Source organism: Proteus mirabilis ATCC 29906 (genome assembly GCF_000160755.1).
GTDB classification, from domain to species: domain Bacteria; phylum Pseudomonadota; class Gammaproteobacteria; order Enterobacterales; family Enterobacteriaceae; genus Proteus; species Proteus mirabilis.
The window spans coordinates 388,718-446,388 of record NZ_GG668578.1 but is presented as its reverse complement, the minus strand read 5'-3'; the positions used below and the strand labels follow the sequence as shown (position 1 = coordinate 446,388).

Annotated in this window: 42 protein-coding genes and 1 pseudogene (2 of these 43 running past the window's edge); 34 read left to right on the top strand and 9 right to left on the bottom strand. The window is 39.0% G+C overall.

The genetic code is table 11. The features are described from left to right. The 4 genes and pseudogenes from dnaK to nhaR form a co-directional block, all read left to right on the top strand. Positions 1 to 979, top strand: a pseudogene (gene dnaK, locus HMPREF0693_RS10075) (molecular chaperone DnaK); it begins 948 nt to the left of the window's first position. Between the two features lie 106 nt (positions 980 to 1,085). Further along, entirely contained in the window at positions 1,086 to 2,222 is a 1,137-nt protein-coding gene (dnaJ, locus tag HMPREF0693_RS10070) for a molecular chaperone DnaJ (RefSeq protein ID WP_004245212.1), read from the top strand. Positions 2,223 to 2,762: 540 nt separating this feature from the next. After that, positions 2,763 to 3,941, top strand: a complete 1,179-nt coding sequence (gene nhaA, locus HMPREF0693_RS10065) for a Na+/H+ antiporter NhaA (protein ID WP_004245211.1) — start codon at positions 2,763 to 2,765, stop codon at positions 3,939 to 3,941. Between the two features lie 188 nt (positions 3,942 to 4,129). Continuing rightward, on the top strand, positions 4,130 to 5,047 hold the full coding sequence (nhaR, locus tag HMPREF0693_RS10060) for a transcriptional activator NhaR (RefSeq protein ID WP_004245210.1): 918 nt from the start codon (positions 4,130 to 4,132) through the stop codon (positions 5,045 to 5,047). Positions 5,048 to 5,120: 73 nt separating this feature from the next. Here nhaR and rpsT read toward each other — a convergent pair whose 3' ends face one another. Continuing rightward, positions 5,121 to 5,381: a 30S ribosomal protein S20 gene (gene rpsT, locus HMPREF0693_RS10055; RefSeq protein WP_004248964.1), complete on the bottom strand. Its 261-nt coding sequence runs from the start codon at positions 5,379 to 5,381 to the stop codon at positions 5,121 to 5,123. A gap of 430 nt (positions 5,382 to 5,811) precedes the next feature. On the opposite strand from rpsT, the gene ribF reads away from it, so the two are divergent. From ribF to HMPREF0693_RS18585, 9 genes are all read left to right on the top strand, one after another. Then, the gene (gene ribF, locus HMPREF0693_RS10050; protein ID WP_004245208.1) at positions 5,812 to 6,753 is read left to right on the top strand and encodes a bifunctional riboflavin kinase/FAD synthetase; all 942 of its coding nucleotides are present in this window, start codon (positions 5,812 to 5,814) and stop codon (positions 6,751 to 6,753) included. Positions 6,754 to 6,782: 29 nt separating this feature from the next. Continuing rightward, positions 6,783 to 9,593: an isoleucine--tRNA ligase gene (gene ileS / locus HMPREF0693_RS10045; RefSeq protein ID WP_004245207.1), complete on the top strand. Its 2,811-nt coding sequence runs from the start codon at positions 6,783 to 6,785 to the stop codon at positions 9,591 to 9,593. 3 nt (positions 9,594 to 9,596) lie between these two features. Continuing rightward, positions 9,597 to 10,112, top strand: a complete 516-nt coding sequence (gene lspA, locus HMPREF0693_RS10040) for a signal peptidase II (protein ID WP_004245206.1) — start codon at positions 9,597 to 9,599, stop codon at positions 10,110 to 10,112. Positions 10,113 to 10,182: 70 nt separating this feature from the next. Further along, positions 10,183 to 10,653 carry an FKBP-type peptidyl-prolyl cis-trans isomerase gene (gene fkpB, locus HMPREF0693_RS10035; RefSeq protein ID WP_004245205.1) on the top strand — a complete coding sequence of 157 codons (471 nt, stop codon included), beginning with the start codon at positions 10,183 to 10,185 and terminating at the stop codon, positions 10,651 to 10,653. After that, on the top strand, positions 10,634 to 11,587 hold the full coding sequence (gene ispH, locus HMPREF0693_RS10030; RefSeq protein ID WP_004245204.1) for a 4-hydroxy-3-methylbut-2-enyl diphosphate reductase: 954 nt from the start codon (positions 10,634 to 10,636) through the stop codon (positions 11,585 to 11,587). Before fkpB ends, ispH begins: the two co-directional genes overlap by 20 nt. A 242-nt stretch (positions 11,588 to 11,829) precedes the next feature. Continuing rightward, positions 11,830 to 12,651 carry a 4-hydroxy-tetrahydrodipicolinate reductase gene (dapB, locus tag HMPREF0693_RS10025; RefSeq protein WP_004245202.1) on the top strand — a complete coding sequence of 274 codons (822 nt, stop codon included), beginning with the start codon at positions 11,830 to 11,832 and terminating at the stop codon, positions 12,649 to 12,651. A 435-nt stretch (positions 12,652 to 13,086) separates the two neighbouring features. Continuing rightward, a complete protein-coding gene (carA, locus tag HMPREF0693_RS10020) occupies positions 13,087 to 14,250 on the top strand; it encodes a glutamine-hydrolyzing carbamoyl-phosphate synthase small subunit (RefSeq protein WP_017827376.1) in 1,164 nt (387 codons plus the stop codon). 16 nt (positions 14,251 to 14,266) lie between these two features. After that, complete coding sequence (gene carB, locus HMPREF0693_RS10015) at positions 14,267 to 17,494, top strand: carbamoyl-phosphate synthase large subunit (protein ID WP_004245199.1); 3,228 nt, start codon at positions 14,267 to 14,269, stop codon at positions 17,492 to 17,494. A 482-nt stretch (positions 17,495 to 17,976) separates the two neighbouring features. Beyond that, positions 17,977 to 18,120, top strand: a complete 144-nt coding sequence (locus tag HMPREF0693_RS18585) for a Hok/Gef family protein (RefSeq protein WP_004245198.1) — start codon at positions 17,977 to 17,979, stop codon at positions 18,118 to 18,120. A gap of 71 nt (positions 18,121 to 18,191) precedes the next feature. Here HMPREF0693_RS18585 and HMPREF0693_RS10010 read toward each other — a convergent pair whose 3' ends face one another. From HMPREF0693_RS10010 to HMPREF0693_RS10000, 3 genes are all read right to left on the bottom strand, one after another. Further along, entirely contained in the window at positions 18,192 to 25,268 is a 7,077-nt protein-coding gene (locus HMPREF0693_RS10010) for an Ig-like domain-containing protein (protein ID WP_017827377.1), read from the bottom strand. A 298-nt stretch (positions 25,269 to 25,566) separates the two neighbouring features. After that, on the bottom strand, positions 25,567 to 26,397 hold the full coding sequence (dkgA, locus tag HMPREF0693_RS10005; protein WP_004245195.1) for a 2,5-didehydrogluconate reductase DkgA: 831 nt from the start codon (positions 26,395 to 26,397) through the stop codon (positions 25,567 to 25,569). Positions 26,398 to 26,424: 27 nt separating this feature from the next. Beyond that, on the bottom strand, positions 26,425 to 27,582 hold the full coding sequence (locus HMPREF0693_RS10000; RefSeq protein WP_004248982.1) for an iron-containing alcohol dehydrogenase: 1,158 nt from the start codon (positions 27,580 to 27,582) through the stop codon (positions 26,425 to 26,427). 187 nt (positions 27,583 to 27,769) lie between these two features. On the opposite strand from HMPREF0693_RS10000, the gene HMPREF0693_RS09995 reads away from it, so the two are divergent. Next, positions 27,770 to 28,552 carry a class I SAM-dependent methyltransferase gene (locus HMPREF0693_RS09995; RefSeq protein ID WP_004245193.1) on the top strand — a complete coding sequence of 261 codons (783 nt, stop codon included), beginning with the start codon at positions 27,770 to 27,772 and terminating at the stop codon, positions 28,550 to 28,552. Positions 28,553 to 28,728: 176 nt separating this feature from the next. Here the strand turns inward: HMPREF0693_RS09995 and HMPREF0693_RS09990 are convergent, their stop codons facing one another. Continuing rightward, positions 28,729 to 29,400: a DedA family protein gene (locus HMPREF0693_RS09990; RefSeq protein ID WP_004245191.1), complete on the bottom strand. Its 672-nt coding sequence runs from the start codon at positions 29,398 to 29,400 to the stop codon at positions 28,729 to 28,731. A gap of 124 nt (positions 29,401 to 29,524) precedes the next feature. Continuing rightward, positions 29,525 to 30,718: a cystathionine beta-lyase gene (gene metC, locus HMPREF0693_RS09985; RefSeq protein WP_004245190.1), complete on the bottom strand. Its 1,194-nt coding sequence runs from the start codon at positions 30,716 to 30,718 to the stop codon at positions 29,525 to 29,527. 330 nt (positions 30,719 to 31,048) lie between these two features. On the opposite strand from metC, the gene exbB reads away from it, so the two are divergent. From exbB to yedF, 14 genes are all read left to right on the top strand, one after another. After that, positions 31,049 to 32,059, top strand: a complete 1,011-nt coding sequence (gene exbB, locus HMPREF0693_RS09980) for a tonB-system energizer ExbB (RefSeq protein WP_004245189.1) — start codon at positions 31,049 to 31,051, stop codon at positions 32,057 to 32,059. 6 nt (positions 32,060 to 32,065) lie between these two features. After that, on the top strand, positions 32,066 to 32,494 hold the full coding sequence (exbD, locus tag HMPREF0693_RS09975) for a TonB system transport protein ExbD (RefSeq protein ID WP_004245188.1): 429 nt from the start codon (positions 32,066 to 32,068) through the stop codon (positions 32,492 to 32,494). A gap of 1,834 nt (positions 32,495 to 34,328) precedes the next feature. Beyond that, entirely contained in the window at positions 34,329 to 35,453 is a 1,125-nt protein-coding gene (gene hybO, locus HMPREF0693_RS09970; protein WP_004245185.1) for a hydrogenase 2 small subunit, read from the top strand. Then, on the top strand, positions 35,450 to 36,463 hold the full coding sequence (hybA, locus tag HMPREF0693_RS09965; protein ID WP_004245184.1) for a hydrogenase 2 operon protein HybA: 1,014 nt from the start codon (positions 35,450 to 35,452) through the stop codon (positions 36,461 to 36,463). Before hybO ends, hybA begins: the two co-directional genes overlap by 4 nt. Beyond that, positions 36,450 to 37,631, top strand: a complete 1,182-nt coding sequence (hybB, locus tag HMPREF0693_RS09960; protein WP_004245183.1) for a Ni/Fe-hydrogenase cytochrome b subunit — start codon at positions 36,450 to 36,452, stop codon at positions 37,629 to 37,631. The genes hybA and hybB overlap by 14 nt, the downstream gene beginning before the upstream one ends. Then, positions 37,628 to 39,331 carry a hydrogenase 2 large subunit gene (gene hybC / locus HMPREF0693_RS09955; protein WP_004245182.1) on the top strand — a complete coding sequence of 568 codons (1,704 nt, stop codon included), beginning with the start codon at positions 37,628 to 37,630 and terminating at the stop codon, positions 39,329 to 39,331. Before hybB ends, hybC begins: the two co-directional genes overlap by 4 nt. Next, on the top strand, positions 39,331 to 39,819 hold the full coding sequence (locus HMPREF0693_RS09950) for a HyaD/HybD family hydrogenase maturation endopeptidase (protein WP_004245181.1): 489 nt from the start codon (positions 39,331 to 39,333) through the stop codon (positions 39,817 to 39,819). The genes hybC and HMPREF0693_RS09950 overlap by 1 nt, the downstream gene beginning before the upstream one ends. Then, positions 39,816 to 40,310 carry a hydrogenase-2 assembly chaperone gene (hybE, locus tag HMPREF0693_RS09945; RefSeq protein WP_004245180.1) on the top strand — a complete coding sequence of 165 codons (495 nt, stop codon included), beginning with the start codon at positions 39,816 to 39,818 and terminating at the stop codon, positions 40,308 to 40,310. The genes HMPREF0693_RS09950 and hybE overlap by 4 nt, the downstream gene beginning before the upstream one ends. 61 nt (positions 40,311 to 40,371) lie before the next feature. Then, complete coding sequence (gene hypB / locus HMPREF0693_RS09940; RefSeq protein WP_004245179.1) at positions 40,372 to 41,556, top strand: hydrogenase nickel incorporation protein HypB; 1,185 nt, start codon at positions 40,372 to 40,374, stop codon at positions 41,554 to 41,556. After that, a complete protein-coding gene (gene hybG / locus HMPREF0693_RS09935; RefSeq protein WP_004245178.1) occupies positions 41,547 to 41,813 on the top strand; it encodes a hydrogenase maturation factor HybG in 267 nt (88 codons plus the stop codon). The genes hypB and hybG overlap by 10 nt, the downstream gene beginning before the upstream one ends. Then, positions 41,800 to 42,936: a hydrogenase formation protein HypD gene (gene hypD, locus HMPREF0693_RS09930; protein ID WP_004248992.1), complete on the top strand. Its 1,137-nt coding sequence runs from the start codon at positions 41,800 to 41,802 to the stop codon at positions 42,934 to 42,936. Before hybG ends, hypD begins: the two co-directional genes overlap by 14 nt. Further along, positions 42,933 to 43,952, top strand: a complete 1,020-nt coding sequence (gene hypE / locus HMPREF0693_RS09925; RefSeq protein ID WP_004245176.1) for a hydrogenase expression/formation protein HypE — start codon at positions 42,933 to 42,935, stop codon at positions 43,950 to 43,952. Before hypD ends, hypE begins: the two co-directional genes overlap by 4 nt. Positions 43,953 to 44,145: 193 nt before the next feature. Further along, on the top strand, positions 44,146 to 45,372 hold the full coding sequence (gene yedE / locus HMPREF0693_RS09920) for a selenium metabolism membrane protein YedE/FdhT (protein ID WP_004245174.1): 1,227 nt from the start codon (positions 44,146 to 44,148) through the stop codon (positions 45,370 to 45,372). Next, entirely contained in the window at positions 45,369 to 45,611 is a 243-nt protein-coding gene (yedF, locus tag HMPREF0693_RS09915; RefSeq protein WP_004245173.1) for a sulfurtransferase-like selenium metabolism protein YedF, read from the top strand. Before yedE ends, yedF begins: the two co-directional genes overlap by 4 nt. Before the next feature lie 82 nt (positions 45,612 to 45,693). On the opposite strand, the gene rdgC is transcribed toward yedF, so the two are convergent. Beyond that, the gene (rdgC, locus tag HMPREF0693_RS09910; RefSeq protein ID WP_004245172.1) at positions 45,694 to 46,602 is read right to left on the bottom strand and encodes a recombination-associated protein RdgC; all 909 of its coding nucleotides are present in this window, start codon (positions 46,600 to 46,602) and stop codon (positions 45,694 to 45,696) included. A 1,332-nt stretch (positions 46,603 to 47,934) separates the two neighbouring features. On the opposite strand from rdgC, the gene HMPREF0693_RS09905 reads away from it, so the two are divergent. The 6 genes from HMPREF0693_RS09905 (at position 47,935) to HMPREF0693_RS09880 (ending at position 54,475) form a co-directional block, all read left to right on the top strand. Continuing rightward, positions 47,935 to 49,119, top strand: coding sequence for a porin (locus tag HMPREF0693_RS09905; protein WP_223310093.1), 1,185 nt, complete (start codon positions 47,935 to 47,937; stop codon positions 49,117 to 49,119). Positions 49,120 to 49,205: 86 nt separating this feature from the next. Then, on the top strand, positions 49,206 to 51,161 hold the full coding sequence (locus HMPREF0693_RS09900; RefSeq protein WP_004245170.1) for a bifunctional 2',3'-cyclic-nucleotide 2'-phosphodiesterase/3'-nucleotidase: 1,956 nt from the start codon (positions 49,206 to 49,208) through the stop codon (positions 51,159 to 51,161). Positions 51,162 to 51,243: 82 nt separating this feature from the next. Next, the gene (locus HMPREF0693_RS09895; protein WP_004245169.1) at positions 51,244 to 52,020 is read left to right on the top strand and encodes a ribonuclease T2 family protein; all 777 of its coding nucleotides are present in this window, start codon (positions 51,244 to 51,246) and stop codon (positions 52,018 to 52,020) included. Positions 52,021 to 52,038: 18 nt separating this feature from the next. After that, positions 52,039 to 53,661: a bifunctional metallophosphatase/5'-nucleotidase gene (locus HMPREF0693_RS09890; protein WP_004245168.1), complete on the top strand. Its 1,623-nt coding sequence runs from the start codon at positions 52,039 to 52,041 to the stop codon at positions 53,659 to 53,661. Positions 53,662 to 53,943: 282 nt separating this feature from the next. After that, a complete protein-coding gene (locus HMPREF0693_RS09885; RefSeq protein WP_004245167.1) occupies positions 53,944 to 54,174 on the top strand; it encodes a ParD-like family protein in 231 nt (76 codons plus the stop codon). Next, positions 54,149 to 54,475: a type II toxin-antitoxin system RelE/ParE family toxin gene (locus HMPREF0693_RS09880; RefSeq protein WP_004245166.1), complete on the top strand. Its 327-nt coding sequence runs from the start codon at positions 54,149 to 54,151 to the stop codon at positions 54,473 to 54,475. The genes HMPREF0693_RS09885 and HMPREF0693_RS09880 overlap by 26 nt, the downstream gene beginning before the upstream one ends. A 121-nt stretch (positions 54,476 to 54,596) precedes the next feature. Here the strand turns inward: HMPREF0693_RS09880 and HMPREF0693_RS09875 are convergent, their stop codons facing one another. Continuing rightward, positions 54,597 to 55,196: a nitroreductase family protein gene (locus HMPREF0693_RS09875; protein ID WP_004245165.1), complete on the bottom strand. Its 600-nt coding sequence runs from the start codon at positions 55,194 to 55,196 to the stop codon at positions 54,597 to 54,599. 129 nt (positions 55,197 to 55,325) lie between these two features. Beyond that, positions 55,326 to 57,671: the 3' portion of an AAA family ATPase gene (locus HMPREF0693_RS09870; protein WP_004245164.1), read on the bottom strand. 1,380 nt of this gene lie beyond the right edge of the window; the window shows 2,346 of its 3,726 coding nt (coding positions 1,381–3,726); its start codon lies beyond the right edge, outside the window; its stop codon occupies positions 55,326 to 55,328.

Sequence of the window (57,671 nt, the reverse complement as noted above, 5' to 3'; positions counted from 1 at the left end):
AATGGAGCCAGTAAAAGTTGCATTAGAAGATGCGGGCTTGAAAGTCAGTGAAGTAAACGACGTTATTCTGGTTGGTGGTCAAACTCGTATGCCTATGGTACAAAAAACTGTGGCTGAGTTCTTCGGTAAAGAACCACGTAAAGACGTTAACCCAGATGAAGCTGTTGCTATGGGTGCTGCTGTTCAAGGTGGTGTATTAGCTGGTGATGTTAAAGACGTTCTGTTACTTGACGTGACTCCACTGTCTTTAGGTATTGAAACTATGGGTGGCGTGATGACTTCGCTGATTGCGAAGAATACCACTATCCCAACTAAACATAGTCAAGTATTCTCTACCGCTGAAGATAATCAATCAGCTGTAACTATTCACGTATTACAAGGTGAGCGTAAACGTGCGAGTGATAACAAATCACTGGGTCAATTTAACTTAGATGGTATTCAACCTGCACCACGTGGTATGCCACAAATTGAAGTGACTTTTGATATCGATGCTGATGGTATCTTGCATGTATCTGCAAAAGATAAAAACAGTGGTCGTGAACAAAACATCACCATTAAAGCTTCTTCAGGTTTAAATGAAGAAGAAATCCAAAAAATGGTACGTGATGCAGAAGCTAATGCAGAAGCAGACCGTAAATTTGAAGAGTTAGTGCAAACACGTAACCAAGCAGATCAATTAGTTCACGGTACACGTAAACAAATTGAAGAAGCGGGTGACAAATTAGCGGCTAACGATAAAGAAGCTATCGAAAAAGCGTTAAGCGAATTAGAAATTGCTTCTAAAGGTGAAGATAAAGCTGCTATTGAAGCAAAACTGCAAGCGTTAGTTGAAGCTTCAAAACCTCTGTTAGAAATTGCACAACAACAAGCTCAAGCGGGTGCAGGTAATACTGCCGATGCAACTGATGCAGGTGCGAAGAAAGATGACGATGTTGTCGATGCAGAGTTTGAAGAAGTAGACGGCAAAGATAAAAAATAATGCCCTTAACGGGCCGCGGTAACTCAATGATGAACAGTTACTGATACCGAAACACGGGCGTCGAGGCAACTCTACGCCCGTGTGCTTATGTCAAGGGTAATCCAGAATGGCGAAAAGAGATTTTTACGAAGTACTCGGGTTAAGTAAAACAGCCGATGAAAAAGAGATCAAACGTGCTTATAAGCGTTTAGCGATGAAATATCACCCAGATCGTAATCAAGGTGATAAAGATTCGGAATCTAAATTTAAAGAAATTAAAGAAGCTTACGAAGTTCTTAGCGATCCACAAAAACGTGCGGCTTATGATCAATATGGTCATGCTGCCTTTGAACAAGGTGGTTTTGGTGGTCAAGGCGGTGGCGGCTTTGGTGGCGCTGACTTTAGCGATATCTTTGGTGATGTGTTTGGCGATATTTTTGGTGGTGGTCGTCGTCAACAACGTGCTGCACGCGGCTCAGATTTGCAATACAACATGGACTTAACGCTAGAAGAAGCTGTTCGTGGTATTACCAAAGAGATCCGCATTCCAACCTTAGAAACCTGTGATAAATGCCACGGCAGTGGGGCAAAAGAAGGCACATCAGCGGAAACTTGCTCAACATGTCATGGGGCAGGTCAGGTTCATTTACGTCAAGGTTTCTTCACCGTTCAACAACCATGCCCTACTTGTCATGGTCGCGGTAAAGTAATTAAAGAGCCTTGCTCTAAATGTCATGGTGATGGCCGTGTTGAACGTTATAAAACCTTATCAGTTAAAATCCCGGCGGGAGTGGATACCGGTGATCGTATTCGTTTAAGTGGTGAAGGTGAAGCGGGTGAGCAAGGAGCACCGGCAGGCGATCTGTATGTACAGGTTCATGTTCGTCAGCACCATATATTTGAACGAGATGGTAATAACCTCTATTGCGAAGTACCTATTAACTTTGCGGTTGCAGCATTAGGGGGAGAAATTGAGGTGCCAACTCTCGATGGTCGTGTGAAACTAAAAATTCCAGCAGAAACACAAACTGGCAAAATGTTCCGCATGAAAGGCAAAGGTGTTAAATCTGTACGTAGCCATGGTGTCGGTGATTTAATGTGCCGTGTTGTTGTTGAAACGCCAGTGAAACTGAATGAAAAACAAAAGCAGCTTATGGAACAGCTAGGTGAATCATTTGGTGGTAAAGGTGGTGAAAAAAATACACCGCGCTCTAAGAGTTTCTTAGATGGAGTAAAAAAATTCTTTGATGATTTAACCAAATAATTTTTGCGTTATCTTCATTCCTAAAAAGCCTGATAATGTATTGCCTATCAGGCTTTTTCTTATCAATTTCATAAAAATACCTAGAAACTTTCTCTGTTATCTTCAATACTCATTCCCCTCTTATTTCATTAGGTATCCTCTGGTAACAAAAAAGGTTGAACAATATTATCTTCACCTCTTATTATTCTTGTGAGTAAATTATCAACTATTCTTAATAAAAAGCACACTATAGTCACAATAATATGGATAAAAAATAGAATATTTACCTATTTTCTATCAATTCTTGTTTTAAATGTGAATTATTGCTTATGTTTATCATAAAAAATAATTGTATCAATAGGTTGTATTTTATTTTTTTTATTTTTGTTTTTTATCTTTCGTGATATTACTTATTGATTATTTTTTACATAATCCCTTCTTTACTCTTGATATAAGCGATTGAGATCGAAAAAGCCGAATTATTTTTGCTAAATAATCTGTTTTTTACGAATTCATAATTAGCATATTATTAACACAAATAGACATTTTTAGGTTAACAATATGACAGCAATTATTAGACAATTTTTAAGATTAGAGGCATCAGGCGGTATTCTTCTGATTGTTGCTGCTATTATCGCATTAATAATGGCGAATACACCTCTTAGTGCTTTGTATAATGAGTTTTTATCTATCCCAATAATGATTAAATTTGGGGCATTAGAGCTAGATAAACCGTTGATCTTATGGGTTAACGATGCACTCATGGCCATCTTTTTCTTAGTGGTAGGATTAGAAGTCAAACGGGAGCTAAAAGAAGGTTCCTTAGCGCAACGTGATCGCGCTATTTTTCCTGCAATTGCTGCAGTAGGAGGAATGTTAGCACCTGCTTTGATTTATCTATTTTTTAATCATGGCGATGCGATTGGTCAGCAAGGATGGGCTATTCCGGCAGCAACAGATATTGCTTTTGCTCTAGGTGTAATGGCGTTACTAGGGCGTCGCGTTCCTGTGGAATTGAAAGTCTTTTTATTAGCGCTAGCCATTATTGATGATCTTGGTGTCATTGTGATTATTGCTCTCTTTTACTCTAAGAGTGTGGCATTAGTCCCGTTATTATTGGCAGCGCTAATTACCATCATGTTGTTTATTCTTAATTGGCGTAAAGTGAGTAATACAGCAGTTTACTTAGTCCTAGGCTTTATTTTGTGGGTGTGTATTTTGAAATCAGGTATACATGCCACAATAGCGGGAGTGATTGTTGGATTCTTGATCCCATTAAGAGATAAAGAGGGGGCTTCACCGTCGGAAGAGTTAGAGCATGTTTTACACCCGTGGGTTGCCTATTTAATATTACCGCTATTTGCATTTAGTAATGCGGGGGTTTCTTTAAATGGCGTTACCCTTGATGGCATGTTATCGACCTTACCCGTTGGTATTGCATTAGGGCTTTTCTTAGGTAAGCCGATTGGGATTTTTCTCTTTAGTTGGGTTTCGGTAAAACTAGGGATTGCAAAATTGCCAGATGCGATTAATCTTAAGCAAATATTTGCCGTTTCTGTTTTATGTGGTATCGGTTTTACTATGTCTATCTTTATCGCAGGTCTTGCGTTTGAAGGTGCTATAGAAGCCTATAATACATACTCTAAACTGGGTATTTTAGTTGGCTCAACCATGGCTGCTGTTGTGGGATATTTATTGCTTAACTCTGTTTTACCGAAGTTGAAGCAGAAGCAAAAATAGTGAAATTGAGTAGGAAACTCGTTTTCTAAACACAATAAAAACCGAGCTATAAACATAAACCTACGGCGCAATACTTTGTATTGTGCCGTAGGTGTTTTTATGAGGATTGGAGAAAGGAACACCAATCGCTAATGCGTTGTTAACGAAGTCTGTGTGATGAGATCACAGAAGTTGAAAGGAAAATCACTATGCGTGTGTCACATCTCAATTTTAATCATCTTTATTATTTTTGGCATGTGTGTAAAGAAGGCTCTGTTGTAGGGGCTGCGGAAGCGCTGTATCTGACACCTCAGACAATTACAGGGCAAATTAAAGCATTAGAAGAAAGATTAGGGGGGAAATTATTCAAGCGTCAAGGGCGCGGATTAGTTCCCTCTGAATTAGGTCAGCTTATTTTTCGCTATGCCGATAAAATGTTTATGCTGAGCCAAGAGATGCTAGATATTGTCAACTATAGTCGAGAATCTAACCTGTTATTTGATGTTGGGGTTGCCGATGCGCTATCCAAACAACTTGTTAGTCGTGTATTAGAAACGGCGGTTATTGATCATGAACAAATACATTTACGCTGTTTTGAATCGACTCACGAATTGTTGTTAGAGCAATTAAGTCAGCATAAGTTAGATATGATTTTATCTGATTGTCCCGTAGATTCCTCACAACAAGAGGGGCTGTTCTCTGTTAAATTGGGTGAGTGTAGTGTCAGTTTTTTCTGTAGTCAGCCAATACCAGAAAAGCCATTCCCAGAATGTTTAGAAGATAGAAAATTGCTTATCCCTGGTCGACGCTCTATGTTAGGTCGTCATTTGTTAACTTGGATACGCAATAAAAATCTTCAAGTAGAAATTTTAGGTGAATTTGATGATGCTGCATTAATGAAAGCATTTGGTTTAAATCATAATGCTATCTTTGTTGCACCTTCTATTTATACCAATGAGACATTTGTCCAAAGTAATATTGAGGAAATAGGCACATTAGACTCGGTAAAAGAAGAGTATTACGTTATTTTTGCTGAACGTATGATCCAGCATCCGGCAGTACAACGTGTGTGTAATACCGATTTTTCAGCTTTGTTTAGTGGTGAAAAGAAAGCCAATAACGAATGAAATACGTAGAGTTTGCATAGACAGAATGTAAAAAAACCGGCCTAAGCCGGTTTTTTAAACACAAAAACAATAATTACATTGCTTTGATTTGTGCTTGCAGATTAGCTTTATGACGTGCTGCTTTATTCTTATGAATTAAGCCTTTAGTTGCCTGACGGTCAACAATTGGTTGCATGTCATTAAATGCTTTTTGTGCTGCTTCTTTATCACCAGAAGCAACTGCTGCGTATACTTTTTTGATGTAAGTACGCATCATTGAACGACGGCTTGCGTTGTGCTGACGACGCTTTTCAGACTGAACCGCACGTTTCTTAGCTGATTTGATATTAGCCAAGTTCCAACTCCCAAATATATTCTAGCGAGGACAATACAAAGGTGAAGGAATATGCCTTTTCAACCTAAGTTTGTCAATGGATTTATACAAAATTAGCGTCGTTGTACGCGACACTGGTTTCGTTGTGATGGCGCAAGATTTTATCAGTTAAGACGGGTAGAATACAGTCTTTTGAGTGAAAAAATCATCAAAATCGTGTATATGAGTAATAAATAATAGATTCTAAGCGGATCTACGGTTGATTTTGTGCGATTTTATAACCAACAAGTGAGTAATCGTTTATTTTTTGTTAGCAGTGAGCATGTTAATTTAACAATCATAGTGAATTGACAAAGCAAGATATTACTCACCAATAAACATTGATATATTGGGTTACTCTCGAGCCTTTGACAAGGTATAATCCAATTATTTCCACGGTATTGAGCCAGTTATGGAGCTAATTCGCGGTATACAGAATATTCGAGCACAACATCATGGTTGTGTTCTAACAATTGGCAATTTTGATGGTGTCCATCGCGGTCATCAGGCATTATTAAAACACTTGAAGCAAGAAGCATCACGTCGTGGCCTACCTACTGTTGTGATGACATTTGAACCTCAACCTCTGGAGTTTTTTTTGCCAGAGAAAGCACCTGCTCGTCTAACGCGCCTACGCGATAAGATAAAATATTTGGCAGAGTGTGGTATTGATTACCTGTTATGTGTCAAATTTGATAAGCAATTTGCGGCACAAACACCGGAAGAGTTTGTTTCATCACTCTTAGTTGATAAATTAGGTGTGAAGTTTTTAGCCATTGGCGATGATTTTCGTTTTGGTAAAAATAGAGCAGGTGATTTTCATTTTTTACAACAAGCCGGTGCTCGATACGGATTTGAGGTGGCAAATACCGAAAGTTATTGTGACAAAGGATTACGTATTAGCAGTACGGCGGTACGAGAAGCCTTATTCAATGACGATTTAGCATTAGCTGAATCATTGCTTGGACACCCTTATAGCGTTTGTGGACGCGTGGTACATGGTAATCAATTAGGCAGAACTATTGGTTTTCCAACCGCCAATATTCCCATGAAACGCTTAGTGGCACCTGTTGCTGGTGTTTATGCGGTTGATGTTTATTTAGCCGACCATCAATCGCCTTTAGCGGGGGTGGCTAATATTGGTAGTCGTCCTACCGTAAAAGGTAAGGGTGTACAATTAGAAGTTCATTTAATCGACGTTAATATGGATTTATATGGACGTCGTATTGATGTTGTGTTACGAAAGAAATTACGTAATGAACAGCGATTTGCATCATTGGATGCGTTGAAACAGCAAATCGCAAATGATGTGGCTGCTGCTAGGGATTTTTTATTGCAGCGGTCGGAGTCATAAACTAGCGGAAACTTGGAACTGAGAATCGAATGAGTGACTATAAAAATACCCTGAACTTACCAGAAACAGGGTTCCCTATGCGCGGGGATTTAGCAAAGCGCGAACCAGAAATGTTATCACGTTGGTACAAAGAAGGTTTGTATCAAGCTATTCGTCAAGCTAAAAGTGGTAAGAAAACATTTATTTTGCATGATGGCCCTCCTTATGCCAACGGCAATATTCATATTGGTCACTCAGTAAACAAAATTCTCAAAGATATTATTATTAAATCCAAAGGGCTGTCAGGCTTTGATTCTCCGTACATTCCAGGATGGGATTGTCACGGATTACCTATTGAATTAAAAGTTGAACAAATTGTAGGTAAACCAGGAGAAAAAGTCTCTGCAGCTCAATTCCGCGAGGAGTGCCGTAAATATGCTTATGAGCAAATAGAGGCGCAGAAAAAAGATTTTATTCGTTTAGGTGTGCTAGGAGATTGGGACAAACCTTATCTCACTATGGACTACAAAACGGAAGCCAATACTATTCGTGCATTAGCGCGTATTATCGCTAATGGTCACCTATTAAAAGGGGCAAAACCTGTTCACTGGTGTACGGCTTGTGGTTCATCGCTAGCTGAAGCGGAAGTGGAATATTACGATAAAACCTCTCCTTCTATCGATGTGCGTTTCCGTGCAGTTGATTCAAACGCTGTAGCGGCTAAATTTGGTGTCGTTACTGATAAACCTATTTCTTTAGTTATTTGGACTACCACACCATGGACATTACCTGCTAACCGTGCAATTGCATTAAATGGCGAATTTAATTACGCATTAGTTTCATTTAATGATGAGTGCGTCATTTTAGCGGCAGACTTAGTTGAACACGTTATGAAACGTATCGGTGTCACAGACTGGGCTGTTTTAGGTGAATGTAAAGGTAGTGATTTAGAATTATTGCGCTTCAATCACCCATTTATGGGCTTTGATGTGCCAGCCATTTTAGGCGATCACGTTACATTAGATGCCGGTACGGGAGCTGTTCATACCGCACCGGGTCATGGTCCTGATGACTTTGTTATTGGTCAAAAATATGGTTTAGAAGTGGCTAATCCGGTTGGACCTAATGGTTGTTATCTTCCTAATACGTATCCGACCTTAGATGGTGTGTTTGTTTTTAAAGCTAATGATGTGATTGTTGAGTTACTAAAAGAAAAGGGTGCTCTATTACATCATGAAGCAATGCAACATAGTTATCCTTGCTGTTGGCGACATAAAACACCAGTTATCTTCCGTGCCACTCCACAATGGTTTATCGGTATGGATAAAAATGGATTACGTCAACAATCCTTAAAAGAGATCAAAGGTGTTAAATGGATCCCTGATTGGGGCCAAGCTCGTATTGAGTCAATGGTGGAAAACCGTCCTGACTGGTGTATTTCTCGTCAGCGTACTTGGGGAACACCAATGTCGCTGTTTGTGCATAAAGAAACACAAGAGCCTCATCCTCGTACTCTAGAGTTAATGGAAGAAGTCGCTAAGCGTGTAGAAGTGAGTGGTATTCAAGCTTGGTGGGACTTAGATATCCGAGAACTGCTGGGTGATGAAGCTGATGACTACATGAAAACACCTGACACACTTGATGTTTGGTTTGATTCAGGATCAACACACTCAACCGTAGTTGATGCTCGCCCTGAATTCCATGGCAATTCAGCTGATCTCTATTTAGAAGGTTCAGACCAACATCGTGGTTGGTTTATGTCTTCTCTTATGATTTCAACAGCAATTAAAGGCAAAGCGCCTTATCGTGAAGTATTAACACACGGTTTTACCGTAGATGGACAAGGCCGTAAAATGTCGAAATCCATTGGTAATACTGTTAGCCCTCAAGATGTAATGAACAAACTGGGTGCGGATATTTTACGTTTATGGGTTGCCTCCACCGATTATACGGGTGAAATTGCGGTTTCCGATGAGATCTTAAAACGTTCTGCTGATACTTATCGTCGTATTCGTAATACAGCGCGTTTCTTCTTAGCGAACTTAAATGGCTTTGATCCGGCTAAACATCAAGTTAAACCTGAAGAGATGGTAATACTTGATCGTTGGGCGGTCGGTCGTGCGAAAGCGGCACAGGAAGATATCCTCAAACACTATGAAAACTACGATTTCCATAATGTTATTCAGCGTCTTATGCAGTTCTGCTCAGTAGAAATGGGATCTTTCTATCTAGATATCATTAAAGACAGACAATACACTGCGAAAAGCGACAGTGTTGCTCGCCGTAGTTGTCAAACTGCGCTATACCATATTATCGAAGCATTAGTACGTTGGATGGCACCAATTATGTCGTTCACCGCAGATGAGATTTGGGCACAGTTACCGGGTGAGCGTGCGAAATTTGTGTTCACTCAAGAATGGTACACAGATTTATTTGGTTTAGAGGCATCTGAAACCTTAAATGATGAGTACTGGGCGGAGTTATTAGCCGTTCGTAGTGAAGTCAATAAGGTGTTAGAGCAAGCTCGTACCGATAAGCAACTACGTGGTTCTTTAGAAGCGGCAGTAACACTGTATGCGGATAAAGCCTTAGCGGAAAAACTGAATGCATTAGGAAACGAATTGCGTTTTGTTTTACTTACCTCTCAAGCGACCGTTGCTGATATTCATGATGCGCCAGAAAACGCGTTAGCATCTGATATGGCGGGGCTGAAAATTGTCTTGAGTAAAGCGCAAGGTGAAAAATGTCCACGTTGCTGGCACTATGCAACTGACATTGGTCAAGTGGCGGAACACGCTGATTTATGTGGTCGCTGTGTTACTAACGTAGCCGGTAACGGTGAAGAACGTAAGTTTGCTTAATTGATGAAGAAAACACTTTGCTCTACAGGTTTACGCTGGCTCTGGTTGGCTATTGCTGTAGTGGTGTTGGACTTAGGTACAAAACAGTATTTCATGCAGACATTCCGTCTGTATGAATCTGTGGCTGTCATGCCTTTTTTCAACTTCACTTATGCTCATAACTATGGCGCAGCTTTTAGCTTTTTAGCCGATAAAGGCGGATGGCAACGTTGGTTTTTTGCATTAATCGCACTGGCAATCTGCATTGTCTTAGTGGTGATGATGTATAAAAATAAAGCGAGTGCCAAGCTAAGTAATATTGCTTATGCGCTTATTATAGGCGGAGCATTGGGTAATCTTTCTGATCGTCTGATCCATGGATTTGTCATCGATTTTCTGGACTTTTATGTCGGTGATTGGCATTGGCCTACTTTTAATATTGCTGATGTGTCTATTTGTCTTGGTGCAGGTTTAATTATCATTGAGAGCTTTTTCCCTGATAAGAATGCCAGCCCACAAGAAACCAACAAGCAGAAGTAATCTGACAGATCAGTTAACTAAAATAACCCCTGCCTAATGGCGGGGGTTACGCTTAATAGAAGGTATTAGTATGAGTATGCAGATCCTCAATAATAGTGCGGTATTGCTGAATTTCACCTTAAAATTGGCAGACGGCTCTGTTGCTGAATCTACACAAGCACATGGAAAACCGGCGTTATTTCGTCTTGGTGATGAAAGCTTATCGCCTGCTTTAGAAGCAGAGTTGGTAGGACTTAAAGAAGGGGAAAAGAAAACCTTCACGCTTGCGGGGGAGCATATTTTTGGTAAATATAATCCTGATCTTATTCAATACTTTATGCCTTCTGATTTTGCGCAATCCGGTATTCCTGAAACAGGTACCATTATGCTGTTTACGGCAATGAATGGTAATGAAATGCCAGGAATTGTGCAGGAAGTGACGGAAGATTCTGTTACTGTCGATTTTAATCATCCATTAGCGTTACAAGATGTCACATTTGATATTGAAGTCGTCAGTATTGATCCACAGGAGGAAACAACAAATGCAAATATTGCTGGCTAACCCACGAGGCTTTTGTGCGGGTGTTGACCGAGCTATCAGCATTGTTGAACGTGCATTAGAAATCTATGGCGCGCCAATTTATGTACGCCACGAAGTGGTTCATAATCGATATGTAGTCAATGATTTACGCGAACGTGGTGCTATTTTTATTGAAGAAATCTCCGAAGTGCCGGATAACGCTATTTTGATCTTCTCAGCACACGGTGTTTCTCAAGCTATTCGCCAAGAGGCACGCTCTCGTAATTTAACGATGCTTTTTGATGCCACTTGTCCTTTAGTGACCAAAGTACATATGGAAGTCGCAAGGGCGAGCCGTAAAGGTAAAGAGGCCATTTTAATTGGCCATGCCGGACACCCAGAAGTTGAAGGGACGATGGGGCAATACAGTAACCCAGAAGGGGGAATGTATTTGGTTGAATCTCCAGATGATGTATGGAAACTAAAAGTGAAAGATGAAGATAATCTTTGCTTTATGACACAAACTACATTATCCGTCGATGATACTTCCGAAGTGATTGATGCCTTAAATAAACGATTCCCTAAAATCATCGGGCCCCGTAAAGATGATATCTGCTATGCGACAACCAATCGTCAAGAAGCTGCTCGAGAGCTTGCAGAGCGTGCCGATGTCGTGTTTGTTGTTGGCTCTAAAAACTCATCTAACTCAAATCGATTAGCAGAGCTTGCACAACGTGCAGGCAAACCCTCTTATTTAATCGATAGTGCTGAAGATATTGATGAAATATGGGTAAGCCATGCCAATATTGTTGGGGTGACAGCAGGAGCATCAGCACCAGATATTTTAGTTCAACAAGTCTTAGCACGATTAAAGGCCTTTGGTGCAGAAGAAGTGATTGAGCTATCTGGCAGAGAAGAAAACATTGTTTTTGAAGTGCCAAAAGAGTTACGTCTTGACTATAAAGTAGTCGAATAATAACAATAGCTATAAACATTTAATTTACCAAGCAGAGCCAAGGCTCTGCTTTTTTTATCTCCTTTTTTATAAATCGTAAAATTTAATGAATAATCATGCGGTTCATCGCTTTTGCTGATGATCTCTATCCTTTTGTTCGTTTTTCTTATTATCGTCGTTAAATGCTGGCATCAAACGAATGACATCGTTAATCTGTAAAGTATTAATAAAGATCATAAGTGTTATTAAGGAGAACATAGATTATGTCTGCAACAGAACTTCGTCTTGCCGTAGTGGGGGCTGGAGGGCGTATGGGGCGCCAGCTGATCCAAGCGATTAATCAGCAACAAGGTGTGGTATTAGGTGCTGCTTTTGAACGTACTAATTCTTCATTGATAGGGGCTGATGCAGGAGAGTTAGCGGGAATTGGTCATATCGGTATCACTGTTACTGATAATTTATTAGCTCAAGTAGGGCAATTTGATATTTTAATCGATTTTACGCGTCCAGAGGGTACGTTGTCCCATCTGGCATTTTGTGTTGAGCATCATAAAGGCATGATTATTGGAACTACCGGTTTTGATGAAGAAGGTAAAAAAGCCATTAATTGTGCTGCACAAACTATTCCTATTGTCTTTGCTGCTAACTTTAGTGTTGGCGTTAATTTAGTGCTTAAATTATTAGAAAAGGCAGCTAAAGTGATGGGATCTTATAGTGATATTGAAATTGTAGAAGCTCACCATCGTCATAAGGTTGATGCACCATCTGGTACGGCCTTAGCGATGGGCGAGTCGATTGCAGAGACTTTAGGTCGTGATCTGAAAGATTGTGCGGTTTATCAACGAGTTGGACATACAGGAGAACGTGATCCTAGCAGTATTGGCTTTGCGACTATTCGTGCAGGGGATATTGTGGGTGAACACACTGCTATTTTTGCAGATATTGGTGAGCGAGTAGAGATTAGCCATAAGGCCTCGAGTCGAATGACCTTTGCAAATGGTGCAGTTAAGTCAGCTATTTGGTTAAGTGAAAGAAAATCGGGTCTTTATAATATGAAAGATGTGCTTTCTTTAGAAGAATTGTGATTTTATTTTATATTTAATTCATTGAAAACCCATGATTATTTATATTATTTGTGGGTTTTTGTTGTTGTTTATATAATATTTGTTTGTTGTTTTTGTTTTTTTATAACTTCCTTTATTTTCTTCCATTTTTATAGTTAAAATTTCGCTTAAGTCTCTTTTTTTCTTTTCTCTATCATCTTTTTAAAATATCTTGGTAAGCAAACGGTTAAATTTGTAAGATTGGTGATAGAAATTGTCATTTAGCTGATTAAATTGCTAATGATTGATATTTTTTTAATTAAAAGAGTGTTTTTTCTAGACATCTGCTCATGGGATCTTTAGAATGCGCCCAATTTGCCAAAAATTTGCCCAAATTTATGTTTTTGGCATTGATTTAGAGTCTTAAATCTGAATTAATATGCATGAAATGTGATTTATTATTCTCTGGAGGGCGTTTTGATTAAATCAGCTATACTGGTTCTAGAAGATGGGACCGAATTCCACGGCAGGTCGATAGGCGCAGAAGGCGCTGCTATCGGTGAAGTCGTTTTTAATACTTCCATGACCGGTTACCAAGAAATATTAACCGACCCTTCTTACTCCCAACAAATTGTTACTCTCACCTATCCTCATATTGGCAATACCGGCGTTAATTCCTCAGATGAAGAATCAGCAACTATCCATGCTCAAGGGTTAATTATTCGCGATTTACCCCTAGTGATGAGTAATTATCGTGCCGAAGAGAGCTTAGCCGATTACCTTAAACGTCATCAGATTGTGGCGATAGCTGATATTGATACACGTAAATTGACGCGATTATTGAGAGAAAAAGGCGCACAAAACGGTTGTATTATCGCAGGCACTCATCTTGATGCTAAACAAGCGCTTGAAAAAGCGAAAGCGTTTCCAGGATTAAAAGGAATGGATTTGGCGAAAACGGTGACAGTGAAACAACCTTATCAATGGACACAAGGCAGTTGGACATTAACAGGGGAGTTGCCCGCCACTCAATCACCACAAGATCTCCCTTTACATGTGGTGGCCTATGATTTTGGTGTGAAACGTAATATTTTACGTATGTTGGTGGATAGAGGCTGTCGAGTGACAGTGGTTCCAGCACAAACCTCAGCCCAAGAAGTGTTAGCGCTCTCACCTGATGGCATTTTTCTCTCTAATGGTCCGGGGGATCCAGAGCCCTGTGATTATGCAATTGACGCCATCCAAACTTTCTTAACTACCGATATTCCAGTATTTGGTATCTGCTTAGGGCATCAATTATTAGCCTTGGCGAGTGGTGCAAAAACCGTAAAAATGAAATTTGGTCATCATGGTGGCAATCATCCCGTTAAAGATTTAGATAATAACAGTGTGATGATCACCGCCCAAAACCACGGCTTTGCTGTTGATGAAGTATCATTACCTGATTGTTTAAGGGTGACACATAAATCACTATTTGATGGTTCGCTACAAGGTATTCATCGCACAGATAAAGCTGCATTTAGTTTCCAAGGTCACCCAGAAGCGAGCCCAGGGCCTCATGATGCGGCGCCGCTTTTTGATCACTTTATTGAACTTATTGAGCAATATCGTCAAAACCTGCAATCAGTGACAAACAAATAAATCAGGAGTGAAAAAAATGGCTAAAAGAACAGATATTAAAACAATCCTGATTTTAGGTGCAGGCCCGATTGTGATTGGTCAAGCGTGTGAATTTGATTATTCAGGCGCACAAGCGTGTAAGGCACTGCGCGAAGAGGGATATCGTGTTGTTTTGGTAAATTCAAATCCTGCTACCATTATGACAGATCCTGAAATGGCAGATGCCACTTATATTGAGCCTATTCATTGGCAAGTGGTCAGAAAGATTATTGAGAAAGAGCGCCCTGATGCCATATTACCGACAATGGGCGGACAAACGGCATTAAACTGTGCCTTAGAATTAGAGCGTCAAGGGGTGTTAACTGAATTTGGCGTAACAATGATAGGTGCAACGGCTGATGCTATTGATAAAGCGGAAGATAGACAACGCTTTGATAAAGCGATGAAAAAAATTGGTCTGGATACGGCTCGTTCAGGCATCGCTCATACTATGGACGAAGCATTTGCAGTGGCTGAGCAAGTGGGTTTCCCTTGTATTATTCGCCCTTCATTTACTATGGGGGGAACGGGAGGCGGGATCGCCTATAATCGTGAAGAATTTGAAGAAATTTGTACTCGAGGTTTAGATTTATCACCGACAAATGAACTATTAATTGATGAATCATTAATTGGCTGGAAAGAGTATGAAATGGAAGTGGTGCGCGATAAAAATGATAACTGCATTATCGTTTGCTCCATTGAAAACTTTGATGCGATGGGGATCCATACCGGTGACTCTATCACGGTTGCTCCAGCGCAAACGCTAACAGACAAAGAATATCAAATTATGCGTAATGCCTCGATGGCAGTATTACGCGAGATTGGGGTTGAAACCGGTGGCTCCAATGTGCAATTTGCCGTTGATCCTAAAACAGGGCGTTTAATTGTTATTGAAATGAACCCTCGTGTTTCTCGCTCATCAGCATTAGCGTCAAAAGCAACAGGTTTCCCAATTGCAAAAGTCGCGGCAAAACTTGCAGTAGGTTATACCCTCGATGAGTTGATGAATGATATCACTGGAGGAAGAACCCCAGCCTCTTTTGAACCTTCTATTGATTATGTAGTGACTAAAATCCCTCGCTTTAACTTTGAAAAATTTGCCGGTACCAATGACCGTTTAACCACGCAAATGAAATCTGTTGGTGAGGTGATGGCTATTGGGCGTACTCAACAAGAGTCAATGCAAAAAGCATTACGCGGACTAGAGGTTGGTGCAACTGGGTTTGATCCTAAAGTAAACCTCGACGATCCCGAAGCGCTCACCAAAATTCGTCGTGAATTAAAAGAAGCCGGATCGGATCGCATTTGGTATATCGCGGATGCTTTCCGCGCTGGAATGTCGGTTGATGGGGTGTTTAATCTCACCAATATCGATCGTTGGTTCTTAGTGCAAATAGAAGAGATTGTTCGCCTAGAAGAGCAAGTGGCACAACTTGGTTTAGCTGGTCTAAATGCTGATTTCTTGCGTCAATTAAAACGTAAAGGTTTTGCTGATGCGCGCCTAGCTAATATCTTGAATGTGAAAGAGCAAACCATTCGCCAATTAAGAGAACAATATCAATTACACCCAGTTTATAAACGGGTTGATACTTGTGCGGCAGAATTTGCTACGGATACCGCTTATATGTACTCCACTTATGAAGAAGAGTGTGAGTCGGATCCAAATCAAGACAAACCTAAAGTGATGGTCTTAGGTGGTGGTCCAAATCGTATCGGTCAGGGGATAGAATTTGATTATTGTTGTGTTCATGCCGCTCTAGCATTACGGGAAGATGGGTATGAAACCATTATGGTCAATTGTAATCCAGAAACGGTTTCAACGGATTATGATACTTCCGATAGACTTTATTTTGAGCCAGTCACCCTTGAAGATGTATTAGAAATAGTACGGATCGAAAAACCACAAGGCGTGATTGTGCAATATGGTGGTCAAACGCCATTAAAATTAGCAAGAGCTTTAGAAGCTGAAGGGGTGCCTGTTATCGGCACCAGTCCTGATGCAATCGATAAGGCAGAAGACAGAGAACGTTTCCAAAAAGCCGTGGATAAGTTAGGGTTAAAACAACCAGAAAATGCCACAGTGACGACATTAGAAGAAGCGGTAGATAAGGCAAAATCTATTGGTTACCCGCTGGTGGTACGTCCATCTTATGTCCTTGGTGGACGAGCAATGGAAATTGTTTACGATGAAATTGATTTACGTCGTTATTTCCAAACGGCGGTCAGTGTTTCTAATGATGCTCCCGTACTGTTAGACCGATTCCTAGATGATGCCATTGAAGTGGATGTTGATGCGATTTGTGACGGTCAGCAAGTGGTGATAGGCGGTATTATGGAGCATATCGAACAAGCGGGTGTTCACTCTGGAGACTCTGCTTGCTCTCTACCTGCTTATACTTTAAGCCAAGATATTCAAGATATAATGCGCAAGCAAGTACGTGAACTTGCTTTTGAATTAGGCGTTAAAGGGTTGATGAACGTACAGTTTGCGGTGAAAGGTAATGATGTTTATCTTATCGAAGTGAATCCTCGCGCCGCACGTACAGTGCCTTTTGTCTCTAAAGCAACCGGTGTGCCATTAGCAAAAGTTGCTGCTCGAGTAATGATAGGACAAAGTCTTGAACAGCAAGGCGTTACCAAAGAGGTGATCCCTCCTTACTACTCGGTTAAAGAGGTGGTACTCCCCTTTAATAAATTCTCAGGTGTCGACCCTATTTTAGGGCCTGAAATGCGATCTACCGGTGAAGTGATGGGGGTTGGTGCTACTTTTGCACAAGCTTTTGCTAAAGCGATGTTAGGTAGCAATTCCACCATGAAGAAAAAAGGAAGAGCGCTACTTTCGGTTCGTGAAGGTGATAAAAAACGTGTCGTTGATTTAGCAACTAAGCTATTGAAAAATGGTTTTGAGTTAGATGCAACACATGGTACTGCCATTGTCTTGGGGGAAGCCGGTATCAATCCTCGCCTAGTGAATAAAGTGCATGAAGGGCGACCTCATATTCAAGATAGAATTAAAAATGGTGAGTATGACTATATTGTCAATACGACTGCCGGTCGCCAAGCTATTGAGGATTCAAAACTGATCCGCCGTAGTGCATTACAATATAAAGTTCACTATGACACCACATTAAATGGCGGATTTGCGACAACACTGTCATTGAGTGCTGATCCTACTATTGATGTTATTTCAGTCCAAGAGATGCATGCAAAGATAAAAAAATCTTAACTTTTTAGTTGTCGTTATACCAATCCCGAATAGGTATTAATTACCTATTCGGGATTTTTCTTTTTTTCTATGTAATAGAAAAAAGAAAGCCCCACATAACGACATGTAGGGCGAGTGCAAAACAAAGAGGTGGGTGCAGATCTTTTTTCAAGAATGGAGGCAAGAAAATAAAATAAGTAAATTTCTTTGTTTTAGCGGATTGATTTTGTCTTTTTTAGATGTCAGTGTCAACAAGAATATTTATTAGTTATTCATGTAACATGTTGTTTTAATTTGATTAATTTTAAAAAATACTACCAGTAAGGTATAGAGGTGAGGGAAAATTCTGCTACTATAGCGGTGGGTGCTTGGATCGTTTTGGTTCAAGCATTGCGCTAGAGCCAAAAAGACAAAAGCCCCGAATTTTATTTTCATAAAATCCGAGGCAGTCTCAAAGCTCAACAACTTGATTCTGCCTCCTTTATTAAAAGGAGTCAATCAAATTGACGAAAATAACCTTATTTGGCATTACGGTTGTCTGTGTGACGGTACTTATGTTTGCTTTAATTGTCGGTGAACGATTATGTTCGCTTAACATTAGTAACGGAAACATGGTCGTTCAAGCTGTTTTGATGTGTCATCAATAGCTTGATGGGGGAGGTTTCCTCCCCCCAATTTTTGTTCAAGTTGTGAGATATGTGGTACAAGCACCCGGTCTTTAAAAATATCCCCCTATTTGGCCATCCCAATGAAATTCTTTTTTAAGATAACTGGATCTGTTACCTATGGTTATATTTGCTTTTAACGTACCATGACCAGAATCATTAATTCTACATTCTTCGTCTAATGCGTAGTGTGCTGATGTCGGCGATATTTCAGCTATTTTTTTAGAATGCTCGCTAAATATAATCTTATCTGGATAAGTTAATTTCTCATTAATATGTCCGATGAGTTTATCCGATGGATTTAATGTTACATCATATAATTCCGTAGTAATATAAATGGGATAAAGTAACTTTTTCGGCTCACCTTTAAATACTAATCTTGGCGTTAAAATAAGATGTGTTGTAGTGGTTGACCAACCATTTTGACAAGATGAAGCAAGGGTACCTGTATCTGTATAGATAAATTTAGAATTATAATCAAGAGAGATTATTTTATATGCGTTATTGGCAGGAAAATAGTCAATATTAATTTTATACTTTTTAGGATCGACATAAGGCTGATTATTACTATCAAAGGTTGTGACTTCTAGTGTTAATTGTTTTGGACTGGTTAGATATTGTTTCGGTACCTGAATTTTTACTGGGTCATGTATATTATATTTAGGTGCATAGTTTTGTCTTTCTTCTAAGGCGATAGAAGTGCCGTTTTCATCAAATAACTCGAAGTTAATCGCTTTAGGTGTGTCTGATGAAGACCATTTAACAATAAACTGATCGTCTGAAGTGTATAAAGGTTGCCAAGTTAAATCATCCAAATGTGTATTTGATTTGCTCTCTCCCGCAGATAGAAACTCAAATGAGTTAATTTTGATGCGAGGCGATGCTTGTATAATGACGTTATAGCTTTGCTCATGATCTTGAAAATAATTATTATTTTTCACCTCAAGTGTTAATGTTGTTTGCCCAATATTAAGGTTTTTGATAATCCCATCTGGGGTGATTTCAACTATGTTAGGTTGACTACTATACCAAGTTGCATTCGCTTCAACGGGGACATCTGGCGTAGGGCTTTGAGCCATCAATAATTTATCTGCAGCAGAATCAGGTGTTAATACAATATAATTCTTTTTAAAATAATAACTTAGTGCAGCTTTTTCTTGCTGATAGTCTACAGTTTGTCTATCAGCTAGGAATTTATCTGTAGCATCACTTTGTATTACTATTTTTGTTTTTCCTGGTTTAATGGCGGTTAAGTTACCTTTACTATCAATGGTGGCTACCAAGGTATCGCTACTAGAGAAATGAATGGGGGTATTTTTAACCTCTGGATTATCAAATTCCGCTGTTATTTGATGGGTAATGCCATCATTCCAGATCGATTGTATGGTGTGAGGAGAGGTTACTTTCAGTTTGGGTGGCGCTTTTTCTATCACTAAAGGATAGCTATTTTTAGCTGATGGATATTGCTCATTACCTAAGGTTTGTAAGGTAATAATTGTAGTACCAGCCTTTTTCATGGAGATTTGCCCACTTGTTGTATCAATGGAAGCAACAGTAGGATCAGAGCTTGACCATATTACCTGCATATTTTGTGGTACACCTTTATAACTTAACGCATCAATCACAGTTGATTTGTAGATTTCCTGTTGGATAGGTTTCTCAAAGGTAATTTCAGATTTAGGGATAGCCACTTTAATCGTCAATGGCTCTGCGATAGTTATTGTTTCAGCTTGAGCGGTTAAGATAATATCGGACATCGTATTTGCTGTAACATTTGTTTGATATTCACCATTGCCCACTGACTTTAATGGATTGTCACTAAAATTAGGCTTACCACTGATAGTTTTAATCTCAACATTCTTACCATCAATGGTATTACCGTATTTATCCATTAATTTTACGCTTAATAACGTACTATCTTTATTATCAGCATTTATAGAACGACGATGACTATTAAAGGTTGATTTATGAATATCTATTTCAGCCGGTATTACAGTAATATCTTGTGTTGATTTATAATTATTAGAATCAAGATAAGCGCTCATCTTCAAGCGTCCCGAGACATGACTAGTCACTCGATTCGTTGCTATCCCCTTATCATTAGTATAAGTGCTGTAATGATAATCATCTGCTGATCCGAGTAATTTCCATGACACAATAACATTAGGTAATACATTATTATTGGCATCAACGACAGTTGCTTGGTAGTTAACACCTTTATCTCCTGCGGTTATGGTTGTTCTATCAACCTCAACAGCGCGTATTTTCCATGTCGTCACATCGGCATTAAGTTGTAATATTTTTTGTTTTTTGAAATGGGTGCCATTTACCATAACACCAATCTGTGCTGTGCCCGATTGAGTTCCTGTTATTTCAATCTCATAGCGTCCCGGTGATATTTGTTGTGCTTGACTAAATTTGATGGTTGGATTTTTAGAAAATCCGCTTACTTGTTGGTTGGGGATGATATTTCCATTTTTATCTTTAATAACAAATGTCAATAATGCCTTATCTTTGCCATTAGCAATGATTTGACTCGGGTTCAACGACAGTTCTGACATCGTTTCATCAATGTGACCCGTTAAAAAGTGAACATCATCTGCTATATAAGTACCTGTTGCTAATATTGCGCTGGCTTTGGCAACACCGACAGAGCGTCGAGATAATCCAACTATTGCTACACCATTATCATCTGTAAAAGTTAATGGTGTTTCGAGTTGACTACCTTCATTCGTTGACCAAGCGACAGGTACACCCATACCGACAGGATTATCATGGTTATCAACTAAATAGGCTTTATAAGTAATAGACTCCCCAGCATGTGGTTGCATATTGCTAATAGTAAAGTTTTTCACCTTTGCTGTTGTGTTATTAGGGAGCACCGTTAAAGAAACGGATTGTTTTATTGCTAATGGAGCAACGTGAGCCGATAACGAGGTTTTTCCGGTTTTTAATGCGCTCACTTGGGCTTGATAAATGCCTTTTTGTTTCTCTTTAAAGGGCGTAATCGTTGTTTGTAAATTAGTCTGCGGCGTTAAGGTGATTTTATTGGCTAAGTTGGGCAATAAATTACCTTCTTTATCCTTTAAGGTTATTGTTACGGTCGCTTTATTTGCCCCTGCTACAATAGTGTCAGGGAATATGGCAACAGTAGAAAGAGAGGCCGAAATATCACCTTCCGTAAAGGTGACAATGTGATCAGCATTGACAGATTGTTGGTTATTGAGCACTGCCGTTACTTTCGCTTTTCCTGCCTGAGTACTTGAGAGGGTAATTTCAGCTATTCCTTGCTTATTGGTCATGCTTAATGGTGCTGCAAGCTTACCGAGATCACTTATCCAACCGACAGTAACGCCTTTTGATACTGGATTGTTATGTTTATCGGTGATTTGTGCTTGAATAATGACTTTGTCTTTACCATTCGCTGTTACGGTATAAGGTGCCATAACCTTAACGGAGTGGATCTTGACTGTTTTATTATCTGTTAAAAATCCTAAAGATTGCGTTACCGTAATACTATCAATAGTGGCGGTAATTTGACTGAGTCCCGCTTTTGTACCTCTAATATGAGCTTGATAATTGCCGTTAGCCGTTTCTGTGATTTTACTGAATTGGATGGTGCTGTTATCCCCAATTAACGCAATATCGTTACTACGACCTATTACCGGATTATCAAATTTATCACGCAGGTCTATTTTACCCACAGCAAAGGCATTACCATCGGCAATGATAGATTGTGGTTCAATCGTCAAATAACTATTTTGTTGCACTGGCGCTCCCGCAACAAAGGTTACCTGAATGCTTTTTTTCTCTTTATTTGATAAATAGGCGGTAATTGTTGTTGGCTGTGCTTTGGTTCCTGAAATGACAACTTGCGTTCTGCCTTTTTCATCTGTTTGAGTAGTAGTTTCATCAATATGATTAATACTTGATTGCCAATAGACAGGGATATTTTTCAATGGGTTATGATAAGCATCAGTTAAGTTTGCTACTACGGTAATGCTATCTTGGTTATCTGCTATGGCAGATTGCTTATTATTTAATGTCGTTAATGTGAGAGTGGCACTTTTGAGATCTGCAACGGCAACTAAGTTAGTTTGTGCATGTTGACCATTATTTAATCGCGCGGTGATGGTTGTGATACCTGATTGTGATGTTGTTAGCGTATTTTTGGCGATACCTTGAGCATCGGTCTTAGTTTGTTGCTGAGCAAATTGAGTACCAGCACTCCCTTGCCAATTAACAATAGTATCAGGAAGTTGATTACCCAGTTTATCTGTTACTATTGCAGTAAGTTCTGCGGGATCTTGCTTATCTGCAACAATCTGATTTTTATTAACCAATAATTCACTAATCAAAGCTTGTTGCCCATTAGCAATAAAAGTAATTGGCTCAGCAGTAAAGGCATTGTTATTTATACGCGCAGTTACCCGCACACTGAGTGCTTGTGTACTGGTTAACTTGTTGGTGGTGATCCCTTGCTCATTAGTCATTGTGGTATGTTCAATGTTAACAATACTTTTATCGTGCTCAGTTTCCCAGCTAATTTGTGCATGAGGGAGCGGCTTACCAAACTGATCTTGTACTAATGCAGTAAGGAAGACAGGGGTTTGACCATCTGCGACATGAGTTGTAGAGGATGCGGTTATGGAGACAATAACCCCCTTAGCTTGGTTGGCGATAAATTGGGTTGTCGCGTGAGTCATCTTGTCGTTTATTTTGGCCCTCACGGTGACCGTACCGGCGACTTTACTTATCATAGTGGTGGTCGCCTTACCTTGCTCGTCTGTGGTTAATATGGTTTGTTTTAATTGTGCTTGGTTATCTGCCGATAATGTCACATGAGTAGCGGGTATCGGATTATTTTGCTTATCAACAACTTGTAATGAAATGGTTTTTTCTGTTTTACCATCGGCTAGAGAAAGTGGTGGTGTGATCGTGAAGTTTTGTTGTGGAATATAGGCGCTATCATTATCCACACTAAAATGGACTTCAGTCGAATAGGTTATCCCTTTTACTTGTACACCAATCTGCGAACTCCCTACTTGAGTATTAGTCACTGAAGCAATAATCTCACCTTGTTCATCCGTTTTTCTTGAGCTAATGACATTAGCACCATTACTGGCAGTAAAGTTGACTGGATAATGAGCCAATGGATTGTGGTTGCTATCAGTGACTCGTACTTTGATTTTATTTTGACTTTTACCGTCGGCTGGCGCGTTATCTTTTGTAACCGTTAGGTTGCCTTTTGCAATATGGGCAGTTTGATTATCGGCAATAAGTGTCACGGTTGCTGAGTTGAAGGTATTATCACGGAATACGGGGGTTAGGGTTAATTTTTCCGGTATGCTTCCTGCTGTAACCGTTAATTGATATTTCCCAGCAGCTAAACGAGAGAAAGTAGAAATACGGCTATTGCCTTTTTCTGTATCAGACTGTTGCTGTAAAGTAATTTCTTTACTATCAATATCAACGGGTAAATTATCATTATCAACGATGGATAATATTAACTTTTGGGTTGCTTCACCGTTAGCGAATAGTTGGCTCTGTTTAGGTGAAAATAGGCTATTACGCGTATTGATTAACGATTTATCTACAATAACCGTTGTTTGAACAGGCGCTGAACGATTGCCATGGGTATCAATGGCAACAGCACTAATGATATAGCTATTTTTCTCAATTGCACCAATTTGATATTGAGGCAAAATCACGGTGTAGTGAGTTCCACCATGATGTTTTATTTGCCCGCCTTGGGCATTTAACTTACTTGCGGACCATTCAATATTGGCTAACGGATATTTTGTTTTTACTTGAACTTGTAAATCGCGCTCCTCTTTAGCATAACCATTTATTGAATCAACCATAGAAAGGAAAACTAAAGTTTCCTTTTTATATTCTAAAATCATATCGTTATTACGATTAACAAAGTCATAACGACTTCCTGCTAATGTACGTATTGCTTTGACATTATCAGGATTAAGTTGTGAAGCGAGTGATTCTCCTATGCGGTAGGACAAGTTGATATTCAAGTTATTATCAGCACGATCATGTAAGCCAATACGACGCTCGGCATTTAATGTGACTAATGGTATCGGAGTATAATTAATCCCTAATGTGTAGGTATGTGGATTTTTGTCCCGTTTATCTTTGCCAAATAGACCAACTTCTTTACCGTAGTATTGTTCAAAGATTAATTTAGTGCCTAATTGTGGATAAGCTGGAAAATAGCCTTCTGTTCGAATGTCCCAACCATTCGCAGGGCGTTCACTATAATCTAAGATATTATTAGAGGCTCGCCAACTTGATAGACGGTGATAATGGTTAGAACTTAATTTGAAATAGTCTCGCCAAATTTCGGCGCCAATTCCCAAACGATTATGATGATGCGTTAAATCATGATCATAAAAGCCATTAATGCCGACCATAAATTTTTCAGTAAAATAGCGATAACCAATACCATAATTAAATTGGCTACGAAGATCTTTGCGATGATAGTTAGTTTGAGCAAAGATCAGCTTTTCTTTTTGTTCATATAATGGAATTAACAATTCCGCTGAGCTATTTTTTAAGGTGAGATTTTTATCTGCTGAAAGTGAAACTCGCGCATGCCCAAATTGATTAAGCCATTGTTCTATTTTCTGATTGGATTTACTGGAGATTTGGCTAATTGCATATTGTGTTACATCGATATCTTTATTGAGTAAAAATGAATTATCAACAATAATTTTAGCGAGCTCTTCGCCCTCTGTTGAGGGGATTGCCTCATCTTGATTATTGAGCCACTTTTTTTTTAATAAATATTCATTAGGAATATTAAGAATAGTTCCATCATTTATTTTTAGCTCACCCGTTAACGATACATGTTGTGGATTAGCTTCAATCAATTTAAATAATTTTATATTAAATTTTTTTGCGATAGATTCTGGGGTATCACCCGCTTTGACTTGATAAGTATTTTGTTGATTTATATCGCTAATATTATGTTTTTTAAAATTATTCTCATTGGCAAAAGTCTGCGTAGGCATGGTTGTCACAATAGGAAATGCTAATTGTATAAAAATATTAAGCCAAGCGACTTTTCTCGTAATAGAACTGGGGCGTGGGGAAGGTACATTATTTAACGTCGTCATTTTTAAACTCATCGTAACAAATAATGATGAGATTTTCGTATTTATAGTTTTTTTAGATATCAGAAACTGAACTTTAAGTAACTAACTTAACAATATATAAAAAATAGCAGATGAAAATTTTAAATGTAAATAAAGATTTAATTTGACTTAGTTAGACATGCGCTAATCATATATTAAAAAACAATAAATTTACTTTGTCTTATTTTAAAGTGTAATGATATAAAATATATATCATTGGTATAGTTAATAAAAAGCCAATAGCAAGAGTACTATTGGCTTACTTATAGAGCGTGAAATACTAGATATCAACAAAAGTATCAGGATCAGGCCCCAACCGCTTTCCTTTATCTAGTTGTTTTATTTCAGCAACTTCTTCTTTTTCTAATTTGAAATCAAAGATATGGAAGTTTTCTTCAATACGAGAAGGGGTAACTGATTTAGGAATAACAACCAAGCCACTATCTAAATGCCAACGTAACACAATTTGTGCCGGTGTTTTTTGGTATTTTTCTGCCAGTTTCTGAATAATTGGTTGATCAAACACGCCTTCGCCACCTTGTGCTAAAGGACTCCATGATTCTGTCACAATATTATGGGTGGTATTCCAAGCTCTTAATGAAGCTTGTTGCATCAATGGGTGAATTTCAATCTGATTAATGACAGGGGAAACGCCCGTTTCTGTAATAATGCGCTCAAGGTGCTCTTCTTTAAAATTACATACCCCAATACTTTTAACCAGTCCCTCTTTTTGTAACACAATCATCTGCTTCCAAGCGTCAAGGTATAGCTCGCGAGATGGCACTGGCCAATGCATTAAATAGAGATCAACATAATCAAGTTGTAATCGCTCAAGGCTTTCAAGTAATGCACCACGAGCATGGGATTGATCGTTGTTCCATAATTTGGTGGTAATAAATAATTCGTCTCGAGGAATAGTGCTTTGCTTTAATGCCTTACCAACACCTTCTTCGTTATGATAAATAGCGGCGGTATCAATCAGACGATAACCTGTGTCGAAAGCATGATGTACCGCTTTAATAACTTGATCATTATCTGCTTGCCAAACCCCAAGTCCAAGTTGTGGGATAGTGTTGCCATCAGATAGTTGGATCAATTTAGGATTACTCATTATATACCTCCAGTTGCCTTTAAGTACTTAGAGTGCTGCCATATAGATACGCTGGCTGACTTCCAAGGTGATATCCTGATGTTCACCGAGTGCGGTTTGTCCATGTTGTTGCAGTTTTTGCACTAAGGCTGGAATATCCGCTTCACTGATATTAAAGTCAGACAGCCGTGTTTTTAGTCCCATGCGTTCAAAGAATTTACGAGTCTCATTGATGGCGCTATCGATTTTAAATGCATCAGAGCCTTGATGGATCCCCCACACTTTTTGTGCATATTGGATCAACTTAGCGTATTTCTCCTGACGTTTTTCGTTTAATAGCGCGGGTAAGACAATCGCGAGGGTTTGTGCGTGATCAAGCCCGTGTAATGCAGTAATTTCATGGCCTAATGCATGGGTTGCCCAATCTTGCGGTACACCGACACCAAGAATACCATTAAGTGCTTGGGATGCTGTCCACATTATATTAGCACGGATATCGTAGTCTTGTGGTGAGGTGAGGGCTTTCGGTCCTTCTTCGATTAAGATCCTTAATAGGCCTTCTGCATACTCATCTTGTACAAGCGCATTTACCGGATAAGTGAGATATTGCTCTAAAATATGAATAAATGCGTCAACAACGCCATTAGCGGTTTGTCTTGGTGGTAAAGAAAACGTTGCAGTTGGATCTAAAATAGCGCAATGAGGATAAACATGTGGGCTAGCAAAACTTTGTTTATCCATCGTTTGTTTTTTACTGATCACGGAAAAACAATTGGTTTCAGATCCAGTTGCTGGAAGGGTTAGTACACAGCTTAATGGCAGTGCTTTTTCAATTGCCTGACCTCGGCTAGTGACAATCTCCCAAGGCTCTCCTTGATAAGGTATTGCAGCCGCAATAAATTTGGTTCCATCAACAACAGAGCCTCCTCCTACAGCCAGTAAATGAGTAATACCGTGATAACGAGCGTAAGCAACAGCTTTCATTAGCGTTTCATACGAAGGATTGGGTTCAATACCGCCAAACTCATGAATTTGATACCCTGGTAAGGCCGCATGCACTTGATCAAGTATCCCATTGCGCTTAATACTTCCACCGCCATAAGTTAATAAAATTCTTTCATTTTTCCCAATTTCAGAACGTAATTTTGCAATTTGTCCTTGACCAAAATGAATTCGAGTGGGGGAGTAATAAGTGAAATTTTGCATGGTTGTTTCCACCTTAATTTTATGTTCTTGATATGCTGTAGCATGACAAATCATTAGGAAAAATTATTTCACTGTATATAGACGGGATAATATGACATCACTATAACAGCGGGGTTATGAATGCGAGTGTTAAACCCTTTTTTTCATAACTATAGTTATTAATTGTAGTTAATTTATAAGGAGTAGTATGAAAAGTCATTATTTAACATTAAACCAAGCTCATTGGGATAAACAAGCCGCAATGCAAAATCAATGGTCTAAACCCGTGGACGATAAAGAAATTATCGAGGCAAAAAAAGGAAACTGGAAAGTACATTTAACGCCGAATCCCGTTAAAAAGGAGTGGTTAGCAGATATTAAAGGTAAAAATATACTCTGCTTAGCTTCAGCTGGTGGGCAACAAGCACCTATTTTAGCTGCTGCTGGTGGTATTGTGACCGTTTTTGATTTATCTGAAGGGCAACTGAGTAAAGATAGTCAATTGGCACAAAAACATCAGTTAGCTTTAACTACTCAACAAGGGGATATGGCTGATTTATCGGTATTTTCTGATGAAAGTTTTGATATTGTTTTTCATCCAATTTCAAATCTTTATGTACCTGATGTTAATCCTGTTTGGCAAGAATGTTATCGTGTATTGAGAAAAAACGGAGTTCTTATGGCGAGTTTTTATAACCCTGTAGTTTTTGTTGATGACAGAAATCAGGCATTGCGTGCACAAGGATTAATGAGACCGACTTATCGTTTGCCTTATAGTGATCAAAATTCATTACCTTCAGATATTTTGCAAGAAAAAATTGCAAAGGGAGACGGACTTGTATTTGGTCATTCGTTGACAGATTTGATTGGTGGGCAATTAAGAGCAGGTTTTTTATTACAAGATTTTGTTGAAGATTTTGCTCCTCAGGCTCGTTTTTTAATTGATAGTTATATTCCAACATTTCTTGCTTCGAAAGCCATTAAAATATAATAAATCAATTAGTTGAAATATTACCATTACAATAATAAATCTGTTTTATAAATATCTTAATAGGATAGGAGATAAGAAAATGAACAACTGAACGTGTGTCACAGCATCGAATAATACATAAAAAACGCCATTATTTCACTTTAAATAATGGCGTTTTTGGTGTTACTCGAAATGGCTTATTTGGCGCTGTTATTGCTACTTTTACGATGACGAATATACATCACAATAGAGCCAATTAAACCGGCAGTTAATAGTAATACTGGTAATGTCATAAGAATATTCATCACCAATGTTTCATGTTTTTGAATAAAAGGGATCAGGTTCAGTATATAACCTAATGAGACAATAAGACCGACCCATAAGAAGCCACTAATCCAGTTAAATAGTTGGAAGCGACGTTGTTGTAATTCAGATAAACCGGCCAAAGTTGGTAGTAATGTACGTACAAAACCGATAAAACGGCCAATTAATAGTGCGTACAGGCCTCGACGATGGAAAAGATCATTGGCTTTATGGTGATATTGTTCGGGTAATTGAGCCATCCAACGTTTGACCACTTTAGTATCACTTAGCCAGCGGCCTTGCAGAAATCCAAGCCAGCTACCAATACTCGCGGCAGTACCTAACACAATAATGGTTGGCAAGAAATGTAAAACATCTTTGGCAATTAATGCACCACAGAGAATTAATAATGTATCGCCGGGTAGAAATGCGGCAGGTAGAACCCCATTTTCCAGCATAATAATAACAAAAAGAACAATATAAATAATCCACAAAATATTTGGATCAGCTAGCACCATATAATCATGTTGCAGTAGCGCGTGAATTATCTCTTTTAATGTATCCATTCGGCGAACTCGCATCACAAAAAAACTATATGAGAGCTATTCTAACGTAAAAAGAAGATGATCGTTTGATTTAATCCCTGTGAAACCACAGGGATAGCTTTTTTTTAATAAAAAAAGAGATGAATTAGTTAGAAATACGTAAAAATGCTTGCTCTAGATCTTCAATTAAATCATCAATATTTTCTAAGCCGATATGTACTCTAAATAAGGTTCCTGCGAGAGTGGGCTGAGTGTCATATTGTCGCATCGCTTTAATATCATTGGGATGATAGCCTAAAATAAGAGATTCAAATCCACCCCATGAAAAGGCCATTTTAAACAGGGATAAGTTATCAAGAAAACGTGAAAATTCCTCAGTGGTGAGGATCTTTTTTAGACTAAAAGAGAACAACCCATTACTTCCAGTAAAATCACGTTGAAAATAGGTGTGCCCCGGACAAGAAGAGAGTGCTGGATGGTAGACATTATCCACTAGCGGGTGCTGTTTTAACCAACGCGCAATTTCTAATCCACTTTGCTCATGTTGTTTCATTCTAACTGCTAAGGTTCTTAAACCACGAGCTGCCATATAAGCTGTATCCGGATCTGCGCACTGGCCTAATAAATACGTGTTTTCACGTAATTGTGGCCAACAACGTTGATTAGCAACAGCAAAACCTAACATACCATCTGAGTGACCAATAATATATTTGGTCGCTGATTGGATAGAAATATCAGCACCTAAAGTAAGAGGTTTAAGTAATAAACCTGCTGCCCACGTATTATCAATCATTATAATAATATTTGGGTTATAGTGTCTTACCGCAGTGATAATACCTTGTAAATCTTGCACTTCCATCGTAATAGAGCCGGGTGATTCTAGAAAAACAATTTTTGTTTCAGGGCGTAATAATTGACTAATTTCAGTGCCGATTAAGGGATCAAAGTAGGTTGTGGTGACAGAAAATTTACTTAATATCTGATCACAAAAATTTTGCGTGGGATCGTAAGCGGAACCAGTCACAAGGATATGACAACCTTGTTCAATAAACGCAAGAATAGATTGAGTAATAGCCGCCGCACCTGATGGAAATAATGCGCAACCGGTCCCTTGTTCTAGTTCGGTTAGTGCCTCTTGTAGTGCAAAATGCGTGGTAGTACCTCTTCGCCCATAAAATAGAGCGCCTTCAGCTCGTTTTTGGGTGGCTTCACGTTTTTGGGCAACCGTATCAAAAATAACCGATGAAGTTCGCTGTATAATAGGGTTTACTGCGCCTTGTGAATATTTTTTTGATCGACCACTTAATAGCAGTGAGGTTTCTGGTTTTTTTTGCGTCATCCTTTATACCTACTTGTTATGTAATGATGTGTTTACCTCAAGTTAATGCATTTTTTACTGAAGTACAAAAGAGGATCGCGACAGTTGATAAAATTTCACGTTATATGAAATAACGAAAAATTGTCTTAAAAATCGACAAATGAAAAAAAAATGGCTAAATAGTAATGATAATTACTATCAAAATGCTTCATGTTTGATATCATCTGAGCGTTTCTCTTTTTCCTGATGGCAACAGGATGATTGTAAATAAACGATTTTGGGTAAGTAGTGAAATAGAAACTTCATTACTGAATAGATAATTAGATAAGAAAGAGAGTAAAAGGCCAACTGATGCGTAATTTGACAGCTTCTATTATATTGGCAATCGGTCTGACAGGCTCTGCTTTTGCGGATACGACACCGGCTAAGCAAACTGAGCAACCTGCGACTACGGCCACTTCTTCAACCGCTTCTACACAGGGAACGGCGACTACAACGATTGCACCAACAGCAGAAAATACGGCAACGCCAACGGGGGAAGCAGCCAAAACGGCAACTTTTGAAACACCAGTGGCAGAAGAGAATACATCGACGAGTACAGGAGATGCTGCACAGACAGCTCTAGAGCCAGAAAATGCCACGCAAGGTGCGACACCTGAAATCGTCACTGGAGGGGGATTTGCTGAAGATCTCTCTGTTATGGGAATGTATCGCAATGCAGATCTCGTGGTAAAAAGTGTCATGATCGGTTTGCTACTCGCCTCTATTGTCACTTGGGCGCTGTTCTTTGCTAAAGGTAGCTACTTATTAGCATTACGTCGTCGTTTAAGAAATGAAAGTGCGCAATTAGTAGAAGCGAAATCCCTCAAAGAGGCATTAGCGATTAGCCAAAAATTTGGCAATAAAAGTGCGACAGCCGTCTTTTTTAATGATGCTGAATTAGAGCGTACTTACTCTCAAGATAGTCACGTTGCATCTGGTATTAAAGAGCGTGTTGAGATGCGCATGGAGCGTCGTGTCGCCGCTATTATTCGTGAATTAGGACGTGGTAATGGTTATTTAGCGACCATTGGGGCAATTTCTCCTTTTATCGGTTTGTTTGGTACGGTTTGGGGGATCATGAATAGCTTTATTGGTATTGCGCATTCTCAAACTACCAACTTAGCGGTGGTTGCCCCCGGTATCGCAGAAGCATTATTAGCAACCGCCATCGGCTTGATTGCAGCTATCCCTGCGGTCATTATTTACAATATTTTTGCACGTATGATTTCCGGTTATCGTGGTGAAATTGGCGATATTGCAACAGGTGTAGTGACCTTAGTCAGTCGTGACTTAGATATTGAAAACAGCAAATCAAGGTAATGAATTATGGCAATGAATCTTGGTAATGATTCAGGTGAAGATAATGAATTGCATGATATTAACGTCACACCTTTTATTGATGTGATGTTAGTATTGCTGATTATCTTCATGGTAGCAGCCCCCTTAGCGACGGTTGATATTAAAGTCAATTTACCTGCTTCGAGTGCCAAGCCTCAACCTCGGCCAGAAAAACCTGTTTATTTGACGATTAAATCAGATAAACAGATTTTTATCGGTGAAGAGATGGTAACTCATGAGACGATGGCCAGTGTCTTGGATTCTATGACGCAGTCGAATAAAGAAACGACTATCTTTTTCCAAGCCGATAAAACGGTCGATTATGAAACTTTAATGGGGGCAATGGACTCATTAAGGAAGGCGGGATACCTCAAAGTAGGGCTAGTGGGGATGGAAACCGTATCATCGGGTAACTAATTTTTTACTCATATTATACTTAAAAATATCAGCACTCTATCAGTCATATTGCAATGATTAATAGAGTGCTTTTTTTATTCACCAAAGATATAAATATGGTTATCTTTTTGTACTATTTATTTTTCTAGTATATTAATAGTTGCGCTAAAATAAAATTTAGCTTTAGTGTTAAATGTTGTTAATCGTCTTTAGATTAAATTTTGTATAGCAGTATTAATTAAATTACTTAAGTGATTATGTGCTGAATCAATTAATAATAAGTAGATACTATTATTAAAGTTCCAATAGTATCAATATTCGTTAACTATTCATATTTTTTCACTTTTTATTTGATAAATATTTTTGTTCTTATGGTAAATATAACTATAACCACATGATTAATAATGTTTTTATTGCTATTTGGTTTAAGTGTAAAAAAACTTGCGCAAAAAATTCTATTGGATATAATGCATCCCAAGTTACAAATTGAAACATGTTGTAACCTGTAACAACGCCTAATTTATTTATTATCTAAGTTTCCGTTTTGGTTACTTACTTTTTTTATTACACCAGGTAGATCGTTGTTTTCAGTCATTCAATTACTGATAAGTTGATTTTATTTACTTATCTATACTGCAACGGATATTTTTGTCGGTTGTGAGTAAAATATAAAGAGAAAGGCAGAGAACTACACATAGCATTTTTATTATTTTAATAAATTTAAAAGCCATAGTACTTCGCGGTACTATGGCTTTTTGTTTTATTACGCAGCAAATGTGTGTTTCATCTTGTCGAGAGCCCGCTTATACCATCGGTTGTTTTCTATCTATCTATCTATCTATCTATGCAAGTCCTGCTACACCAACAAATTGTTAACATTCTTCGCGAGGCGTTTTTAGATTTTGTGGCACATTTTTCTGCTATTGTGCCAAAAACACATTATTACTTTGTCTTTGTCAGTATCAAGCATCAATTTGCTACCAATATTTAACATCAAAATTGAGTTAGCGTTATCCAACTAGCAAAATCGCAATGTTATAAAATAACCATTAGTAATAATTTCAAAATAATATTAATTAGCTATTGTGGAGTATTTCTGGGAGATAACCACCGGTTGTTATAATGGATTACTTATCTAACAAGTCGTTTTTACGACACTAAATTGTTATTCCAAAAACGAATATACTTATAACTATATGAAAAATTATGAGAAAAACAGGTTGATTACTGGTTAAAATATAGACGGTTTAAGTATTGATTACGATAAAGTCATCAATAAAGATCGTAATGAAGATAACTTTGTTGATTAATCAATCTAGTAATGAAATTAGAGATATTAATGTAATTATTTATTATTTATAAAATCCAGTTTTTAACAATTTATATAATGTAATACAAAGGTTGATAATATGAAAATAACCATCATATTTATAATTAAAAAAATATATTAAGTTATTTCTAATAATGTGGGTTGAAAATTAGAAATAATAAATTATTATTTTTGTATTATTTTAAATATATTGTCTTATAAATTGATTGTTTTTTGTGTTTTCTGTATCTGTTTGATTTTAAATGATTTGTATTATTTTTAATTAGCTCATTTTTTGATAATAAGAATTATTACTACTTATTTTATCATTACTATATAAAGAATAATTAATTTTAAATTGACCATATATATTAAAAATCCATCTTAAACATTAAATAGCTGAAACGTTTTTTCTCGCATAAAAGAATAATTTATTTTTTAATGAATTATCGCTTGATAATGATCAAGTCATTATTGTGTCGGAGTGTTAAAAAGGCGGTGTTTTAAAATTATTCCAATTAAAAATCATCATATCAGGAGAGATATATGGCCTTGGGGAATAATGTTTTTTCCCAACATGGTATTAACCGACGCGATTTTATGAAATTGTGCGCAGCGTTATCAGCTACCATGGGATTAAGCGGCAAAGCAGCCGCGCAAATGTCACAAGCAATGACATCACCTGAACGTCCACCTGTTATTTGGATTGGTGCTCAAGAGTGTACAGGTTGTACGGAATCTTTATTACGTGCGACTCACCCAACACTTGAAAACCTTGTTCTGGATGTTATCGCACTTGAATATCACGAAGTGCTCTCTTCCGCTTTTGGTTATCAAGCAGAAGAAAACAAACATAATGCGATGGAGAAATACAAAGGTAAATACGTCCTTGTTGTCGACGGTTCTATCCCTGACAAAGATGGCGGTATTTACTGTATGGTGGCAGGCAAACCTATTCTTGAGCATATCAAAGAAGCCGCTGAAGGTGCGGCGGCAATTATTGCTATCGGTTCTTGTTCTGCATGGGGTGGTGTACCAGCTTCTGGAGGTAACCCTACTGGCGCTAAATCACTGGAAGCTATTTTACCGGGTAAAACAGTTATCAATATTCCAGGGTGTCCACCAAACCCACATAACTTCTTAGCTACAGTTGCACATATTATTACCTTTAATTCATTACCTAAGTTAGATAGCAAAAACAGACCGCTATTTGCATATGAGCGTCTAATACATGAAAACTGTGAACGCCGTCCTCATTTTGATGCGGGTCGTTTTGCTAAAGAATTTGGTGATGAAGGACACCGCCAAGGCTGGTGTTTATACCATTTAGGTTGTAAAGGACCTGAAACTTACGGTAACTGCCCAACATTAGAATTTTGCGATATTGGTGGAGGAATTTGGCCTGTTGGTATTGGTCACCCTTGCTATGGCTGTAATGAAGAGGGTGTCGGGTTTACGAAAGGTATTTTCCAACTTGCGAATGTTTATCAGCCAACACCAAAAGCACAAGTACCCGATGTTAACGCCAAAGAAGGTGGTGGTGTTTCTTATGGTGCAGCAGGCTTATTAGGTGCAGTTGTTGGTGCTGTTGCTGGGGTAAGTGTGATGGCTGTGCGTCAATTAGGCCGTGACAAAAATACCACAGGAGCCTCACAGGAGGATAAACGGTGAATAGGCGTCATTTCTTTAAGCTGGCATCAGGTGGGGTTCTCCTTGCGGGAATGGCACCCACTGCGAGTCATGCTGCGGCGCAGAACCGTCCTCCAATTCCTGGGGCTCTCGGTATGCTCTATGACTCTACACTCTGTGTAGGCTGTCAAGCATGTGTGACAAAATGTCAGGAAATTAATCATCCGGAACCCATGGAGCGTGGTGATACTTATGCTAATGGTGATCCGATCTGGTCAAACAATGACAAACTAAGTCCTTACACAAATAACATTATTCAAATTTGGCGTGATGGAACAGGTGAAAATAAAGATCAACTGGAAAACGGTTATGCCTTTATTAAGAAACAATGTATGCATTGCGTTGATGCTAACTGTGTTTCTGTGTGTCCTGTTTCAGCGTTAACCAAAGATCCGAAAACCGGTATTGTGCATTATCATGCAGATATCTGTACAGGTTGTCGTTACTGTATGGTGGGTTGTCCTTATAACATTCCTAAATACGATTATGATGATCCCTTCGGTAAGCTTTATAAATGTGAACTATGTAACCAAAAAGGGGTAGAGCGCTTAGATAAAGGCTTATTACCCGGCTGTGTTGAGGTTTGTCCAACAGGTGCTGTGATTTTTGGTACTCGTGAAGAGTTGCTTGAAGAAGCAAAACGCCGGTTAGCGAAAAAAGCGGGTGAAGAATATCACTATCCACGCCAAACCATTAATGGTGGCGATACTTATCTACATAAGATCCCAGAATATCAAGATCATATCTATGGTGAGTTTGAAGGTGGTGGTACGCAGGTGATGGTACTTTCCGCGGTGCCTTTTGAAAACCTAGGTATGCCAGAAGTGGCTCCATTATCAACGGGTGCGCGTTCTGAACATATTCAACATACGCTGTATAAAGGTATGGTTTTACCAATAGCAGCGCTTGCGGGCATTACTTATTTGGTTAACCGTAATAGTAAAAAACAAGAGCAGGAACACCATAAGGAGGATAACGATGTCGAGTCATGATCCTCGTCCACTTGGCGGTAAGTTATTTACTTTAGCTGTTAGAGTGTTTTTACCGCTTGCTGTGCTTGGTTTTATTCTTATTGGTAAGCGTTTGGTATTGGGTCTTGGGGATGTTTCCGATCTAAATGGCGGTTATCCTTGGGGTATTTGGATAGCCTTTGACTTACTTATCGGAACAGGCTTTGCGTGTGGTGGTTGGGCACTGGCATGGGCTGTTTATGTTTGTAATAAAGGTGAATTTCATCCCTTAGTACGTCCTGCATTATTAGCGAGCTTGTTCGGCTATTCGTTAGGTGGATTATCCATAGCAATCGATATTGGTCGTTACTGGAACATGCCTCACTTCTTTATGCCTCAATACTTTAACGTTAACTCCGTATTGTTTGAAACAGCAACTTGTATGACCATCTACATTATGGTGATGGCATTAGAGTTTTTACCTGCACTACTGGAACGTTTAGGTTGGAAAGTTTCGTTAAGACGCCTTAATAAAGCGATGTTCTTTATTATTGGTCTAGGCGCCTTATTGCCAACCATGCACCAATCCTCCATGGGATCATTAATGATTTCGGCAGGTTGGAAGGTGCATCCTCTGTGGCAATCTTATGAAATGCTACCGCTGTTCTCTTTATTAACCGCCTTTATCCTCGGTTTCACTATTGTTATTTTTGAAGGTTCTTTATTAAAAGCGAGCCGTACTATTAATGACGATGAAACACCGCTATTTACCAAGTTAACTAAAATCATAGAAGTACTTCTGATCACCTTCTTGGTATTACGTTGGGGTGAAGTGATCTGGAACGGTAAGCTGAGTTATATCGCTAAAGGGGATATGTTCTCTTGGTTATTCCTTGCAGAAAGTGCCTTGTTGTTTATTCCTCTGGTATTGATGCACCTGAAAAATAATCGTCGTAGCCCAAGAATGTTATTTGTCTGCGCATTATTTATGTTAGTGGGTGCGGCAATGTGGCGTATGAACTATTCATTAGTCGCTTATAACCCAGGCAACGGCTATCACTATTTCCCAACTGCAAGTGAGTTGTTGATTTCTATTGGCTTCGTTGCATTCGAAGTTACTGCTTACATTCTTATTATCCGTTTACTGCCGGTACTACCAGCACAAACAGAGTCAAATATACAATTAAAAAAGGCTGAGGTTAAATCATGAGCCAACGCATTACTATTGATCCTATTACCCGTATTGAAGGGCATTTACGCGTCGACTGTGAAATCGATAACGGAAAAGTCGTTAAAGCTTGGTCTTCCGGTACTATGTGGCGTGGAATGGAGGAGATCCTAAAAGGAAGCGATCCTCGTGATGCATGGATTATTGTGCAACGCATTTGTGGTGTTTGTACAACGGTTCACGCAATAGCCTCAGTACGTGCTGTAGAAGATGCCTTAGGGATGGATATTCCGGTTAATGCTCAGTATATCCGTAACTTAATTCTGGCTTCTCACATTATTCATGACCATATCGTCCATTTCTATCAGTTGTCTGCGATGGATTGGGTTGATATTACGGCAGCATTACAGGCAGATCCTGAAAAAGCCTCAGCGATGCTTAAAGGGGTTTCTCAATGGCAATTGAACTCTGCTGAAGAGTTCAGAAAAGTGCAGAAGAAAATTCAAGATTTGGTTGATAGCGGTCAGTTAGGTATTTTCGCTAATGGTTACTGGGGTCACTCAGCCATGAAATTACCTCCTGAAGTTAACTTGATTGCGGTAGCCCACTATCTACAAGCATTGGAATGCCAGCGCGATGCAAACCGCATTGTTGCCGTGTTAGGGGGTAAAACACCGCATATTCAAAACTTAGCGGTGGGCGGTGTTGCTAACCCAATTAACCTTGATGCACCGAATGTTCTCAATTTAGAACGTTTAATGTATGTAAAACACTTTATTGATAACTTGGGTGATTTTATTGAACAAGTTTATAAAGTGGATACTGCTATTTTTGCTGCTTATTATCCAGAGTGGTTAAAAATCGGTAAAGGGGCTAATTACTACTTATCTGTGCCTGAATTGCCTATTAATGGCAATAATACTGAGTTTTTACTCTCAGGTGGCTATATGAAAGGCGTTGATTTTTCTACTTATCGTCCAATTAAAGATTGGAAAGATCAAAACCTGAAAGACGGCATCGAAGAGAGTGGTAAACACGCATGGTATGAAGATGATGAACCATTAAAACCATGGGAAGGTTTAACTCGTCCTAAATACACCGGTTGGGATGAAAATAATAAATACTCATGGGTTAAGTCACCCACATTTTACGGTAAACCTGTAGAAGTAGGTACTTTAGCATGGTTAGTGTGTGGTTTAGCGGGTAAACATGAAGGCACAGTAAAACACTATAACGAAGTTAATCAGATCTACACCAAATTAACCGGTCAAACCTTGGTGACAGAGCAGTTAGAGTCAACTTGGGGACGCATTATTGGTCGTACCGTTCATGCTTGTGTATTACAAGATTCGCTTAACTTCTTATGGCAATCACTGGTTGATAATATTGGCCGTGGAGATACTGCTTCCTTTATTAAACCTGAGTTTGAGCCGGGTAAAGAGTATCGTGGCGTCGGTTTTGAAGAGGCTTCGCGCGGTATGCTATCTCACTGGATAGTCTTTAAAGATGGCAAAATCACAAACTATCAGGCTGTTGTTCCTTCAACATGGAATGCGGGTCCTCGTAACTTTAATGATGAACCGGGTCCTTATGAGTTATCACTAGTGGGAACGCCGGTGGCTGATCCTAACAAACCTCTGGAAGTGGTAAGAACCATTCACTCTTTCGACCCATGTATGGCTTGTGCTGTGCATATGGTTGATTTAACAGGTAAAGAATTAAGTAAGGTGAAGGTATTGTAATGCGTACACTTGTCTTAGGTATTGGTAATTTATTACTAAGCGATGAAGGCATTGGTGTTCGTATCGTAGAAGCGCTCGAAGAGCGCTTCTCTTTACCGGAGAACGTCGATGTTATTGATGGTGGCACATCAGGCATGGAAATTTTGCAAGATATTGCTGCAAGAGATTTATTGATTGTTGCTGATGCAGTAAGAAGCCAGCACGAGCCGGGCAGTATCTTTGTATTACATGATGATGATGTACCTGCATTATTTACCCAGAAAATTTCACCGCATCAACTCGGGCTATCGGATGTATTAATGGCTTTACGTATGACTGATGAATTTCCTCGCAAACTGATTTTAGTGGGTATTGAACCTGCTTCATTAGCGCCAAGTATGTCATTGTCAGATATTGGTCAGCAATCGATGGAAATAGCACTTGAACAAGTGGTTAATATTTTGCGTGAACATGGGATCACCGTAACCCCTAAAGAGGTAACAGCATGAGTGAATTAAATTGGGATATCACGGGATACGATGAACCACCTATTGAATTACTTGAAAGCAGTTTTCGAGAGATTGCCAAAAAAGAGATGCAAGCATTGCCTTTTTATAGAGAAAATATTCCCGTAAAAGCAGGGGGATTTACTTTATTTGAAAAGCAATGGATTGGAACAATTTTAACGCCTTGGATGCTAGAGCTTATTGTGTTGCCCGGGCCATCACAAGAGTGGCCAAGACGTAAAATTGGTGAGCGTATCGCCTTAGCGCTTCCTTGTGGTCAGGTTAAATTTGTCGTTGGTGAACTTGCTAATGGTGCTCAATATCTGGCTTGTTCATTAATGTCGCCACTTGATCGCCATTTACAAGGTGAGCAGGCGGTTGAGTTAGCAGAAAACAGTGCAAAAATGGCTCTTTCTCTTCCTGTTCAGACACAATCCGTCACAGAAGTTGATTTAAGTCGGCGTTCCCTGTTTCGTGGTCAGTTAAGATCATAATGTAGAACGTTTACGCGACACCGAGTCAAATTCTTCTTATTGAATAGTCAGGAGTCAGAATATGTGTAGCACTTGCGGTTGTGGTGAAGGTAATGTCAGCATTGAAGGTGTAGCGCCTCATTCACACGATCACCACCATCACTCTCACGACCATGATCATCACGACCATGGCCATCACCATCACGGTCATCACCATCATCATGGGCATGATCATCATCATGAACACAATGCTACTCCAGCGAATACTGTTCATAAATATATTGATAAGTCTGAGCAAAAGCATAAGCACAATTACGAAACTCATGGTCAGCCTATCATTATTCATCATCACCATTACCATAATAGTGGCGATGTTCATCTCCATTTTTATCATGATGCACAGCAAAATGAAGCCCAAGTGTTCCATGAGCATCATCATGGGCATGACGATCATCATGCACATTCTCATGAACATACTCATAGCCATGAACATGAACATAGCCATGATCACGAACATAGCCATGAACACGAAGAACAATTTAGTCCAGTTATTGATAATGACAACATGCATTATGGGCAAGGGGAAGCTGGTACTCATGCTCCCGGAATTAGCCAAAAACGAATGTTAAAAATTGAGATGGATGTACTGGATAAAAATAATCGAATTGCCGTTCATAATCGTGAACATTTTGCCCAGCAAAATGTATTGGCGCTGAATTTAGTTTCAAGTCCCGGCTCCGGTAAAACAACGTTGCTAACTCAAACGTTAAAACAGCTAACGCAACGTGTACCTTGTGCGGTGATTGAAGGTGATCAGCAAACGACGAATGATGCTGATCGTATTCGTGAAACCGGGGTTGCTGCTATTCAAGTCAATACGGGTAAAGGTTGTCACCTTGATGCACAAATGGTGCATGATGCTACCCATCAATTAGGTTTAAAAGACAACAGTATTCTCTTTATTGAAAATGTTGGCAATCTGGTTTGCCCTGCCAGTTTTGATCTGGGTGAAAAACATAAAGTGGCTATCCTTTCGGTAACGGAAGGGGAAGATAAACCATTAAAATATCCGCATATGTTTGCCGCTGCAGATCTGATGATTATCAATAAAATTGATTTAGTGCCACATCTTAATATTGATGTGCAAGCGTGCATTGAATCAGCGCGTCGCGTCAATCCTAATATTGAGATCATTGCATTATCTGCGACAACTGGCGAAGGTATGGAAGAGTGGTTAGCTTGGTTGGAGAGCCGTTTATGTGCTTAGGTGTTCCTGCCAAGATAGTTGAGGTGGGCGATGACGTCCACCAACTCGCTTATGCTGAAGTCAGTGGCGTAAAACGTGCCGTCAATATCTCTATGGTTTGTGAGGGTGACCCGTCAGAGTTATTAGATAAGTGGGTGCTTATTCATGTTGGATTTGCCATGAGTATTCTTGATGAACAAGAAGCTCAAGATACTCTGGATGCATTACAACATGTATATGGTGTTACCCTTGAAGAGGCTGATGATGCAATACGTTGATGAATTTCGTGATCCCGAATTGGCCAAAGCATTATTAGCTCAAATACGTGAAACTATTTCACAATGGCCTCATCCCATCACTCGCCCATTACAGATTATGGAAGTGTGTGGCGGACATACGCATGCCATTTTTAAATTTGGTCTCGACCGCTTATTACCACAAGAGATTGAGTTTGTTCATGGTCCCGGTTGCCCGGTATGTGTGTTACCTATGGGGCGCATTGATGCTTGCTTAGAAATTGCAGCCCGTCCAGAGGTCATTTTCTGTACTTTCGGTGATGCGATGCGGGTGCCCGGTCGTCATGGTTCAATGCTTGATGCTCGTCGTCGCGGTAGTGATATCCGTATTGTTTACTCACCGCTTGATTCATTAAAAATTGCGCAAGATAATCCTGATAAACAAGTGGTATTTTTTGGCTTAGGTTTTGAAACTACCATGCCAAGTACGGCGATGACGCTGCAACAAGCGAAATTACGTGGACTGAAAAATTTTTCGCTATTTTGTCAGCACATTACTATCGTACCGACTTTACGTTGCTTATTAGAGCAAGAAGATGTACGTATTGATGGTTTTATTGCCCCCGGTCATGTCAGTATGGTGATTGGCTGCACGCCTTATCAACCTTTATGTGATGAATTTGAAAAACCCTTTGTGGTGACAGGTTTTGAACCGTTGGATTTATTACAAGCTATACTGATGGTAGTAAAACAGCTTAAAGCAAAAGCTGAGAATGCAGATTATGTTTTAAGTATTGAAAATCAATATAGTCGTATTGTCCCTAATGAAGGCAATAAACTTGCGCAAAAAGCATTGAAAGATGTTTTTATGCTAAAAGAGAGCAGTGAATGGCGTGGACTTGGGGAGATCCCTATGTCTGGTATTCAACTAACACCCGCTTACGCTGAGTTTGACGCTGAACGACGTTTTACACCAGCACCACAACAAGTGGCTGATAATCCACAATCACGCTGTGGCGATGTATTAACCGGACGATGCAAACCTTCTGATTGCCCATTATTTGGTAAAAGTTGTACACCAGAAACGGCATTAGGTGCCTTAATGGTGTCATCAGAAGGTGCATGTGCGGCTTATTATCAGTATCGCCGTGAAGGTAATATATGAAACAACCTGATGAAATCACCTTAGCTCAAGGAAATGGTGGGCAAGGTATGCAACAACTTATCGAAGGGCTATTTTTGAAAGCATTCGATAATCCATTATTGAATGAAAAAGAAGATCAGGCTCGTATTGCATTAGCCGATCTCACAGCACAGGGCGATCGTCTGGCATTTAGTACCGACAGTTATGTGATTGATCCGATCATTTTCCCAGGTGGAAATATTGGTAAATTATCTGTTTGCGGAACCGCGAACGATCTTTCTGTAGGTGGGGCTGTACCTCGCTATCTCTCTTGTGGTTTTATTTTAGAAGAGGGACTTGCTTTTGAAACGCTAGAAACATTGGTGATGGCGATGGCAAAAGCCGCACAACAAGCAGGTATTCAGATTGTAACGGGGGATACCAAAGTGGTTCCTCGTGGTGCTGCGGATAAGATCTTCATTAATACTGCGGGTATTGGGGTGATCCCAAGTAAAATTGATTGGGCAGCAAGTCACATTAAAGCCGGCGATAAGATCATCGTCAGCGGTACAATAGGCGATCATGGTGCCACTATCTTAAATTTACGTGAAAATTTAGGATTGGAAGCTGATCTGCAAAGTGACTGTGCCGTGCTTGAACCAATGATCGCGCCTTTACGTCAAATTGATGGTATTCGTGCATTACGTGATGCAACTCGTGGTGGCGTGACCGCTATTTTACATGAGTTTTCTCAAGCCTGTGGCTGTGGCATGAATGTATATGAAAACAAACTGCCAATGAAACAGTCTGTACGTGGTGTGTGTGAATTATTAGGGCTGGAAGCACTCAATTTTGCTAACGAAGGTAAAATTGTATTAGTCGTGTCACCGCAAGCAGAAAAACAAGTTCTTGAGGCTTTGCATCAACATACTTTAGGTCAAGATGCTTGTACCATTGGTGAAGTAACTGAAGAGCGTTATATTCGTTTAACGGGAATTTTTGGCACAAGTCGTATTTTAGATCTCCCTTATAACGAGCCATTACCCCGTATTTGTTAATTAAATCAAATCACTCAACTGATCTTTTAAATACTCATAAGTTATTTCTCTGTTACAGAAGTTTGTTATAACGCAAACTTCTGTCATTTATCTTAATTCTGATCCTTTGATAAAAATATTTTTGGAGTAACATGTTCGACCAATCCTACTGCGTGGAGAGGGTCTCTCGTGGGGGTAAGTTCTAGGGAAAAACATGTCTTGGTCAGAATTTAAATCTCAATACCTGATCCGTTTCTGGAAGCCTCTTCCGGCGGTTATTGCAGCAGGTATCTTATCTACTTACTACTTTGGTTTAACCGGCACTTTCTGGGCAGTTACTGGTGAGTTTACTCGCTGGGGCGGTCATGTGATGCAATGGTTTGGTGCGCATCCAGAAGAATGGGGTTACTTTAAAATCATTGGTCTTGAAGGGACACCACTCACTCGTATTGATGGGGTAATGATTATTGGGATGTTTGGTGGTTGTATTATGGCAGCACTTTGGGCCAATAATGTCAAACTTCGTCATCCTCAGCATAAAGTGCGTATTCTTCAGGCCGTTTTGGGCGGTATTATTGCCGGATTTGGTGCACGTTTAGCCATGGGGTGTAACCTCGCGGCATTCTTTACCGGTATTCCTCAATTTTCATTGCATGCTTGGTTCTTTGCTGTTGCTACTGCTATTGGCTCTTATTTTGGTGCCAAACTTTCATTAATGCCACTATTTCGTATACCGGTAAAACTGCAAAAAGTCAGTAAAGCATCACCTATTACGCAAGATAAACAACGTGCAAAACGTCGCTTTCGATTGGGGATGGTTATCTTTTTTGCCATGATCGCATGGTCATTAATCATTCTATTTGATTCACCCAAACTCGGCTTTGCTATGCTGGGGGGAATTGGCTTTGGGATCTTAATTGAACGTGCGCAAATCTGTTTTACTTCCGCATTTCGTGACTTATGGATAACCGGTAGAACGCATATGGCGAAAGCGATTATTATCGGTATGGCAGTAAGTGCGGTGGGTATTTTTAGCTATGTACAATTAGGTGCTGCACCGAAAATTATGTGGGCCGGTCCTAATGCAGTTATTGGTGGTTTGTTGTTTGGTTTTGGTATCGTGCTTGCTGGTGGTTGTGAAACAGGCTGGATGTATCGTGCAGTTGAAGGGCAGATCCACTTCTGGTGGGTAGGTTTAGGTAACGTGATTGGTTCAACAATACTGGCGTACTATTGGGATGATTTTTCTGCGGTACTGGCTACCGACTACGATAAAATCAACCTATTAGATACCTTTGGCCCAGTTGGTGGATTAGCCATCACCTACCTGCTACTTGGTCTCTCTTTTATATTACTACTTTGGTGGGAAAAACATTTCTTCCGCAAAAGAGCGCAACAAGCGCAAGCGCTTTCAACACAAATTAATAAGGAAATCGCATGAACGAGAAAAAAACCATAGTGCCAGATTATCGTCTTGATATGGTCGGTGAGCCTTGTCCTTATCCTGCGGTGGCAACATTAGAAGCGATGCCGTCACTGAAAAAAGGTGAGATCCTTGAAGTGGTAAGCGATTGTCCTCAGTCTATTAATAATATTCCCTTAGATGCGAAAAACTACGGTTATACCGTATTAGATATTCAGCAAGATGGGCCGACAATACGCTATTTAATTCAAAAATAGCGGCGGAATAATTGATAAAAAAACAGCCTGATCATAGCGTGAGATAGGCTGTTTTTTTGTACTATGATATCGGGTGATAAAATTACTCGGCTTCACCACCAAGTACTTCGATAACCCTTTCAATTAGCGCGCTTAGTTCACCTGTCATTAAGACAAAATCGGCATCAAAACGCTGGGCAAAATCGGCTTTATCAATATCATCGTTTTGCTCACGCAAGGTATCACTAAATTTAATGCGCTTGATAGAGCCATCATCACAAAGCATGAATTGCAGGCGATCTTCCCAATCAAGAGAAAGCTTGGTGACAAACTTACCGGCTTCAATATGAGTGGCAATTTCATCAGAGACAAGCTCTTGTTTCTTACAACGTATCACGCCACCTTCTTCTAATACCGCTTTAAGCTCGGCTTCATCCATTAATGTAAAACCAGCAGGGAGTTCACCGGAACGAACCCATTGTGTCATTTTTGATTCGACAGACTCATTAAAATTGAGTGGAACCACGGGTAGCGAACCTAATGTTTTACGCAATAAGGCTAAATTATCTTCGGCACGTTTTGCACTACCTGAATCAACAATCACTAATTGTTTATCTAAATCTAACCAAATAAAGGTTTGTGAGAATTTGCTAAATGCGCGAGGAAGTAACGTGTGGACAACTTCATCTTTTAATGTCGCTTTTTCGGTTTTCTTTAATTTACGACCTTGTTCACCCTCTAACTTTTCAACTTTATCTTGTAGCGCTTGCTTAATGACGGTGGCGGGGAGGATCTTATCTTCTTTCCGTGCGCACATCATGACTTGTTTACCTGCAACATGGATAAGTGCTTCGCCACGATCACCCATAGGTGAAACCCAACCCGTTTTGGTCATATCTTGGCTACTACAAGGGGTGAATGCTAATGAAGCCAGCTGTTGTTCTAACTCATCCATTGACAGCGCTATCTCTTTATTTAAGCGATAGACCAAAATATTTTTAAACCACAGCATCTGACATTCCCCTTAATCATGATTAACAGCAATATGATACTGAATGTTAGCAGTATCTAAAAGGTAATATCCTTTAAAAGAAATTTATTATCGGCTCACAGTATAAAAACAGTGCTCAAGCTGAATCGAATAATTAGTAAAATTACTTTATGAAAATGAGTTTTATTCTTATTTGCTGCTAATTAACTTATCGTTTTACGGGGGAGATAATCTAAATCTCAAGAATTGTCGTAATGTGATAATTATCACGTAGTTGAGTTTTTATCCTATTTTTGAACGCTTTCTTTGCAACACTTTCAGATTTATCTCTGCATTAATTTACAAAAGAAAATTTATCTTGACGATTGGATGTGATTTTTATCACAGTTTTAAGAAAAAGTAACAGGTTGTTTTTCATGGTAACGATGGTGATCTAAATCACAAATATAAATATTTTTTTGCGGAAAATTGACAAAAACGCATAAATAGCCTTTTTATGTTAACTATGGTTATAGTTTAGCTTTAGTTATGATTAATAGAATCCGTAGTTCATAAACAAACATTGATTAGAGATTGTAATTAAACCTTACTCTTGTCCTATCTTGGTTGATATTTTTAGTTAATTATCCTTATAAAGTGTGTAGGTCATTCATTACTGCGAGTTAAATTGTAGTTAAATTTATTTTTAAGCTTATTTAAATAACAAGTAAATATAAAAATAGAAAATTATAGAATTGAGATAATAATATTTAAATCTTTAGGGTTATTTATTTAGTGGTTAAAAATAATACGTCCTTTTAAATATATTAAATAGCAAGGTAAATTTTTTTATTAGCAAAAACATTAGCTATGTAACAAAATGAAATATAAAAGAAAAATTAAAAAATGGTATTTTGAAAAAGTTGATTAAGTTCAAAAAATACGTATCTTTAAGCTTAATTGTGAAGCTCATCACTCAGGTATGTAACCATGAAAATATACTTTGATGTAATTGTGGGCTATATCACGAAAGTTAGGCTTTTTTTTGAGTAACATGCCAGCGAAAATTCAATGCTCTACTCGATTTGTGGATAGAAATAAAAGCAATGCCCTTATTTAAATAGTAATGAGGACATTATTTTTGTGTCTTATTGGTGAATATCTCTGTGTCAAGGAAATTAAAGCCTGTAAGAAAATTAAGTAGAGTAATAATAGCAGTTATAAAAATGAACGGTTGTAAAAGCGATTTTCTTGTTTGAGATCCGTGGCGGCGGCTCTTTGAACTGAAATCAGGGTTAATCATAGACGGCGGTATTATTTTTAACCTTAGAAAGAAAATCATAAAACTATAGAAAATAGATGGGTATTTTAATCATGAAAAGCTTAAAGCCTTTAGCAGCGCTGGTAGGTTTATTGGTTCTGTCGGGATCTGCAAACGCAGTAAATGTGTACAACGATAAAGGTACACGTTTTGATGTTAACGGTCAGTTCCGTTTAAAAACGCAAGTGACTAGCCAAAATCATGAAATGAAAATGAATGATGATGGTAGCCGTATCGGTTTCTTTGGTTCCCATGAACTGACTAACGATATCAAAGTGTTTGGTAAATTAGAGTGGGGTTCAGATACTCAAAAAACCAATAGTGATAACCCTAAATCTAATTTTGAGATGTATAACCGTGTAGGCTATGTTGGTTTTTCTCATCGCGATTATGGACAAATCCAATTTGGCCGTACTTATATCCCGATTGACTGGGTAAAAAAATCAAGCTACGGCTATGGTAATACAGGGGTATTTTACTTTAGTGATGTATTAGGCCGCGCTGTGGGTTATAGCAATGGTTATGCTGATGGTAAAGGGGTTGGTAAAAACAACTTTATGACTCGTTTACCACAAACTATCTTTATTGAAACAAACCGTTATGAAGGGTTTAAGCTTGCAGGTACGATAACGGGTAAAACTGGGGATGATAATACTCGTACTACCGGTGATATTACTCGTGCTTACTCCATTGTTGGTTTTTATAAATCAACCTTCGGTTTAGAGTTTGATGCGGGTTATTCTGCAGCTAAAGGTGAAGCAACCCATAGCAGTAAAAGTACGGTTCGAGGTAAAACACCAGAAAATAGTATCTTAGCATTCGGTGCAGAATACTTCTTCCCTGGTCGCGAATTCTCTATCGGTATCGACTATGGTCAATCTCGTGGGAAAAACTCAGGCTTAACTTTAGCGAGCAATGCCTCAGAAAAAGATTACAGATGGAACTCAGTTAAAGGCGATTGGAAAGCGAATTTATATGGTGTTGGTGTGAAATGGCACTGGGATCGTATCGAAAGTGGTATGTATGCGGGTTATTACCTGCGTGATGGCGATGCTAACACTTTCAACTACAAAAAAGAAACCTATACTGTGGGTGTAGATAAACGTTTTGCGGTATCTAAATACAACAACTTACGTTTATTCGCTGAAATGGCATATGATGATGCTCGTAGCGAAAACCCAGCTTATGAAGATAAAAAACAATATATCTTTGAAACTGGTATGCGTCTGTACTTCTAGTTTTATCAAAGCAAGTATTGTTTGACAGAAGTAATAAAAGGAGAGCAACTGTGCTCTCCTGTTAACCAATATATAAGGGGTGTGTAATGGTTAAGAATGTGTTGAAAATCTCAACATTAGCAATGTTGGTCGCATTCAATGTGAATGCTGCGACAGTCGATCTCCGTATTATGGAGACTTCGGATGTTCACAGTAACTTAATCGACTTTGACTACTTCAAAGACAAACCAACAGAACAGTTTGGTTATGTTCGTACGGCGAATTTAATTAAAGCCGCGAAAGCTGAAGCAACCAATGCGATTTTAGTGGATAACGGTGACTTGATCCAAGGTAGTCCACTGGCTGACTATCAAGCAGCTAAAGGCTTAGAGAAAGGGGAAGCTCATCCAGCGCACCAGTTAATGAATACCATGGGGTATACCGTAGGTAACTTTGGTAATCATGAATTTAACTATGGTTTAGATTACCTGAAAAAAGCCATTGTGGGCGCTGAATTCCCATATATCAATGCCAATATCATGGATGCGAAAACAGGCAAAAACTATTTCACACCTTATATCATTGTTGATACACCAGTAAAAGATCGTGATGGCAAAGAGCACACTATCAAGATTGGTTATATCGGCTTTGTACCACCACAGATTTTAATCTGGGATAAAGCCAATCTGGATGGAAAAGTCGTTGTCAATGATATTACAGAAACAGCGAAAAAATTCGTTCCTCAAATGAAAAAAGAGGGTGCGGATCTGATTGTGGCTATCCCTCACTCTGGTTTCTCTTCTGAGCCTTATAAAGCTATGGCTGAAAACTCAGTCTATTATCTGAGTGAAGTTGATGGCATTAACGCTATTATGTTTGGTCATGCTCACGGCGTATTCCCAAGTAAAGAATTTGAAGGCATTAAAGGTGTTGATGTTGCTAAAGGCACTGTAAATGGTGTTCCAGCAGTAATGCCAGGCCAATGGGGTGATCACTTAGGTGTTGTCGATATGGTTATCAATAACGACAGCGGCAAATGGGTGATGACCCAAGCAACAGGTGAAGCGCGTCCTATCTTTGATAAAGCAAACAAAAAAGCATTAGTTGAACGTGATGCCGAGTTAGCGCAAATCATTGAAAAAGCACACCAAGGTACTCGTGATTTCGTCGGAAAACATATTGGTAAAGCGTCAGCTAATATGTATAGCTTCTTAGCTTTAGTACAAAGTGATCCAACGGTACAAATCGTTAACGATGCACAGGTTGATTATACTAAACACTTTATTCAAGGTGATCCGAACTTAGACGGCCTGCCAGTATTAGGTGCAGCAGCACCATTTAAAGCCGGCGGACGTAAAAATGCACCTGCAGACTTCGTTGAAGTAGAAAAGGGTGACTTAACATTCCGTAACGCAGCAGACTTATATCTGTATCCAAATACATTAGTGGTTGTAAAAGCAACCGGTGCAGATGTTGTTGAGTGGTTAGAATGTTCAGCGGGTATGTGGAACCAAGTTGATCCTAATTCAACTAAACCACAATACTTAATCAACTGGGATGGTTTCCGTACTTATAACTTCGACACTATCAGTGGCGTAGAGTATAAAGTTGATTTAACTCAGCCTGCTAAATATGACGTTGATTGCCAAGTTGTCAATAAAGATGCAAACCGTATCAAAAATGTCACTTACCAAGGCAAACCTATCGATCCTAAAGCAACTTTCTTAATTGCAACCAATAACTATCGTGGATACGGTGGTAAATTTGCGGGTACAGGTGAAAGCAATATCGCCTTTGCATCACCAGATGAAAACCGTGCAATTTTAGCTTCTTATATTGCTAAGCAAACGAAAGAAAATGGCGAAGTTGCAACAAAAGCTGCGAATAATTGGTCTTTCTTACCGATTAAGACAGATAAACAATTAGATGTTCGCTTTGAAACTTCACCAAGTGAAAAAGCCGCTAACTTTATTAAAGATTTTGCTCAGTATCCAATGACCTTTGTGGAAAATGACGATATCGGTTTTGCAATTTACAAAATCGACCTAACTGAGAAGAAATAATCTTATAGACCTGTCCATTCGGGCAGGTCGTTCTCATGTTTTGGCGTGAAAGAGTGCAGTTATTGCTCTTTAAGGGGATTTTATGCGCTTTATAAAGCTATTACCTGCTATTTTAGCTGTTATTTTAGCGGGTTGTGTGACACAAGCACCTGAAGTTAAACAACCATTAAAACCGCAAGCAAAATTAGTTGAAGGCGTATCTTGTATTTTACCTGATGCACCTACTGCCAATTATGACTATATTGCGACAAATGATCGTTATGGTCAAAATAGTAAAGCATCAACAGATTACTTTAAATTAGCCATTAATTACTCACCGGCTTTTTGTGATTATAAAAAAAATAATATTAAGCGTTTAAATAACGATAACGAAAAAGAGCGTGCTAAACGCGAATTCGATAAATTTGAAATCCAGTGTTTCTCAGATAATAAATTTGGCTGGATTGTTCATGGGCTATGGGCTGAAACCTGCGATGGTAAATCATGGGATGAATGCCGTGACTGGAAAGACATACGCAAGCATCCTCGTTTATGTAAAGGGGATTTACCACCATTAGAATACTCAGCGATTAAACCTTACTTATGTTCATCACCGGGTATTGACTTATTGCAAGGTGAATGGGAAAAACATGGCGTTTGTGCCTTTGATACGCCAGAAGCATTCTTTGGTCAGCAACAAGCGTTATTTGACGCATTAGTGTTACCAGAAGGCCGCCCTTCAAATAGTGAATTGATTAAGTTCTTAAAAGAAAATAATCCATCATTGAAGGATAAAGAAATTCAAATTAATCGAGATGAATTCTATATTTGTTATAGCAAAGATTTCGAAGTGATTGATTGTCCGAAACGTGAATATTGATCTAGGGATAAAACTTAAATGAACCATAAATATAAACTCGTAGCCCTTGCAGTAAGCTCCGTCTTATTAGCAGGTTGTGCTAAAAATTATGACGAAGCGAACGTCGTTGATGTCCGTGTGATTGCACTCAATGACTTCCATGGTGCATTAAAAGCACCAGGTCCAAACAAGCCTGGTGGTATTGAGCATATGGCTACGCTGGTCAAAGAGCTGAAAAAAGATAACCCAAATAATATTGTGGTAGCTGCCGGTGATATGGTTGGTGCTAGCCCACTGTTATCTTCAATGTTCCATGATGAGCCAACTATTGAAGCGCTGTCATTAGCAGGTTTAGAAGCAACTTCAGTAGGTAACCACGAATTTGATAAAGGTATGGGTGAGTTACTGCGTAAGCAAAACGGTGGTTGCCATCCAGTTACAGGTTGTCAAGGTCCTACTGAATTTAAAGGTGCTGATTTCCAATATTTAGCGGCTAACGTGACTGTTAACGAAACAGGTAAAACGTTATTCCCTGAATATGTGATTAAAGAGTTCAATGGTATTCCGGTTGCCTTTATTGGTTTAACTTTAGAAGGTACTGCGGCTATCGTGACACCAAAAGGAACTGAAGGTTTAAGCTTCCACAATGAAGCAAAAACAATCAACGCTTTAGTGCCTAAGTTACAAGCTCAAGGTGTACAGGCGATTGGTGTTCTGATCCACGAAGGTGCTGCACAGCGCCGTGATGGTGGTCCAGTAAATATCAACGCATGTAATGGTATTACAGGTAAAGTACTTGGTGTGGTTGAACAATTAGATCCAGCGGTTGACTTTGTTGTAACGGGTCATACTCACCAAGCTTATAACTGTACTATTAACGGTAGATCAGTGACTTCTGCACAATCTAATGGCGCCATGTTAACGCGTATCGACCTGAAATTAGATAAAACAACGAAAGATGTTGTTGATGTAGAAGCGCGTAATATTTGGGTTGATAACCGCAAATATGAAAAAGATCCTGCTGTCACTAAATTGTTAGAAGCTTACGAGAAAATTGCTACACCATTAGCGAACCGTATTATTGGTAAACTAGAAGGTAACTTAACCAAGCAAACTAACGATGCAGGCGAATCGGGTCTAGGTCAAGTTATTGCTGATGCCCATTTATATACGGCAAAACCAAAAGATATGGGGGGCGCACAAATCGCCTTAATGAACAGTGGCGGTATTCGTGCTGATATGACGGGGGGTGATGTTTCTTATAACGCTATTTATACCGTACAACCATTCTCTAATGTACTGTTAACACAAACATTAACGGGTGAGCAGATCAAACGCTTATTAGAGCAACAGTGGGATCGTTCACGTCCACAAGTATTAGCGGTATCGGGTAATTTCCAATATACATGGGACAGCAAAGCACCTGTTGGACAACGTGTGATTGTTGAATCAATGCGTATTGATGGTAAGCCTGTGGATATGAAAGCGAATTACCGTGTAGTTGCAAATGAATACTTAGCAACAGGCGGTAGTAACTTCTCTGTACTGAAAGAAGGTAAAGATCCGGTTTACAGCGTGCCAGATGTTGATGCAGTAGTGAAATACTTTGCTGAGCAGTCACCTATTGCTCAACCAAAAGCGAACAACATTACTCGTAAATAACATATTTTCATACGCCTTGTGAAAATAGCACCTCTTATGAGAGGTGCGTAACTAAATAAAGAGAGCAAAGTGTTGAACACAAAGGGTCCATCCCTACCTTTGTATTCATTACGCACTTTGCTCTTTTTTTATGTTTTTTTGTTCCAAATGTGGAGGAATAAACATAAGAGTCAATGTCTTTACAAGAAATAATTTGTGGTGTATTGTTTTGTTATGCGACAAAAGATTGCGTTTTGTCGTTATTATAAAGTTATAACTGCTGTGAGGCTTGGAGTATAAGTAATGGCTATTTCCGTAAGATTAGATGAAGACTTTGTGTCTGATGCTAAAATTCATGCGGAAGCGAAAAGCAGAAGTGTCCCTAAACAAATAGAACACTGGGCAAAAATAGGCCGTATAGCTGAAGATAATCCCGATCTGCCATATAGCTTTATCGAAGAATTGTTACTGGCACAGGCGGAAGTCGAAAACAAAAAGGTTTCTCGATATGTCCGAACCACAAAAAGAGATTGATGTTTACCAGTCAGCTCGTTTTGAAAAGGCAATGAAAAAATTGCCGGGATCTGATGTGAAGATCATTGAAGATGAAATTGATCAAATAATCGATAATCCATTAATTGGAGAGCAAAAAAAAGGCGACCTTGCTCATCTTAGAGTACATAAGTTTAGACTTAATGATTTAACCGTACTGCTAGGTTACTCATGGGTTGCCAATAAGCTGGAACTGTATTTATTACATATAGGCTCTCATGAAAATTTTTATGAAGCTCAGAAAAAGCAGCGAAAGCATGATATTAAACTGATCAAGTCATAAAAGAAGGGGGCTAATGCTCCCTTTATTATTTGTCGTGGGCAAAAAAAAGCCCACAGAGGCTGTGGGCAAGGAATGAAAATAAAAAGAGGGTATTTGGATCAGATGTCTATATTAAATTCTATTATTTGAAGATTTTAAAACGAGCGTCATCTTCAATATAATTTTTCTCACTTGCTTCTTGTTCGATAGAGCCAAAGACCATTTGTGCTCTTAATTTCCAATGGCGAGGAATATCCCAAGTTGCGTGAACTTCATCATCAATAATTGGATTGTAGTGTTGCAGTGATGCCCCTACATTTTCAGCCGCAAGTGCAGTCCAGACAGAAAGCTGAGCCATACCACTGGCTTGCTCTGACCAAACAGGAAAGTTTTCAGCATACAGTGGGAACTGCTCTTGAAGCCCTTTAACGATATCAGTATCTTCAAAATAAAGGATGGAGCCTGCACCGGCAGCAAAGCTATTAATTTTGGCTTCTGTTGCGCTAAATGCATCCGCAGGGACTAATTTTTTCAGAGTATCTTTAACGATATTCCATAATTTCTGGTGTTGTTCACCAAATAAAACGACAACACGAGAAGTTTGTGAGTTAAATGCGCTAGGGCTTTCTTTAACCGCTTCTTTGATGATCGTAGCAACTCTGTCTTCGCTAATAGGCAGTTGATTACCTAAATGATAAATTGTTCTACGTTTTTTCATTAATTCTGTGAATGCGTTAGACATGCTTATCTCCTTGATAAATATAAGCGTTTAAAGCTGTTTAGCCTGAGCTAATCTATGCACATACTATAGACGCTGTGGGTGATTTATTGATATCTAAAAATTTTAACCACTTACATCAAATTATTAGAGCTAGTCTTTAACTGATTGATTTTCATTGCTCTTATTACCATATCTAAACTCTGGTGCTAGCTGACTTATTCCTAAACCCCCCGCTTTTTTCACTTTTATTTGTACCGGAATACGCTCTTTCATCGCTTCAACATGACTGATCACACCAATAATTTTGCCAGAAGCATTAAGGCTATCTAAGGCATCTAAAGCAATATCTAGTGTATCAGGATCGAGAGTGCCAAAGCCTTCATCTAAAAAGAGTGACTCAATTTGCGTCTTATTACTGACTAAATCAGATAACGCTAAGGCAAGGGATAAGCTGACTAAAAAACTTTCTCCACCAGAAAGTGTACGTGTATCGCGTAGAGCATCTGCTTGCCATGTATCGGCAATCTGTAATTCAAGGCTACCTGTCGTTTTGCGTTGTAAAAAGTAACGACCATGTAGTTTTTCTAAGCGACGATTAGCCAGATAGATAAGATGGTCGAGGGTTAACCCTTGGGCAAAGCGACTAAATTTATCACCAGATGCAGAGCCAACTAACTCATTTAAATAACTCCAATCATCATAATGCGCTTGCTGTTTGGCTATTTGCGCTAATAGTGTTTGTTGCTCTATCCGTTTTTCATCATCTTGGCGTAATTGTATTTGCAGACTAAATAGTGTTTCTTGCAATGCGTTATGTTGCTTTGCTAAGTCGTCTAAATGGATATTACATTGCTCAGCAGTACATTGGGTTGAGAGTAATGGTTGTTGTAATAAATGTTGTTGATAGGCTTTTTCTTGGGTCTCAAGGCGCGTTTTTTCTTGTAAAAGTTTATCAAGTCGCTGTTTTTGCTGCTCTTGCAGACGTGTCCTTTCCTCTACCGATAATAGAGAGGCTAAAAAGTCATTTTCATCGGCAAAAAGACTCTCTTTTAACGCGTGTTGATAGTGTTCAGTGGCTTGTTGTGCTTGTGTTATTGCTCGTTGTAGGGCTTTTTCACTCTCTTGATATTGGCCAATTAATTGATTAAGTCGGTTTTCGAGTTGGTTTTTTTCTTGAGTATATTGCTCAATCTGGGTTTGTAAAAATTGGCTATGTTTATCAAGTTCACTACGTACCTGTTCTACAGACTGTGAACCAAATAAGGCTTGTCGTTGATCCTGCCATTGTGTTTGTTGGTGCTGTTGTTGGTTTAATTTTGCTAATAGCGCCTCAAGTTCAGCCTGTTTTTCTGCTAAATAACGTTTTTTTTCATTTTGCGTCACTTGCTGTTCACGTAGGCTTTGTTGTAATAGCTGAAGCTCTTTTAACTGACTTTGATATTGCTGGTGCTCTTGTTGACGAGCTGCCAACCATGGCGTGAACTGCTCAAATTCAGGGAGTGTATAGCCTTGTTTTTCAATCGCTGACTGAATATGTTGTGCTAATTGTTGTTGCTGTTGGTGCAAGTGCTCGCTTTGTTGCTGATAGGTTTTGATTATTTTTTGCAAATAATCTAAATCATTTTGCTGTTTCTTAACCGATTGTTGTTGTTGATTAAATTGCTCTTTTGCATTGAGAAAATGCGTATTCTTTTGATGTGTTTGGGCTTCTAATTGCTGATAACTGTCAAGCTTTTCTGTGAGAATAAGCTCTTGCTGATTTAATGATTGTTCTAATGTCAGTAAGTTATCTGCATCATCAACTAACGGTAAATGGTGTGCTTGTGCTAACGTCTGCCACTGTTGGGTCAGTACGCTATTCTCTTGGGTTAACTGAGCGATATTGTCACTCAAGGTGCTATTTTGTGAGCCATAGTTTACCCGTTGGGTTCGCTGTTCGGCTAAGGTGATGGTGAGTGAATGCACCTGCTGTTGTAATGCTTCTAAACGTAGCTTTGTCTCATCTGGTTTGATGTCATGATAGGTTTCTACATAAGGATGCTGTGTTGAGCCACATAGAGGGCAAGGTTTATCTTTCAGTAAACGTGCACGCTCTTGCTCATATTCGGCGACTTTTTGTAGCAAAAGATAGTTGTCATTTAAATCTTTAAGATGTTGTGCTTTCTCTTTTAGTGCCAGATCATTTTCTGCAATCGTTTGGGTTAGAGTCGCTATTTTTTGCTGATTTTCACTCAATGTAGTTTGATAATGTTGCTGCTCTTTGCCATTACGTTGTAATTGAGTGTGTAAATTTATAATTTTTGCCAATGCATTTTTTTGCAGATTAATTTGTTGTAATCGCGGTTTTATTTCATCGGGTTTGTCTGCTTTTTGACGCGCTTCCAATTGTGTTTGATAAGATTGTAGTTGCTGTTGCTGTAAATTAAGTTGCTCTTGTTGGGTGGCTAATGTTTGGGTAGCTTGTTGTAATGCTTTTTCCAAACTTATGACTTTTTC

What these genes read in the sequence shown, in the direction of transcription:
- dnaJ (WP_004245212.1), top strand. Translation starts at nt 1,086, where the DNA reads ATGGCGAAAAGAGATTTTTACGAAGTACTCGGGTTAAGTAAAACAGCC.
- nhaA (WP_004245211.1), top strand. Translation starts at nt 2,763, where the DNA reads ATGACAGCAATTATTAGACAATTTTTAAGATTAGAGGCATCAGGCGGT.
- nhaR (WP_004245210.1), top strand. Translation starts at nt 4,130, where the DNA reads ATGCGTGTGTCACATCTCAATTTTAATCATCTTTATTATTTTTGGCAT.
- ribF (WP_004245208.1), top strand. Translation starts at nt 5,812, where the DNA reads ATGGAGCTAATTCGCGGTATACAGAATATTCGAGCACAACATCATGGT.
- ileS (WP_004245207.1), top strand. Translation starts at nt 6,783, where the DNA reads ATGAGTGACTATAAAAATACCCTGAACTTACCAGAAACAGGGTTCCCT.
- lspA (WP_004245206.1), top strand. Translation starts at nt 9,597, where the DNA reads ATGAAGAAAACACTTTGCTCTACAGGTTTACGCTGGCTCTGGTTGGCT.
- fkpB (WP_004245205.1), top strand. Translation starts at nt 10,183, where the DNA reads ATGAGTATGCAGATCCTCAATAATAGTGCGGTATTGCTGAATTTCACC.
- ispH (WP_004245204.1), top strand. Translation starts at nt 10,634, where the DNA reads ATGCAAATATTGCTGGCTAACCCACGAGGCTTTTGTGCGGGTGTTGAC.
- dapB (WP_004245202.1), top strand. Translation starts at nt 11,830, where the DNA reads ATGTCTGCAACAGAACTTCGTCTTGCCGTAGTGGGGGCTGGAGGGCGT.
- carB (WP_004245199.1), top strand. Translation starts at nt 14,267, where the DNA reads ATGGCTAAAAGAACAGATATTAAAACAATCCTGATTTTAGGTGCAGGC.
- HMPREF0693_RS10010 (WP_017827377.1), bottom strand. Translation starts at nt 25,268, where the DNA reads ATGACGACGTTAAATAATGTACCTTCCCCACGCCCCAGTTCTATTACG.
- dkgA (WP_004245195.1), bottom strand. Translation starts at nt 26,397, where the DNA reads ATGAGTAATCCTAAATTGATCCAACTATCTGATGGCAACACTATCCCA.
- HMPREF0693_RS10000 (WP_004248982.1), bottom strand. Translation starts at nt 27,582, where the DNA reads ATGCAAAATTTCACTTATTACTCCCCCACTCGAATTCATTTTGGTCAA.
- HMPREF0693_RS09995 (WP_004245193.1), top strand. Translation starts at nt 27,770, where the DNA reads ATGAAAAGTCATTATTTAACATTAAACCAAGCTCATTGGGATAAACAA.
- HMPREF0693_RS09990 (WP_004245191.1), bottom strand. Translation starts at nt 29,400, where the DNA reads ATGGATACATTAAAAGAGATAATTCACGCGCTACTGCAACATGATTAT.
- metC (WP_004245190.1), bottom strand. Translation starts at nt 30,718, where the DNA reads ATGACGCAAAAAAAACCAGAAACCTCACTGCTATTAAGTGGTCGATCA.
- exbB (WP_004245189.1), top strand. Translation starts at nt 31,049, where the DNA reads ATGCGTAATTTGACAGCTTCTATTATATTGGCAATCGGTCTGACAGGC.
- exbD (WP_004245188.1), top strand. Translation starts at nt 32,066, where the DNA reads ATGGCAATGAATCTTGGTAATGATTCAGGTGAAGATAATGAATTGCAT.
- hybO (WP_004245185.1), top strand. Translation starts at nt 34,329, where the DNA reads ATGGCCTTGGGGAATAATGTTTTTTCCCAACATGGTATTAACCGACGC.
- hybB (WP_004245183.1), top strand. Translation starts at nt 36,450, where the DNA reads ATGTCGAGTCATGATCCTCGTCCACTTGGCGGTAAGTTATTTACTTTA.
- hybC (WP_004245182.1), top strand. Translation starts at nt 37,628, where the DNA reads ATGAGCCAACGCATTACTATTGATCCTATTACCCGTATTGAAGGGCAT.
- HMPREF0693_RS09950 (WP_004245181.1), top strand. Translation starts at nt 39,331, where the DNA reads ATGCGTACACTTGTCTTAGGTATTGGTAATTTATTACTAAGCGATGAA.
- hybE (WP_004245180.1), top strand. Translation starts at nt 39,816, where the DNA reads ATGAGTGAATTAAATTGGGATATCACGGGATACGATGAACCACCTATT.
- hypB (WP_004245179.1), top strand. Translation starts at nt 40,372, where the DNA reads ATGTGTAGCACTTGCGGTTGTGGTGAAGGTAATGTCAGCATTGAAGGT.
- hybG (WP_004245178.1), top strand. Translation starts at nt 41,547, where the DNA reads ATGTGCTTAGGTGTTCCTGCCAAGATAGTTGAGGTGGGCGATGACGTC.
- hypD (WP_004248992.1), top strand. Translation starts at nt 41,800, where the DNA reads ATGCAATACGTTGATGAATTTCGTGATCCCGAATTGGCCAAAGCATTA.
- hypE (WP_004245176.1), top strand. Translation starts at nt 42,933, where the DNA reads ATGAAACAACCTGATGAAATCACCTTAGCTCAAGGAAATGGTGGGCAA.
- yedE (WP_004245174.1), top strand. Translation starts at nt 44,146, where the DNA reads ATGTCTTGGTCAGAATTTAAATCTCAATACCTGATCCGTTTCTGGAAG.
- yedF (WP_004245173.1), top strand. Translation starts at nt 45,369, where the DNA reads ATGAACGAGAAAAAAACCATAGTGCCAGATTATCGTCTTGATATGGTC.
- rdgC (WP_004245172.1), bottom strand. Translation starts at nt 46,602, where the DNA reads ATGCTGTGGTTTAAAAATATTTTGGTCTATCGCTTAAATAAAGAGATA.
- HMPREF0693_RS09905 (WP_223310093.1), top strand. Translation starts at nt 47,935, where the DNA reads ATGAAAAGCTTAAAGCCTTTAGCAGCGCTGGTAGGTTTATTGGTTCTG.
- HMPREF0693_RS09900 (WP_004245170.1), top strand. Translation starts at nt 49,206, where the DNA reads ATGGTTAAGAATGTGTTGAAAATCTCAACATTAGCAATGTTGGTCGCA.
- HMPREF0693_RS09895 (WP_004245169.1), top strand. Translation starts at nt 51,244, where the DNA reads ATGCGCTTTATAAAGCTATTACCTGCTATTTTAGCTGTTATTTTAGCG.
- HMPREF0693_RS09890 (WP_004245168.1), top strand. Translation starts at nt 52,039, where the DNA reads ATGAACCATAAATATAAACTCGTAGCCCTTGCAGTAAGCTCCGTCTTA.
- HMPREF0693_RS09885 (WP_004245167.1), top strand. Translation starts at nt 53,944, where the DNA reads ATGGCTATTTCCGTAAGATTAGATGAAGACTTTGTGTCTGATGCTAAA.
- HMPREF0693_RS09880 (WP_004245166.1), top strand. Translation starts at nt 54,149, where the DNA reads ATGTCCGAACCACAAAAAGAGATTGATGTTTACCAGTCAGCTCGTTTT.
- HMPREF0693_RS09875 (WP_004245165.1), bottom strand. Translation starts at nt 55,196, where the DNA reads ATGTCTAACGCATTCACAGAATTAATGAAAAAACGTAGAACAATTTAT.